The organism is Rhodobacter aestuarii (assembly GCF_900156655.1).
Taxonomy (GTDB): Bacteria; Pseudomonadota; Alphaproteobacteria; order Rhodobacterales; family Rhodobacteraceae; genus Rhodobacter; species Rhodobacter aestuarii.
Genome location: NZ_FTOG01000004.1, coordinates 57,672 through 113,951 on the forward strand (window position 1 = coordinate 57,672; position 56,280 = coordinate 113,951).

The 56,280-nt window shown below is 60.5% G+C and carries 52 protein-coding genes (2 of these 52 running past the window's edge); 31 read left to right on the forward strand and 21 right to left on the reverse strand.

What is annotated here, in order from left to right:
• The 3 genes in view from rsmG to BW967_RS06850 are tightly spaced (each overlapping or abutting the next) and all read left to right on the forward strand, a layout consistent with a single transcriptional unit that may run on beyond the window.
• Window positions 1-542, forward strand: the 3' portion of a protein-coding gene (gene rsmG, locus BW967_RS06840) for a 16S rRNA (guanine(527)-N(7))-methyltransferase RsmG (RefSeq protein WP_076484321.1). The gene continues 82 nt to the left of window position 1, outside the view; only the last 542 of its 624 coding nucleotides appear in the window; the start codon falls outside the window, past its left edge; it ends in the stop codon at window positions 540-542.
• Window positions 535-1,356, forward strand: a complete 822-nt coding sequence (locus BW967_RS06845; protein ID WP_076484322.1) for a ParA family protein — start codon at window positions 535-537, stop codon at window positions 1,354-1,356. The genes rsmG and BW967_RS06845 overlap by 8 nt, the downstream gene beginning before the upstream one ends.
• Window positions 1,353-2,255, forward strand: coding sequence for a ParB/RepB/Spo0J family partition protein (locus tag BW967_RS06850; RefSeq protein ID WP_076484323.1), 903 nt, complete (start codon window positions 1,353-1,355; stop codon window positions 2,253-2,255). The genes BW967_RS06845 and BW967_RS06850 overlap by 4 nt, the downstream gene beginning before the upstream one ends.
• A gap of 37 nt (window positions 2,256-2,292) precedes the next feature.
• Here BW967_RS06850 and BW967_RS06855 read toward each other — a convergent pair whose 3' ends face one another.
• Genes BW967_RS06855 through BW967_RS06875 form a run of 5 tightly spaced genes read right to left on the reverse strand, consistent with a single transcriptional unit; the run spans window position 2,293 to window position 7,187 of the window.
• Window positions 2,293-2,664, reverse strand: coding sequence for a hypothetical protein (locus BW967_RS06855; RefSeq protein WP_076484324.1), 372 nt, complete (start codon window positions 2,662-2,664; stop codon window positions 2,293-2,295).
• Window positions 2,664-3,749, reverse strand: a complete 1,086-nt coding sequence (gene flhB, locus BW967_RS06860) for a flagellar type III secretion system protein FlhB (protein WP_076484325.1) — start codon at window positions 3,747-3,749, stop codon at window positions 2,664-2,666. Before flhB ends, BW967_RS06855 begins: the two co-directional genes overlap by 1 nt.
• Window positions 3,746-4,522, reverse strand: a complete 777-nt coding sequence (locus BW967_RS06865; RefSeq protein WP_076484326.1) for a flagellar biosynthetic protein FliR — start codon at window positions 4,520-4,522, stop codon at window positions 3,746-3,748. Before BW967_RS06865 ends, flhB begins: the two co-directional genes overlap by 4 nt.
• Window positions 4,519-6,606: a flagellar biosynthesis protein FlhA gene (flhA, locus tag BW967_RS06870; protein WP_076484327.1), complete on the reverse strand. Its 2,088-nt coding sequence runs from the start codon at window positions 6,604-6,606 to the stop codon at window positions 4,519-4,521. The genes BW967_RS06865 and flhA overlap by 4 nt, the downstream gene beginning before the upstream one ends.
• Complete coding sequence (locus tag BW967_RS06875; RefSeq protein WP_245826471.1) at window positions 6,606-7,187, reverse strand: transglycosylase SLT domain-containing protein; 582 nt, start codon at window positions 7,185-7,187, stop codon at window positions 6,606-6,608. Before BW967_RS06875 ends, flhA begins: the two co-directional genes overlap by 1 nt.
• Here BW967_RS06875 and BW967_RS18915 point away from each other — a divergent pair.
• Window positions 7,186-7,434 (forward strand): hypothetical protein, encoded by a 249-nt coding sequence (locus BW967_RS18915; RefSeq protein ID WP_245826472.1) that lies wholly within the window; start codon window positions 7,186-7,188, stop codon window positions 7,432-7,434. The two genes, BW967_RS06875 and BW967_RS18915, sit on opposite strands and share 2 nt — an antisense overlap.
• A 74-nt stretch (window positions 7,435-7,508) precedes the next feature.
• On the opposite strand, the gene BW967_RS06880 is transcribed toward BW967_RS18915, so the two are convergent.
• The 3 genes from BW967_RS06880 to BW967_RS06890 are packed head-to-tail and all read right to left on the reverse strand — an operon-like array spanning window position 7,509 to window position 11,183.
• Window positions 7,509-8,297: a 3'(2'),5'-bisphosphate nucleotidase CysQ gene (locus BW967_RS06880; protein WP_076484329.1), complete on the reverse strand. Its 789-nt coding sequence runs from the start codon at window positions 8,295-8,297 to the stop codon at window positions 7,509-7,511.
• Window positions 8,284-9,630, reverse strand: a complete 1,347-nt coding sequence (locus BW967_RS06885) for a TldD/PmbA family protein (RefSeq protein ID WP_076484330.1) — start codon at window positions 9,628-9,630, stop codon at window positions 8,284-8,286. Before BW967_RS06885 ends, BW967_RS06880 begins: the two co-directional genes overlap by 14 nt.
• A gap of 59 nt (window positions 9,631-9,689) precedes the next feature.
• Window positions 9,690-11,183: a DUF2125 domain-containing protein gene (locus BW967_RS06890; RefSeq protein WP_076484331.1), complete on the reverse strand. Its 1,494-nt coding sequence runs from the start codon at window positions 11,181-11,183 to the stop codon at window positions 9,690-9,692.
• A 111-nt stretch (window positions 11,184-11,294) separates the two neighbouring features.
• On the opposite strand from BW967_RS06890, the gene BW967_RS06895 reads away from it, so the two are divergent.
• Entirely contained in the window at window positions 11,295-11,906 is a 612-nt protein-coding gene (locus BW967_RS06895; protein ID WP_076484332.1) for an enoyl-CoA hydratase/isomerase family protein, read from the forward strand.
• A gap of 41 nt (window positions 11,907-11,947) precedes the next feature.
• Here BW967_RS06895 and BW967_RS06900 read toward each other — a convergent pair whose 3' ends face one another.
• The 3 genes from BW967_RS06900 to BW967_RS06910 form a co-directional block, all read right to left on the reverse strand.
• Window positions 11,948-12,289 carry a DUF2853 family protein gene (locus BW967_RS06900; protein ID WP_076484333.1) on the reverse strand — a complete coding sequence of 114 codons (342 nt, stop codon included), beginning with the start codon at window positions 12,287-12,289 and terminating at the stop codon, window positions 11,948-11,950.
• Between the two features lie 156 nt (window positions 12,290-12,445).
• Complete coding sequence (gene ahcY, locus BW967_RS06905; protein WP_076484334.1) at window positions 12,446-13,837, reverse strand: adenosylhomocysteinase; 1,392 nt, start codon at window positions 13,835-13,837, stop codon at window positions 12,446-12,448.
• Between the two features lie 78 nt (window positions 13,838-13,915).
• Window positions 13,916-14,419: a hypothetical protein gene (locus BW967_RS06910; RefSeq protein ID WP_076484335.1), complete on the reverse strand. Its 504-nt coding sequence runs from the start codon at window positions 14,417-14,419 to the stop codon at window positions 13,916-13,918.
• A 121-nt stretch (window positions 14,420-14,540) separates the two neighbouring features.
• Here BW967_RS06910 and BW967_RS06915 point away from each other — a divergent pair, with 121 nt between their 5' ends.
• The gene (locus tag BW967_RS06915) at window positions 14,541-15,131 is read left to right on the forward strand and encodes an HD domain-containing protein (RefSeq protein WP_076484336.1); all 591 of its coding nucleotides are present in this window, start codon (window positions 14,541-14,543) and stop codon (window positions 15,129-15,131) included.
• Window positions 15,132-15,334: 203 nt separating this feature from the next.
• Window positions 15,335-16,189, forward strand: coding sequence for a LysR family transcriptional regulator (locus BW967_RS06920; RefSeq protein WP_170952628.1), 855 nt, complete (start codon window positions 15,335-15,337; stop codon window positions 16,187-16,189).
• A gap of 16 nt (window positions 16,190-16,205) precedes the next feature.
• Here the strand turns inward: BW967_RS06920 and BW967_RS06925 are convergent, their stop codons facing one another.
• The 3 genes from BW967_RS06925 to BW967_RS06935 all read right to left on the reverse strand — a co-directional run bounded on the left by BW967_RS06925 (window position 16,206) and on the right by BW967_RS06935 (window position 17,858).
• On the reverse strand, window positions 16,206-16,517 hold the full coding sequence (locus BW967_RS06925; RefSeq protein WP_076484528.1) for an H-NS histone family protein: 312 nt from the start codon (window positions 16,515-16,517) through the stop codon (window positions 16,206-16,208).
• Between the two features lie 67 nt (window positions 16,518-16,584).
• Complete coding sequence (locus tag BW967_RS06930; protein ID WP_076484337.1) at window positions 16,585-17,139, reverse strand: ActR/PrrA/RegA family redox response regulator transcription factor; 555 nt, start codon at window positions 17,137-17,139, stop codon at window positions 16,585-16,587.
• A 77-nt stretch (window positions 17,140-17,216) separates the two neighbouring features.
• Complete coding sequence (locus BW967_RS06935; RefSeq protein WP_076484338.1) at window positions 17,217-17,858, reverse strand: SCO family protein; 642 nt, start codon at window positions 17,856-17,858, stop codon at window positions 17,217-17,219.
• An 89-nt stretch (window positions 17,859-17,947) separates the two neighbouring features.
• Between BW967_RS06935 and regB the strand changes: the two genes are divergently transcribed.
• From regB to BW967_RS06990, 11 genes are all read left to right on the forward strand, one after another.
• Entirely contained in the window at window positions 17,948-19,351 is a 1,404-nt protein-coding gene (gene regB / locus BW967_RS06940) for a sensor histidine kinase RegB (protein ID WP_083952017.1), read from the forward strand.
• Between the two features lie 85 nt (window positions 19,352-19,436).
• Window positions 19,437-21,044, forward strand: a complete 1,608-nt coding sequence (locus tag BW967_RS06945) for a PAS-domain containing protein (RefSeq protein WP_076484339.1) — start codon at window positions 19,437-19,439, stop codon at window positions 21,042-21,044.
• 51 nt (window positions 21,045-21,095) lie between these two features.
• Entirely contained in the window at window positions 21,096-21,563 is a 468-nt protein-coding gene (gene tsaE / locus BW967_RS06950; RefSeq protein ID WP_076484340.1) for a tRNA (adenosine(37)-N6)-threonylcarbamoyltransferase complex ATPase subunit type 1 TsaE, read from the forward strand.
• Window positions 21,563-22,561 (forward strand): aminoglycoside phosphotransferase family protein, encoded by a 999-nt coding sequence (locus tag BW967_RS06955; protein ID WP_076484341.1) that lies wholly within the window; start codon window positions 21,563-21,565, stop codon window positions 22,559-22,561. The genes tsaE and BW967_RS06955 overlap by 1 nt, the downstream gene beginning before the upstream one ends.
• Window positions 22,537-23,226, forward strand: a complete 690-nt coding sequence (locus BW967_RS06960; RefSeq protein ID WP_076484342.1) for a nucleotidyltransferase family protein — start codon at window positions 22,537-22,539, stop codon at window positions 23,224-23,226. The genes BW967_RS06955 and BW967_RS06960 overlap by 25 nt, the downstream gene beginning before the upstream one ends.
• Complete coding sequence (locus BW967_RS06965) at window positions 23,216-26,155, forward strand: PD-(D/E)XK nuclease family protein (RefSeq protein ID WP_076484343.1); 2,940 nt, start codon at window positions 23,216-23,218, stop codon at window positions 26,153-26,155. Before BW967_RS06960 ends, BW967_RS06965 begins: the two co-directional genes overlap by 11 nt.
• Complete coding sequence (addA, locus tag BW967_RS06970; RefSeq protein ID WP_076484344.1) at window positions 26,152-29,523, forward strand: double-strand break repair helicase AddA; 3,372 nt, start codon at window positions 26,152-26,154, stop codon at window positions 29,521-29,523. The genes BW967_RS06965 and addA overlap by 4 nt, the downstream gene beginning before the upstream one ends.
• Window positions 29,524-29,578: 55 nt before the next feature.
• A complete protein-coding gene (trxA, locus tag BW967_RS06975) occupies window positions 29,579-29,899 on the forward strand; it encodes a thioredoxin (RefSeq protein ID WP_076484345.1) in 321 nt (106 codons plus the stop codon).
• A gap of 118 nt (window positions 29,900-30,017) precedes the next feature.
• Complete coding sequence (hslV, locus tag BW967_RS06980; RefSeq protein ID WP_076484346.1) at window positions 30,018-30,575, forward strand: ATP-dependent protease subunit HslV; 558 nt, start codon at window positions 30,018-30,020, stop codon at window positions 30,573-30,575.
• On the forward strand, window positions 30,572-31,876 hold the full coding sequence (hslU, locus tag BW967_RS06985) for an ATP-dependent protease ATPase subunit HslU (protein ID WP_076484347.1): 1,305 nt from the start codon (window positions 30,572-30,574) through the stop codon (window positions 31,874-31,876). The genes hslV and hslU overlap by 4 nt, the downstream gene beginning before the upstream one ends.
• Before the next feature lie 61 nt (window positions 31,877-31,937).
• On the forward strand, window positions 31,938-33,032 hold the full coding sequence (locus BW967_RS06990; protein WP_083952019.1) for an alpha/beta hydrolase: 1,095 nt from the start codon (window positions 31,938-31,940) through the stop codon (window positions 33,030-33,032).
• Here the strand turns inward: BW967_RS06990 and BW967_RS06995 are convergent.
• Both BW967_RS06995 and BW967_RS07000 read right to left on the reverse strand, forming a co-directional pair.
• Complete coding sequence (locus BW967_RS06995; protein WP_076484349.1) at window positions 33,029-33,631, reverse strand: Smr/MutS family protein; 603 nt, start codon at window positions 33,629-33,631, stop codon at window positions 33,029-33,031. The genes BW967_RS06990 and BW967_RS06995 overlap by 4 nt on opposite strands.
• Window positions 33,632-33,675: 44 nt before the next feature.
• The gene (locus BW967_RS07000; RefSeq protein ID WP_076484350.1) at window positions 33,676-34,335 is read right to left on the reverse strand and encodes a Tim44/TimA family putative adaptor protein; all 660 of its coding nucleotides are present in this window, start codon (window positions 34,333-34,335) and stop codon (window positions 33,676-33,678) included.
• A gap of 102 nt (window positions 34,336-34,437) precedes the next feature.
• On the opposite strand from BW967_RS07000, the gene BW967_RS07005 reads away from it, so the two are divergent.
• The 5 genes from BW967_RS07005 (at window position 34,438) to BW967_RS07025 (ending at window position 41,575) form a co-directional block, all read left to right on the forward strand.
• Entirely contained in the window at window positions 34,438-34,914 is a 477-nt protein-coding gene (locus BW967_RS07005; RefSeq protein ID WP_076484351.1) for an FxsA family protein, read from the forward strand.
• 49 nt (window positions 34,915-34,963) lie between these two features.
• Window positions 34,964-35,458, forward strand: a complete 495-nt coding sequence (secB, locus tag BW967_RS07010; protein ID WP_076484352.1) for a protein-export chaperone SecB — start codon at window positions 34,964-34,966, stop codon at window positions 35,456-35,458.
• Window positions 35,459-35,602: 144 nt separating this feature from the next.
• Complete coding sequence (locus tag BW967_RS07015) at window positions 35,603-36,133, forward strand: isopentenyl-diphosphate Delta-isomerase (RefSeq protein ID WP_076484530.1); 531 nt, start codon at window positions 35,603-35,605, stop codon at window positions 36,131-36,133.
• A 121-nt stretch (window positions 36,134-36,254) separates the two neighbouring features.
• Window positions 36,255-38,045: an autotransporter assembly complex protein TamA gene (locus BW967_RS07020; RefSeq protein ID WP_245826473.1), complete on the forward strand. Its 1,791-nt coding sequence runs from the start codon at window positions 36,255-36,257 to the stop codon at window positions 38,043-38,045.
• Window positions 38,045-41,575: a translocation/assembly module TamB domain-containing protein gene (locus BW967_RS07025; protein ID WP_076484353.1), complete on the forward strand. Its 3,531-nt coding sequence runs from the start codon at window positions 38,045-38,047 to the stop codon at window positions 41,573-41,575. Before BW967_RS07020 ends, BW967_RS07025 begins: the two co-directional genes overlap by 1 nt.
• Here BW967_RS07025 and BW967_RS07030 read toward each other — a convergent pair.
• Window positions 41,569-42,459, reverse strand: coding sequence for a LysR family transcriptional regulator (locus BW967_RS07030; protein ID WP_076484354.1), 891 nt, complete (start codon window positions 42,457-42,459; stop codon window positions 41,569-41,571). The genes BW967_RS07025 and BW967_RS07030 overlap by 7 nt on opposite strands.
• Window positions 42,460-42,549: 90 nt before the next feature.
• On the opposite strand from BW967_RS07030, the gene BW967_RS07035 reads away from it, so the two are divergent.
• A complete protein-coding gene (locus BW967_RS07035; protein ID WP_076484355.1) occupies window positions 42,550-43,758 on the forward strand; it encodes an acyl-CoA dehydrogenase in 1,209 nt (402 codons plus the stop codon).
• Here the strand turns inward: BW967_RS07035 and BW967_RS07040 are convergent.
• Window positions 43,755-44,570, reverse strand: coding sequence for a YihY/virulence factor BrkB family protein (locus tag BW967_RS07040; protein ID WP_076484356.1), 816 nt, complete (start codon window positions 44,568-44,570; stop codon window positions 43,755-43,757). The genes BW967_RS07035 and BW967_RS07040 overlap by 4 nt on opposite strands.
• A 97-nt stretch (window positions 44,571-44,667) precedes the next feature.
• Here BW967_RS07040 and mgrA point away from each other — a divergent pair, with 97 nt between their 5' ends.
• Window positions 44,668-45,696, forward strand: coding sequence for an L-glyceraldehyde 3-phosphate reductase (gene mgrA, locus BW967_RS07045; protein ID WP_076484357.1), 1,029 nt, complete (start codon window positions 44,668-44,670; stop codon window positions 45,694-45,696).
• Window positions 45,669-47,006, forward strand: a complete 1,338-nt coding sequence (locus BW967_RS07050) for a cytochrome-c peroxidase (RefSeq protein ID WP_076484358.1) — start codon at window positions 45,669-45,671, stop codon at window positions 47,004-47,006. The genes mgrA and BW967_RS07050 overlap by 28 nt, the downstream gene beginning before the upstream one ends.
• Here the strand turns inward: BW967_RS07050 and BW967_RS07055 are convergent, their stop codons facing one another.
• Together BW967_RS07055 and BW967_RS07060 are read right to left on the reverse strand one after the other, a co-directional pair.
• On the reverse strand, window positions 47,007-48,494 hold the full coding sequence (locus BW967_RS07055; protein WP_076484359.1) for a CRTAC1 family protein: 1,488 nt from the start codon (window positions 48,492-48,494) through the stop codon (window positions 47,007-47,009). It abuts the gene before it with no gap.
• Window positions 48,491-49,759, reverse strand: a complete 1,269-nt coding sequence (locus BW967_RS07060; protein WP_076484360.1) for an ROK family transcriptional regulator — start codon at window positions 49,757-49,759, stop codon at window positions 48,491-48,493. The genes BW967_RS07055 and BW967_RS07060 overlap by 4 nt, the downstream gene beginning before the upstream one ends.
• A 227-nt stretch (window positions 49,760-49,986) precedes the next feature.
• On the opposite strand from BW967_RS07060, the gene xylF reads away from it, so the two are divergent.
• The 5 genes from xylF to xylA all read left to right on the forward strand — a co-directional run bounded on the left by xylF (window position 49,987) and on the right by xylA (window position 55,875).
• Window positions 49,987-51,006 (forward strand): D-xylose ABC transporter substrate-binding protein, encoded by a 1,020-nt coding sequence (gene xylF / locus BW967_RS07065; RefSeq protein ID WP_076484361.1) that lies wholly within the window; start codon window positions 49,987-49,989, stop codon window positions 51,004-51,006.
• Window positions 51,007-51,093: 87 nt separating this feature from the next.
• Entirely contained in the window at window positions 51,094-52,383 is a 1,290-nt protein-coding gene (locus BW967_RS07070) for a sugar ABC transporter permease (RefSeq protein ID WP_076484362.1), read from the forward strand.
• The gene (locus BW967_RS07075; RefSeq protein ID WP_076484363.1) at window positions 52,380-53,141 is read left to right on the forward strand and encodes an ATP-binding cassette domain-containing protein; all 762 of its coding nucleotides are present in this window, start codon (window positions 52,380-52,382) and stop codon (window positions 53,139-53,141) included. Before BW967_RS07070 ends, BW967_RS07075 begins: the two co-directional genes overlap by 4 nt.
• On the forward strand, window positions 53,141-54,577 hold the full coding sequence (gene xylB / locus BW967_RS07080; protein ID WP_076484364.1) for a xylulokinase: 1,437 nt from the start codon (window positions 53,141-53,143) through the stop codon (window positions 54,575-54,577). The genes BW967_RS07075 and xylB overlap by 1 nt, the downstream gene beginning before the upstream one ends.
• Window positions 54,574-55,875 (forward strand): xylose isomerase, encoded by a 1,302-nt coding sequence (xylA, locus tag BW967_RS07085; RefSeq protein ID WP_076484365.1) that lies wholly within the window; start codon window positions 54,574-54,576, stop codon window positions 55,873-55,875. The genes xylB and xylA overlap by 4 nt, the downstream gene beginning before the upstream one ends.
• Before the next feature lie 33 nt (window positions 55,876-55,908).
• Here xylA and BW967_RS07090 read toward each other — a convergent pair whose 3' ends face one another.
• Window positions 55,909-56,280 carry the 3' end of an ABC transporter permease gene (locus BW967_RS07090; RefSeq protein WP_076484366.1) on the reverse strand. The gene runs 765 nt beyond the window's last position, so 372 of the gene's 1,137 nt are visible here — the last part of the coding sequence; its start codon lies off the right edge, out of view; it ends in the stop codon at window positions 55,909-55,911.

Sequence of the window (56,280 nt, forward strand, 5' to 3'; positions counted from 1 at the left end):
TGCGCAAATGGAACCCGGCGATCAACCTCGTTTCCGCGCAAACGCTCGATGATATTTGGGGGCGGCATTTCCTCGATTCGGCGCAACTGTTCCACTGTATCGAGGAGACGCCTGCAAGCTGGGCCGATCTGGGCAGCGGCGGCGGCTTTCCCGGCCTGATCATCGGCATTCTGGCCAAGGAAAAATGGCCCGAGATGCAATTGACCTTGGTGGAAAGTGACAAGCGCAAATCGGCCTTTCTCATCAACGCGGCGCGCGAATTGGGCCTTGGGCTCAAGGTCAAGCCTGAGCGGATTGAGAAAACCGCGCCGCTTCAAGCGGATGTTGTTTCTGCCCGTGCATTGGCCGCTTTGCCCAAACTTTTGGAATTTGCCGAGCGCCACCTGGGCGCGAATGGCACAGCCATCTTCCCGAAAGGCGAGCGCTGGAAAGAGGAGGTTGCTTTGGCCGAGGCTTCATGGTCCTTTACCAGCGAGCCGCGGGAAAGCTTGACCGACCCGCAGGCGGTTGTCTTGAAAATCAGGGGTTTGAAACGTGTCTGATCCGACGCGGCCGCCAGGGCCAAGAATCATCGCAGTGGCAAACCAAAAAGGCGGGGTCGGCAAAACGACGACCACGATCAACCTTGCCTCGGCTTTGGCCGAGCAGGGTAAGCGGATTTTGCTGGTGGATCTGGACCCGCAGGGCAATGCCTCGACCGGTTTGGGCATTGAAACCAATGCGCGGCGCTATTCGACCTATGATTTGATCTTGGGTGAGGCGCCGCTGTCGGATGTGATTCAGAAAACCGATTTTGACGGGCTTTGGATCTCGCCTGCAACGACCGATCTTTCCTCGGCCGATATGGAATTGGTTTCCGCCGAAAAGCGCACCTTTTTGCTCTATGATGCGCTACGTCAGGTCGATATCGACGCTTGGGCCTTTGATTATGTGCTGATCGACTGCCCGCCGTCGCTCAGCCTGCTCACCATCAATGCGATGGTCGCCGCGCAATCGGTGCTGGTGCCGCTTCAGGCCGAATTTTTCGCGCTGGAAGGCCTGTCACAACTGATGTTGACGATCCGCGAAGTGCGCCAAACGGCGAATAAAGACCTGCGGATCGAGGGGATCGTGCTCACCATGTATGATGTGCGCAACAACCTTTCCCAGCAGGTGGAATCGGATGCGCGGGCGACGTTGGGGGAATTGGTGTTCCGCACGATGATCCCGCGCAATGTGCGGATTTCCGAAGCGCCGAGTTTTGCGTTGCCGGTTTTGACCTATGATGGATCGTCCAAAGGGGCGGTGGCGTACCGGCATTTGGCGCGCGAACTGCTGGCGCGGCATGTCCCAACAAAAACAAAGGTGGCAGGATGAGCAAGAAGCCGGAACGGCGCGGGCTGGGGCGTGGCCTTTCAGCCCTGATGGCCGATGTGCAGTCAGCATCGGTAGATGTAGCGGAAGATGAGCCCCGGCGCCGCGATATGTTGGTGCCGATCGAGCATATCGTGCCGAACCCGGATCAGCCGCGGCGCAGCTTTTCAGAGCAATCTTTGGAGGAATTGCGTGCCTCTATCGCTGAAAAGGGCGTGATTCAGCCGCTGATCGTGCGCGCGCATCCTGAAAAAGCCGATCATTACGAGATTGTCGCGGGCGAACGGCGTTGGCGGGCGGCGCAGCTTGCCAAATTGCACGAACTGCCCGTGATCATCCGCGATTTCACTGATACCGAGGTGCTGGAAGTCGCGATCATCGAAAACATCCAGCGCGCCGATCTAAATCCGCTGGAAGAGGCGATGGGCTATCGCCAACTGATGGACCGTTTTGGCCACACCCAAGAAAAGGTGGCTGAGGCGCTTTCCAAAAGCCGCAGCCATATTGCCAACCTGTTGCGGTTGCTGAGCCTGCCCGAAGAGGTTCAGCACCATTTGCGCGACGGTAAGCTGACGGCAGGCCATGCGCGCGCGCTGATCACCGCCGAAGATCCGGTGAAAATGGCACGCGAAGTGATTGATCGCGGCCTATCGGTGCGCGAAGTCGAACGGCTTGTGAAGGGTGGTGAAACGGCAGCGCCGAAAGCTGGTAGCGGCAAGCGCAGGGCAGGGGCGCCGGATAAAGACGCCGACACCCGCGCGCTTGAGGCGGATTTGGCCGCAACTATCGGTATGAAGGTCTCGATCGACCATGATGGCGCTGAAGGGGGGCGGATCAGCATTTCCTATAGCTCGCTTGATGAGCTGGATCGGCTGTGCCAAACCCTGAGCCAAATGGGCTGAAAGACACCATATATTGTTAGAGAAAGGCCGCAGACAGTTAGATTTTGTTTGCGGCCTTTTTCTCTTCTTCCGCCTTTAGCTTTTGCGAAATCTTGCCAAGGTTCTCATGCCGACCCACGGCTTTGGCGGTGCGGGCCTTTTGCGCGTCAATCGGCACCTGCATTTCTGCGATCAGCCCGTCGATCTGTGCCTGCCGACCCCGGCTCCAAGCGCCAAAGGTCTCGGCTGATTGGGCGAGCATCAGGCTTTCTTGCCCTTCAAGCCGTGCGGCTTTTGCCATTTCGCCCACGCGGGCATGTTCGGCCTGAAGCCTTTGTTTGGCATGGGTAAGCCGCGCCAATTCGGCCATTTCGCGTTCGCGGACCATCGCGGCAAGCTCTTGCAGTTTTTCGAGCCGTTTGTTGGACATTAGCGCATCCCCCGTTCTTTCGCGCGACGGCGCATTTTCTCGGCAAAGCGGATCGCGGCGGCGACCGGACGGTAGTGTTCGGGCCGGATTTCATCGCCCACTTCAATAGCTGCATGAAGTGCGCGTGCGGTCGGCGGGTCCGAATGGATCGGCACCGCGTTTTCATTGGCCACGGCGCGAATACGCGCGGCGACTTCATCCACGCCTTTCGCCACACAGACCGGGGCGCGTTTCGCCCCGCGCTCCCATTTCAGCGCCACGGCATAGTGGGTCGGGTTGACGATCACGACATCGGCCTTGGCAACATCGGCAATCATCTGTTGTGTGGCGATCTCAATGGCTTTTTGCCGGCGTTGCGCTTTGATGTGGGGGTCGCCTTCGGATTGCTTCATCTCATCCATTAGTTCCTTGCGCGACATCCGGTTGCGGCGCATGAACTCAGAATATTGCCAAAGGTAGTCTATCGCGCCGATCACACCCGCAAGTAGCAGCATCAACAGCAGAAATTCGACGATCAGCTTGAGGAATTCACCCGCAATCAGCGGGGCTTCATATTGCTGGGTCATCAAGATCAGCGGCAATTCCCGCATGATAAAATAACCCAGAATGATTGAGATCACGACGAGCTTTACGAAGCTTTTGAGGAATTCAAACAGCCCGCTGCGGCCAAACTTTTGCTTGGCGTTATGGATCGGGTCGATCCGGTTCAGCTTGGGTTCAAGCTTGTCGGGGGCAACGACGAGCGCACGCTGCGCGACGAGCGCCAAGATCACCGCCGCCATCGGCAGCAAAATCCACGGGCCAAGCGTCAGGATCAGTTGAAAGAAGATCCCGCCTGCCACAGCGGGGCCGCCACCAAGGATCTGCACCGAGAGCGTATCCGCCTGATCAAGCAGCACGCTGGCCCAAGTGCCAAATTTTGTGAGCGAATAGACCCCAAAGGCCAGCGCGGTCACCACAAAACCAGCGTAAACCGCCGCGACCGTAATCTCGGCGGATTTGACGATGTCACCCTTTCGTCGGGCTTCCTCGATCTTGTGTGGTGTTGGGTCGAATTCCTTTGAGTCGTCGTCGTCTTCGCTCATGGGCGCACCTCGAACGGATTAGACAAGAACGTGACAAAGGCATCATGCCACACAAGAAGCCCGCTGGGGAGCGCGACCATCAAAAGCGCAAGCCCGCCAAGCGTCAGCGCGGGGGCGCCGACAAAAGCCACCATCAACTGCGGCATTGCGCGGTTAATCGCCCCAAGCGCGATGTTGTAGACAAGACCGGCAATCACAAAAGGCGCCGCGATGGAAAAGCCAAGCGTGAAAGCCCGTGCAACACCCGAAAGCTCCCATCTCCGGATCAAATCGGCATCGGGGAAGGTGCCGGGCGGCAGCGCTTGATAAGAGCCGATAAAAACTTCCGTCACGCGGATATGCAGACCCATATGCACCGCGATCGCCAGCCCGGCGAGCACCAGTAGTTGCCCAACGGCTGGCTGCGGTTCGCCCGTGGTGCCGCCAAAAAGCTGAGAAAGAGACACAGATTGCGCTGCCATCATGCCTGCAATCTGCAAACACAAAACGAACATCCGCATCGTCATACCGATGGCGAGGCCAATCAGGCTTTCCGCGAACAGCCAGACAGGCGCGGGTAGGTTGGTCTCAGGCTGGCTGATATAGGGCATCGCGCCGGGCAGCACGATCAGCGTGAAAGCGAAGGCCAAAACCAGCTTCACGCGGGCGGGCACCAGCATCTCGCCAAAGGCGGGCAGCACCAGCATCGCCCCGCCAATGCGCAAGAAAACGATGAAACCGGCCCAGAGAAACCCCTGAACCGATTGCAAAGCCTCTGCATAAAGCGGGTTCATGCGGGCACCACCCCCACCATCGAGGGTTTCGCATCAAGCCCGATTTCCTCAAAGCTGAGCACCGGCGCGCCGATCCCCTTTGCGCCAAGCACGGTTTTAAGGAACCGACGACGGCGGGTTGAGGTCACAATCGCCGGGAAAATTCCCGATTCCCCAGCCCGCGCGACCCGTTCAGCCACGTTATTGGCGAGCCGGTTGAACTTGTCGGGCGGCAGCGCCACATCGGTTTGCCCACGCTCGCCCGAGATTTGATAGGCCGAGAAAGTGTCTTCCCATTCCGGCGCAAGCTGCAAGAGCGGCAGCGTGCCATCTTCGCGGCGGAACTCTGCCACAAGCTGGAAGCCAAGGCGCTGGCGCACATGTTCGCAGATCGCTTCGGGCGAGTTCATACCGCGCACTTCGGCAATGGCTTCAACAATCACCATCAGGTTGCGGATCGAAACACGTTCTTCCAAGAGCAGACGCAGCACCGCCAAAAGGAGGTCCGTCGGCACTTTATCGGGGATCAATTCGTCCAGCAGACGACGGTTGCTATCAGCCCGCGCCGGATCAGAGAGGTTGCAAACCTCTTCCAGCAGGCGGCGCAGCGCGCGCAGGGTCATCAAGCGGCCGAAGTTGCGTTTGATCACCTCCAAAAGGTGCGTCGCCAGAACTTCGGTCGGCGATACCACGGTCGAACCGGCAAGCGCGGCATCTTCTTGTTCCGAGGCGGGCAGCCAGCGTGCAGGCGCACCATAGACCGGCTCGCGCACATCTTCGCCTTTGGGCAGAAAATCGCGGTTGTCGGAAATCAACGCCAGAACCTTTTCCGGGAACAGCCGATCTTTGGCTTGTTCCACGCCCTGAATACGGATGCGATAACAGCCCGGGTCCAAAGTGGCATCATCGGTCAGTCGAATTTCGGGCAAAATTAGCCCGTAACTTGCCGCCACATGGTTGCGCATATTGGAAATTCGGGCATCAAGTCCGGTTGCCGGATCAAGCGCCATCGCCACAAGGTCGGGCGAAAATTCAACGTGGATATCGTCGATATCGAGCACATCCCCGATGGATTTCTTTTTCCGCTCTTCGGTGGGGGCCGGCATCTTCATCGCTTCGCGCGCGGCCTTCTTGGCATTGTTGCGCTGCACCATGATCGAAGCCGTAATCAGCGCCGCCGCACCCAGCATAAAGGGCGCAAAGGGCAGGCCCGGCACCAGCGCGAACAGCGCCATCAGCACGCCAACCGTCATCAGTGCCGAGGGGTAGCGCGAAAGTTGCTCAAACAGCGCGGCATCGGTCGAGCCTTTGGCCCCACCGCGCGACAGCAAGATCGCCGAACCGATGGAAATGATCACCGCCGGGATTTGGCCCACAAGCCCATCGCCCACGGTCAAGATCGCATAGGTTTCCAAAGCGCGGTCAAGCGGCATCCCATGCACCACCGAACCAATGATCAGACCGACAATCAGGTTCAAAAGCGTGATCAACAGGCCCGCAACGGCATCGCCTTTCACGAATTTCGACGCACCGTCGAGCGAGCCGAAGAAGGTCGTTTCCGCCTGTTCTTTTTCGCGCCGTGCGCGGGCTTCGGCATGGTCGATCGCGCCCGCATTCATATCGCTATCAATGGCGAGCTGTTTGCCCGGCATCGCATCCAAGGCAAAGCGTGCGCTCACTTCGGCCATCCGGCCTGCGCCTTTGGTGATGACGATGAAGTTGACGATCAAGATCACGCCAAAGACGACGAGCCCGATCATCACCGAGCCGCCCATGACGAAATTGGCAAAGCCCTGAATGACCTTACCCGCTGCACCGGTGCCCGTGTGGCCGTTGCCCACGATCAGCTTCGTGGAACTGACGTTGAGCGACAAGCGCAGCATCAGCGAGGCCAAAAGCACGGTCGGGAACGACGAAAAATCAAGCGGCCGCTCGATGAACAGCGTCACGGTAAAGATCAAGATGGCCAGTGCAAAAGACACGGCCAAGCCCACATCCAGTACCCAAGAGGGCACCGGCAGGATCATCATGACGATCACCGCCATCAGCGCCAGCGCCAGCAAAATGGTGGGCTGGAAGATCGCCTGCATCGTTAGTTTCGGCATCAGTTGCCCTCACCTTTGTTCAGCGACAGCGCAAAAAGGCTTGCTCCGGGGGCGGCGCCGAGCGGCGGCGCGGCGGTGCCAGAACGTTGCAAAAGGGGATAGGTATTCACCCGAGGCGGGCGGCGCGGGGCGGTGGGGGCGTTCATTGCAGCAACAATATCGGGGATCTCGGGAATATCGGTTTGCATCGGTTGCGTGGCCGTTTGCGGGGCGCCTGTCCAAGCGGCATCATTCATTGCCACCATGCCCTCGGCCCCATCAGAGGCCAAAAAGCGCTGACGCAGTTCGGCGAAGCGGGCCGAATAGCGCTCTGCATATTCTTTGGTGCGCGAGTGGTAAGCGCCCGCCGCCCCGTTCCACGAGCCTTTTTCATCATAAAGCTCAGCCAGAAACTTTGCGGCGTAAAGCGCATTGGCCAGCGGGTCGAACATCTCGTCAATCGAGGAGAAATGCTGGTTGTGCCATTTGTAGTTGATCTGGAAGCAGCCCACATCGAAGCTGCGCGCGCCGCGCTTGAATTCCTTGAACACATAGGCGCGGGCTTCATCGAGCGTGTCGAACCAATGGCCAGCACCCTCCATGTTCACCGTCCAGGGCCAGGGCCGCAGCTTGCCGTCAATTTTCTTGCCGGTTTCGGTCAGCGAAATCGCTTTGAGCACAGAAATCGGCACGCCGGTGCGGCGGGAGGCTTCTTCTGCGACTCGTTCGCAAGTGGCTGAGACGGTGGTGGCCGACTCGGATGCGGCCAAGGGCGCAACCTTAAAAACCATGCAAAGCACGGAAATTATTGATAAAAGCCAAAATTTTGGCATGGGCTTCACCCTCTGATCAGCAGTTCTTGCTACGGGTGAAGCTAGGCAAAGAAGGTTTATAACCGGTAAGGATTGCCCGGATCGTGGCGATTATCGGCGCAGCGCCGCCAGATAATGCGCATGCAAAATCGGGTTTGCGACCAACAGCCCATCGGCCCGCGCAGAGGGGGTGTTAAAGCTCAGCGGCGTGCCAATCCGGTCACTTGTGACCGCGCCCGCACGCTCTGCAATCAGGCTCGCGGCGGCCACATCCCATTCCCATGCCTGACGCAGCGAAAGGCTCGCATCAAAGCGCCCCTCTGCCACAAGGCACAGCCGCCACGCAAGCGAAGGGCGGAAACTGCGTTTGTAAGCGGGGCAGGGGCCATTCCAGTGAAACGGCTCATCAACGGCGCGCACCGTCAACAGCGTGCTGCCATCAATTTCTTCTGTTTCCGTGGCTTGGATGGTTTTTCCATCCAATTGCGCCGGGCCATCCAGCGTGGCGGTGTAGCTTTGTTCCAGCACCGGCAAATGCACGACGCCCGCAACCGCCTTGCCGTTTTCGACAACCGCAATTGCATGGGCAAAGCCCGGTTCATTGGCCAAAAACGCCCGTGTGCCATCAATCGGGTCAACAACAAACAGCCGTTTGGCGGCGAGCCGAGCCGGATCATCTTGGCTTTCTTCCGATAGCCAGCCGTAATCGGGCCGGGCATCGCGTAAAATCTCGGCCAAAAGATCGTTCACGGCCAGATCGGCCTCTGACACAGGGCCAGCGCCGCCATCCTTTTCCCAAGCGTTGGGCGCGCGCTTCCAATAACGCAAAGCCAGTTCGCCCGCCGCCACTGCGGCTTCGCTCAGAAGTGCCAGATCGGTGGCGTAATCAGGCCCCGGCAAGGGTCAATCCCTCCAGCAAAAGCGAGGGAACGACATGGCTCAGATGTGTGCGGGCATCATTGGCGGGGATGATCGCGCGCAGCATGTCATGCAAATTGCCCGCCACGGTGCATTCGTTCACCGGATAGCGAATTTCGCCGCCCTCAACCCAGAAGCCATTGGCCCCGCGCGAATAATCCCCCGTCGTTGGGTTGATCGTGGCACCGATGAACGATGTGATCAAAAGCCCGGTGCCCATCTCGCGCAGCAATTCCTCGTGCGAGTGGGTTCCTTGGGTCAGCGCCACATTGCCGGTGGCGGGTGTTGGCGTTGAGGTCGTTCCACGTGAAGCATTGGCGGTGCTTTGCATGCCCAGTTTGCGCGCGGTGGCCAAATCCAGCGTCCAGCCGGTGAGGATACCGTTTTCGACAATCGCGCGGGGCTGCGTCGGCAGACCTTCGGCATCAAAGGGGCGCGAGCCTGAAATGCGCGGGCGGAAAGGATCTTCGATCAGGCTCAACTCTTTGGGCAGCACCTGTGTGCCCATCCCATCGCGTAGCCAAGAGGCACCGCGCGCAATCGCCGAGCCGTTGATCGCCGAAAGGAGATGGCCGATCAGGCTGCCCGCCACACGCTCATCAATCAGCACCGGATAGGCGCCCGTTTTCGGGCGGCGGGGCTTGGCGCGTGCCACGGCGCGTTCGCCAGCAAGGCGCCCGACCTCTTCCGCAGCGGGCAGATCAGCTTGGAAAATGCGCGATTCAGCGGCCCAATCGCGCTCCATCTCTGCACCTTCGCCCGAAATTGCAACGGCAGAAACAGAACGAGACGTGCGCCCGTAACCCCCGGAAAAACCGTTTGAATTGGCCAAATGCAGCTTACGGCCAGACCAAGAGGCAGAGGCCGATTGCACCTGTGCCACGCCAGAAACCGCAAGCGCTGCAGCTTCTGCGGCGCGGGCATCTGCCTCAAGTGCGGCCGGGTCCGGCTCGGCGCTTGGGTCTTCAATTTCATAGGCGGCAATATCCCAGGCGCGCGCAAATTGCGTGGGATCGGCAAGCCCGGCATAGGGGTCATTTGGCGCCTCGCGCGCCATTGCCACCGCGCGTTCAGCCATATCGGCCATGGTGCGCGCCGAAATATCCGAGGCGGCGACACAAGCCTGACGCCCGCCCATCAGCACCCGCAGGCCAATTTCTACGCCCTCAGAGCGTTCCGCCTGTTCCAGCGCGCCGCCGCGCACATCAATCGAGACAGCCCGGCCTTCAACGGCCAGCGCATCGGCGGCTTCGGCCCCGGCGGATTTGGCGGCGGCAAGCAGCGCCTCGGTCAGATCGGACAAAACTGGCGGCATCGGTTCCTCAATGAAAAAGCCGCCCAGCGTGGACCGGGCGGCTCATGCGTTGGTTTGCTTTACTGGATCGGTTGCCCGTTGGCGAGGATGCGCCCGCCTTCTTTGAACTCAATCTTCGAGCTGAACATGTCTTCGCCCTGCGGCGTGGCATAAACACCCATCATCATCTTGGCGAACATCACCTGATCTTGGGGCATCATCCCCATCGCAACGAGCCCATCCATCAGCTTGTTGGCACCCGAGAGTTGCAGGTCAATCGCGCCAAGCGGCATCGGCATGCCCATCGAATTGTCAAAGGTCAGCGCGCCTTTGCCGCTCAAATCCGCCCCCGCAACGGTGAGTTGGATCTTGTTCACGTCAAGGCTGTCGATCTGCATCGGCGGCACCGGCGATTTTGCGGCTTCGTCCGAATACAGATCCATCAGCGCTTTGGCCTTGCCGCTTAGGTCAATCACCAAAGTGGCCGGGCCGTGGCCCAGATGGCCTTGCGGGTCAAACATCGCCCAAAGCTGCTCCGAGACGCTGAGCCCATCAATCACCAGCTTGGCGGTAACGGGTTGCGCATCGGGCGTGGCCGAAAGCGGCAGCGCCAGATCCATCTCACCGCGCGCGATTTGCGCCGAAACCGGCATCGGGAATTGCGCGGTTTGCACCGAAACGGCGGTATTGTCGCCCGAAACCATGTAGCGGAACCCATCGCGGCTCAGCGCGATCGTGGCTTGGCCCGATTGCGCGCTGCCCGAAATGTTCACCGGACCATCGCTGGTTTCGGCAGACATCGTATAGGTGACGCCGCCATAGCCCATTTTCATGTCGGTGCTCATGCCCATGCCGATGGCATTGCCCATTTCGGCGGCATCGGCGCCTTCGGGCATCACATTCGTGCCAAGGATGGCCAGATCCGTCAGCGCGACATCGGCAACGACCGTGGTGCCTTCTTCCGGGTCCGTGCCCGTCAGATGCATGGTCATACCGGCGGCTTTCATGTCGGTTTTCATGGTTTGCGCCGTGGCATCGGCGGTCACTTGTTGGGTGCCCGCAAGCCCGGTGAGCTGCATTGATACTTCGGCCGGCTCACCCGCGCTCGGAACCGTGCTTTCTGTGCTTACCGCAAGCATGATGCTCGGCGCGTCGATCAGGTAAGACATCGCCTCGGGCGTGCCCGACACAACGGCAATGGCTTCGCTTTTGTCGATCCGGATATGCGCCGTTTCGGTACCGCCATCCACATTGGCGCTATTGGTCCCGGTGATTTCCCCTTCGACCGAGGCTTTCACGGTGCCATCACCTTGGTCTTCAAGCAAAAGCGCGGGCACGTTCAGAACCGTGGTGGTGGAGCCATCGGGATCCGCCGCCGTAAAGACAACGTCCCGAATGGCAAGCGTATCGCCAGAACGATCCACGCTGCCCGGAGCGACGGTGAAACCATAGGATGAATATTGTTTTTGCCAGCTTTCCCAGACTTGTTCCGGGGTGACATCGGCGCGCAGCGCCGTCGAGCTCAAAAGAAGGGCGATGAAAGCCGTTGTGCCAGCGGTGCGAAGCCGTGTCATATGTGACCTCTTGTGGAAAATGGACGCACGCATCCTCTGACGCGTGTTCCCAATGGTCAAGGGCCGAACGGGTTGCTAGGACGAGTTCGGCAGAAATCGGGAGTTTGGGCGATGATCCATGTTGATGATCAAGAGGGTATCTGGACAGTCACGATTGATCGGCCTGAAAAAGCCAATTCGCTCACGCGGGACATGCTGATCCAGATCACCGAAGCCGCAGAAGCCGCCGAGGCTGCCAAGGCGAATGCGTTCATCTTGCGCGGCAAAGGTAAGGTCTTCTCTGCTGGTGCCGATTTGGATGAGGCGCGTGCCGGGCTTGCCACCGATTGGGTTTGGGAAAAGCTATCGGGCAGCGTTGCTTCGCTCCATTGCCTCACGATTGCTGCGCTGAATGGCACGCTTGCGGGCGGCGCGATGGGGATGGTTCTGGCCTGTGATCTGCGGATTGCCGTGCCGGAAACGAAGATTTTTTATCCGGTGATGAAGCTTGGCTTCATGCCGCAGCCCTCCGACCCGAAGCGCCTTGAAAACTTGGTGGGTCCGGCGCGGGCGAAAATGCTGCTGATGGCGGGTCAGAAGGTCGGCGCGGAAGAGGCGCTGGCGTGGGGGCTTGTCGACCGGATCGTTGCCCCAGAGGCGATGGATGAAACGCTTGAAGCCTTGGTGGCGGATGTGAAAGCCGCCGATCACGCCCATGTTGTGGGCATCAAAGCGCTGCTTTAAAATCTGAAGCGCCCGGATCACCGGGCGCTTGGGCAATCTGATTAGGCGTAAACGGCTTCTTTGCGGAAGTGTTTGACCAGCATGTAATAGACAACGGCGCGGTATTTGTTCCGCTCTGAGCGGCCATAGATTTCGATGACCGCGTCAATCGCATCGTCCAACTTTGGGCCATCTTTCAGGCCGAGTTTCTTGACGAGGAAGTTTTTGCGGACGGTGTCCAACTCTTCCTTTTGCGTTGCGGCGACAGTTTCTGCATCCGCACTATAAATCGCCGGGCCGCAGCCGATCGTGACTTTGGTCAGCAAATCCATATCCGGCTCTATACCGCATTTGGATTTCAGGTCTTCGGCATATTTGGCGATCAATTCGTCCCGTTTCCCCATCGTCTCTCTCCCTTTGCGTGTTTTATGATTTTCGCGGTAACTTCAAGGTTGATTGGAGTTTCCCATCCCGCAAACAGAATTAGAGACAGGACAATAGAACGAAGCAATAAAAAACGGGGCCGCAAGGGCCCCGTTTGAACGTTTCTGATCACCGGATCAGTAGCGGTAATGTTCCGGCTTGTAGGGGCCTTCGACCGTCACACCGATATAGTCGGCTTGGTCGGGGCGCAGCTCGGTCAGTTTCACGCCGATCTTTTTCAGATGCAGGCGAGCCACTTTTTCATCCAGCGCCTTGGGCAGGATGTAGACGCCGGGCTGATATTCTTCGCCCTTGGTCCACAGCTCAATTTGCGCCAGCGTTTGGTTGGTGAAGGAGGCCGACATCACAAAGCTCGGGTGGCCGGTGGCGTTGCCGAGGTTCAGCAGACGGCCTTCCGAGAGCAGAATGATCCGCGCGCCCGAGGGCATCTCGATCATATCCACCTGGTCCTTGATGTTGGTCCATTTGTGGTTCTTGAGCGCGGCGACCTGAATTTCGTTGTCGAAATGGCCGATGTTGCCGACGATCGCCATGTCTTTCATCTCGCGCATATGCTCGATGCGGATCACGTCTTTGTTGCCGGTGGTGGTGATGAAGATGTCGGCGTCATGCACCACGTCTTCGAGCACCACGACCTCAAACCCGTCCATCGCCGCTTGCAGCGCGCAGATCGGGTCCACCTCGGTCACTTTCACGCGCGCGCCAGCGCCGCGCAGCGAGGCGGCCGAGCCTTTGCCCACGTCGCCATAGCCGCAGACCACGGCCACTTTGCCCGCCATCATCGTATCGGTGGCGCGGCGGATACCGTCGACCAGCGATTCCTTGCAGCCGTATTTGTTGTCGAATTTCGACTTGGTGACGCTGTCGTTCACGTTGATCGCCGGGAAGGGCAGCAGGCCCTTCTTGTGCAGGTCATAAAGGCGGTGCACGCCGGTGGTGGTTTCTTCCGAAACGCCCTTGATCGCTTCGCGCTGTTTGGTGAACCAGCCGGGGGTTTCGACCATGCGCTTTTTGATCTGGTTGAACAGGCACACTTCCTCTTCCGAGGTCGGCGTGGCGATCAGATCGGTTTCCCCCGCTTCGACGCGCGCGCCAAGCAGGATGTACAGCGTCGCATCCCCGCCATCGTCGAGGATCATGTTGCAGGTGCCTTCCTCGAACTGGAAGATCTTGTCGGTGTAGGACCAGTATTCTTCAAGGGTTTCGCCTTTGATCGCAAAGACCGGGGTGCCGCCCGCGGCAATGGCCGCGGCGGCGTGGTCTTGCGTCGAGAAGATGTTGCACGAGGCCCAGCGAACATCAGCGCCAAGCGCTTTGAGCGTTTCGATCAGCACTGCGGTTTGGATCGTCATGTGCAGCGACCCGGCAATACGCGCGCCTTTCAGCGGCTGGCTCGGCCCGAATTCTTCGCGGCAGGCCATCAGGCCCGGCATTTCGGTCTCGGCAATATCGAGTTCTTTGCGACCGTAGTCGGCCAGCTTGATATCTTTGACGATGTAATCGACCATGACGCCTTCCTTCAAATTTCAGTTGGCGCTGTCTACCATCCCCTCAGCTTCGCAGCAACGGAGCAGTGGTCGCGGTGCTTAGCCATTGCTTAGCAAGCCCGCAGAACCGAGCAGAGCAATAGGGTTTCCACCACTTTCCCAGCCGATCCCCGAAGAGACCACGCAGGCCACACCGTCGGCACGGGTATAAACGGCGGTCCAAGTTCCCATCACATCAGAGGCCCAAAGTGCCACCGAACGGTTGTTTGAAAGCGGGCGCTGGACACGGGGGTGTTCGCCAAAGTCATGCGCAAGCGTTTCGCCCAAACGGTCATGGCGATCACAATAGGGCACATTGGGCGATTGATCGGCGCCGATTTCCGTAATCGCGTCAAAGACGCTCAAATCGCCATAGGCGATATCGGCTCCATGATCATCCATCGGGCGACCCCAGTCCGCATTGCTGGAGGCCCAAGCTTGCGGTTCGGCGGGGCCAGTAACCTCATCAGGATCAATGCTCGAAAAGGCGACCGTCACCGGAACCAGCATCGCCAGCGCAACGGCTGCGCCGATATACGTGATCTTGCGGGTGGAGATGGTCATGGTGGGCCCCCTTTCGATTGGTCGCACACAAGGTTAACGCCAGATGGGGCTTTAAAGTTCCGCATCCCGTTTACAGCCGCGCCCGCATTGGCTAGCAGAAGGCACCGATGTGGAGGGTGCAATGAAACGGGCGTGGCAGCGGATGCTTTCGGGGCGCAGGCTTGATCTGCTGGACCCGACGCCAATGGATATCGAGATCGAAGACATCGCCCACGGGCTTGCTTTCGTGGCACGCTGGAACGGGCAAACCCTTGGCGATTATGCCTATTCGGTCGCCGAACATTCGATTTTGGTGGAAGAGCTTTTTGCCCGCATGAACCCCGGCATTGATCTGCGCTGGCGGCTTGCGGCGCTGCTTCATGATGCGCCCGAATATGTGCTGGGCGATATGATCAGCCCGGTCAAAGCGGCAATTGGGTCGGGCTATGGTGAGTTGGATGCACGGCTGACGGCGGCGGTGCATTTGCGCTTTGGCCTGCCAGTCGCATTACCCACGCCGATCAAAAAAGCGATCAAGGCGGCGGATACGGTTTCAGCCCGGCTGGAAGCCGAGCAGATTGCCGGGTTTTCAAAAGCGGAAGCGGATCGGATTTTTGGCAAGCCTGACTTGGTGCATACGCGGGGGCTGACGATCCGTTTGCGTCCCCCGGCTGAGGTGCGCGCCGAATTCACGGCGCGCTATCAAAGCCTGCTGACCGCGCTTAGCGGTTGAACGTGTATTCGCCAGCTTTACGGGCGCGGGGCGCGTAGCCGCCAATCGCCAAGGTGAATACTTCTCCAAGCATCCGGAACATCACGGATCTCCTTGTCTTCCTTCTGCGCCTGCTTTGCCTTGACGCGGGCCGTAAAGCGAGTCAGGAATTTTTCACCACCTGTTAGATTGGCTAACATATGAGTGAAATCGACTGGAAAAGAATGCCGCCCCTTACGGCCCTGCGTGCCTTTGTCACAACGGCAAAGGAGGGTGGTTTCAGTGCAGCAGCCCGTAAACTGAATGTTACCCATGCTGCGATAGCGCAGCAGGTTCGTGCGTTAGAGGCCGATCTGGGCGTGCCGCTTGTGTGGCGCGATGGCAAACATCTGGCGCTGACGCCAGAGGGCCAGCGCTTTGCCGAGGCGCTCGGCGAGGGCTTTGCGACAATCCTTTCTGCGGCTGATCATCTGCGCGCCACGGGGTCTGAAAAGCCACTGGCGGTGACGGTGCCGCCGACCTTCGCCTCTGAATGGCTCATGCCGCGGCTGGCGCGGTTTTGGAAGAAGCATCCCGATATCGCGCTCTCGCTGTTGCCAGAGGCGCGGGTGGTCGATCTGCAAACCGCAGGTGCCAATCTGGGCTTGCGGTTCGGTGTGGGAAAATGGCGCGGGGTGGTATCCGAATTTCTGACCGCTGCGCCGCAGGTGGTGGTTGCAGCGCCCGAATTGCTGGGCGGGCGGACAAGGCTTTCCTTGCGAGAGATGTCGGTCCTGCCGTGGATTCGAGAGGGCGACTGGCCAGAGCAAATGCAATTGCTCGAAAGCATGGGGCTCAAGCCCGCCGCGCTAAAGTTTGTGGACTTTCCGAACGAGGAATTGGCGCTTGCGGCAGCGCGCGAAGGGATTGGCCTCCATTTGGAAACAGAATCCCTTATTCAAGAAGATTTGAAGCTTGGCTGGCTCGTAAAAATTCACGAGCTGACCGAGGAAAGCTTGGGCTATTATATAGTCAGGCCGCCAGGTCCGGTGAACCCAGCGGCCAAAACATTCATTGAGTGGCTAAAAGCGGAGGTGTGACCCCGCAACGCCCCAATCAGGCAATCAGCAGATCGTCGATGGTTTTGCCTGCCGACAGAGCCGCTTCAACCCATTTCGGTTTACGGCCACGCCCGGTCCAGGTTTCTTCGGCATTTTCCGGATTGCGGTATTTCGGCGCCACCGCTTTACGCGGTTTTTTCACGGTCATTTCCGTCAATTCGGCGAGCGAATAGCCCATCTTGCGGGCAACATCTTCAAGCTCCGAAAGAGCTTCTTTTTTCTTACGATCTTCGTAAGTGACGATCGCCCGGTCTACTTTCGCACGCAGGGCCTTGAGTTCGCTGAGCGAAAGGTCTTCGATATCCATAAAAGCCTCCATGGGGGTTTCTACGGATATCGATTATTATTGTGAAATATTCAAGTAGTATTAAAGGTCAACGCGGGCTGCGTTTGGCCAAAATCCGCTGAAGCGTCCGGCGGTGCATATTCAAACGGCGCGCGGTTTCCGAAACGTTGCGGTCGCAAAGTTCGTAAACGCGCTGAATATGTTCCCAACGCACACGGTCCGCGCTCATCGGGTTTTCCGGCGGCGGCGGCAGCATTTCGCCTTTGGCGAGCAGCGCATTGGAAATGTCATTCGCATCGGCCGGCTTCGACAGATAATCGGTGGCACCCATTTTCACAGCGGCCACGGCCGTCGCAATCGCACCATAACCGGTCAGCACGACAATGCGCGCCTCGGGGCGGCGTTCGCGCAAGGCTTCCACCACTTCAAGCCCGTTGCCATCTTCCAGCCGCAGGTCGATCACCGCATAAGCTGGCGCGCGGTTTTGCACGATGGCTTTACCAGCGGCGACAGTTTCGGCGATCTCGGTCTGAAAACCACGCTTTTCCATCGCGCGCGACAAGCGGGTCAGGAAGGCATTGTCGTCATCAACAAGAAGAAGCGTGCGGTCGCTACCCAGTTCGGTAAATTCTTCGTCGGCCATGGTCTTCCCCTTCCACCCGTTTTCCAGTTTCTAGGACGAACTGTCGCGCGGGTCAATTTCTCTTGATCAGATGCGTTTTATTTTGCGTTTGTTTTCAGCGCGTCGATGAAGCAAGCGACGCTATCGGCCATCTCTTTGGGCGGTGTGTCCCGATCATAGAAATCAAGATATCCGAATTTTGGGTCCATCAGATAGGTCTGAGTGGAATGGTCGATCAGCGTTTCAGGGTCGCTTGGGTCGGCCACATTGTAATAGGCGCGGTAGGCTTTCACCGCAGCATCAATCTGCGCTTTCGTGCCGGTGAGCCCAATCATTTTCGGGCTCATGATATCGGTGAATTCTTGCAGGCTTTCGGGGGTGTCGCGTGCGCTATCCACCGAAATAAAGACCGGGGTCACGTCGTAGCCGCGCTGCTCAAGCAGTTCGGTAGCTTCTGCATTGCGATCTGAATCGATCGGGCAGACATCGGGGCACCATGTGTAGCCAAAGTAAACAAGGCTCGGCTTGGTGATCACCTCTTTGTCGGTCACCGTTGCCCCGGTTTCCGAAAGCAGCGTGAACGGGCCACCAATCTGGGCGGCGCCCGCGCGCGGCCCAACACGGCATTCGGCAAAGGGGTCATCGGCGCCAGCGCCCACCGTCAGCGTGTAGGTCACCCCCAGCAGCGCCACCACAGCAAGCGTGGCGCCGACAGCGGCAGTTTTCGCAGAAATGGCCATGCGACATCCTTTCAAGCAAGCCATTGATTGCCCAGCCCATCGCGAATATCAAGAGGCAGGGATTTTTTAATAAGAAGAGGGTTTTAGCGATGGCTGATCTGCTGCGAGCGCCCGAGCGGGTGGAACTCGATATTTCGGCAACGCTAAGCCATCAGGAATGGGTGCGGGTGCGCACGCTGATCTTGCTCCGCTGGGCGGCGATTTTCGGTCAGCTCGCCGCGCTGGTCGCGGCGCATACGTTTTTCAATATCGAGTTGAACCTGCCCCTGTGCCTCATCACCGTGGGTGCAGCGGTGGTGGCGAACATTGCGGCGATCAACCTTTACCCGGAATCGCGGCGGCTTTCGCAGGTTGAGGTGACGACAACGCTTCTGTTCGACACCGCGCAATTGGCGCTGTTGCTGACGCTGACCGGGGGCCTCAATAACCCCTTTGCCCTGCTCATTCTTGTGCCGGTGACGATTGCGGCCACCGCGCTGAAGCTGCGGCCAACGCTGCTTTTGGGTGGCGCGACGATTTTGATGATCACGCTTGTGGCTTTGGTGGCGGAACCGCTGAGCACCCATGATGGTGAGCTGATCACCGTGCCGATGCAGATCGAATTTGGGACTTGGGTCGCCATCGTGATCGGCGTGATCTTTTTGGGGGCCTATGCGCACCGGATCGCCCAAGAAATCCACTCCATGTCTGATGCGCTCTTTGCCACGCAACTGGCGCTTTCGCGCGAACAAAAGCTGACCGACCTTGGTGGTGTGGTGGCTGCGGCGGCGCATGAGCTGGGCACGCCCTTGGCCACGATCAAACTGGTGTCGAGCGAATTGGCAGATGAGCTTTCCGATGACCCGGAGCTTTTTGACGACGCGGTCCTGATCCGCGATCAGGCGGATCGGTGCCGCGATATTCTGCGCTCCATGGGGCGCGCGGGCAAAGATGACGTGCATCTGCGCACTGCGCCGCTTTTGGCCGTGCTTCGCGAGGCTGCCGAGCCGCATATGGAGCGGGGCAAGAATATCTATTTCGACTGTGTTCCGGGCGAAGGCGGCTCTGAACGCCAGCCGACCATCTACCGCTACCCGGAACTCGTCCATGCTTTGCGCAACCTTGTGCAAAACGCGGTCGATTTTGCACAAACGACGGTTTGGGTGGATGCGCAATGGACCGACCGCAGCATCATCGTCCGCGTCAGCGACGATGGCCGGGGCTATGCGCCAAGCGTGATCAACCGCATTGGCGACCCCTTCATCTCCAGCCGGGGCTCCAACAAGATGGAGCGCCCCGAATATGAAGGCATGGGCCTAGGGCTTTTCATCGCCAAAACACTTCTGGAGCGGACTGGCGCAAAACTGCGCTTTTCCAACGGAACAGAGCCTTATCAGAAGAACGCGCCGGTGCCGCGCCGTTCGGGGGCCATGGTTGAACTGCGCTGGCACATCGGGCGGTTGCTTGCGCCCGAAGCCGGTCCCTTGGGCGAAAATGTTCCGATCCAAAGCTAATGGTGAATCAAACCTAACCTGTTTAACGACCCATTAACCTTTATTGATCAATCATGACTGCGGGACAGCGAGAGGGGCTGCAGTCATGCAGGTCGAATATCTTCAGGCGATCATCATCGTCATTACTTCCGTCGGCTCTGTGGCCATAGGGCTGCTGGCGGTCACCTTCCTTACCGGGCGCAAAAAAGCGCCAAGAAAATCGACCACAGTGCATCCGGTGCTCGAACAAACGGTGTTTTTGTTCGATGATCGGGATTTGGTCGATGCCACGCCGCCTGCACGGCTTCTTCTGGATGCAGCACCAATGGCTGCCAATGATTGGACGCGGCTTTGCGCTTTTATCTCTCCTCGATTTGAGGGGTTTGCCGAGCGCATGGCGCAGCTTTCCGAACGCGGCAAAATAGAGATTCGCGCCAAACTGGAAGAGGGGCGGACGCTGCCATTGCAGCTTGTGGCAGAGGATGTGAACGGCCTCGCCCGGATCACGCTGATTGACCCCGAGGCAGAGGGACGGGGCGTCTTGGTTGATGGTCTGTCGCAACGCGCGCTGGAAGACGAGCTTGATCACATGCGCCAAACGCTGGACCGCGCGCCAGTGCTGATTTGGCGCGAAGATGCGGCGGGCAGCCTCACTTGGGCGAACCGGGCCTATGTTCTGCGCTCGGGCGCGTTTTCGGAAAGCGATGACAGTCTGATCTGGCCGCTGCCGCGCCTGTTTGACCTTGATCCCGCGCTGCGCCCGGGCAGCATGCGCCGTATGCGGTTGGAACAAGCGCCCGATAAAATCGACTGGTTCGATTGTCATTCCTACCCGTTGGAGCATGGTTCGCTGCATTTTGCGGTGCCAGCCGATGCCACGGTGCGGGCGGAGGCGGCGCTGCGCGATTTCGTGCAAACGCTCAGCAAGACCTTCGCCGATTTGCCGATTGGCCTTGCGGTCTTTGACCGGTCACGACGCCTGCAGATTTTCAATCCGTCGCTGATTGACCTCACCCAGCTTGGGGCGGAATTCCTGTCCACGCGCCCCACGCTTTATGCCTTCTTGGATCGTCTGCGCGAGGCGCGGATGATGCCCGAGCCGAAAGATTACCGCACCTGGCGGCTGCAAATGACCGAACTGGAGCGAGCGGCGGCCTCGGGCTATCATTGTGAAACGTGGAACCTGCCCTCGGGTCAAACCTATCGCGTGACCGGGCGCCCGCATCCCGACGGCGCGGTGGCGTTTTTGTTCGAAGATATATCCGCTGAAAGCGCGATGGCCCGGCGGATGCGCGCTGAATTGGAACAGGGTCAAGAAGTTCTTGACCAAATGGGTGAAGCGGTGGCGGTGTTTCAGTCTTCGGGGGAAATGACCGCTTCCAATGCCGCCTATGGTCGGCTTTGGGGGACCGGCGTCGCCCATTCTGTTTCCCGCAGCACGATTGCCGATGCGGTCCGACTTTGGCAGGCGCAATGCGAGCAAACCTCGCTTTGGGCCGAGGCGCGCAGTTTCAACACCACGCTGGGTGTGCGCCGCTTGGTCGAGGGGGAGGTGATCCGCCGGATCGATGGCGAGCCGATCGATTGCCGGTTTGTGCCTATGACCGGAGGTGCAATGCTGGCCAGTTTCAGGCCGCGTCACCGCGCGCTGATCGCGCCAGAGCAACCAAGCCCAGTGCCTCAGGCGGAGTCCACCGCGCTTTTGCTGCGCTGACCTGGTTCTGAGGGGGCTTGCCGTGCCAAGCGGTGCCGCTAGAGTGCGCGCATGTCCGCACAACCCGAAGTCCGCACCCTTAATCTGCCTGATGCCGACGCCACTGAACAGCTTGGCGTGCAGTTTGCCGCGCTGGTCGAGCCGGGCGATGTGCTGCTGCTCGACGGCCCAATTGGCGCGGGCAAGACCCATTTCGCCCGCAGCCTGATCCGCGCTTTTCTGGGGCGGATGGAAGATGTGCCCTCGCCGACCTTCACCTTGGTGCAAACCTATGGCGAGGCGCCCGAGATTTGGCATGCCGATCTTTACCGCCTTACCCACCCGGATGAGGTGATTGAGCTGGGGCTCGACGAGGCGTTTGAAACCGCCATTTGCCTCATCGAATGGCCCGAGCGTTTGGGCAGTTTGCAGCCTGAAAAGGCTCTAACCTTGCGGTTTTCGCTTACCGATGGTGGTGCCGCGCGCCAAGTCGCTTTTCATGGCGATGCTGAGTGGGCCAAGCGGCTTGAGGGGCTGTGATGGCGCAAGAGGATGAAATCCGCGCGTTTCTGACCCGCTCGGGTTGGGGGGTGACCGCGCGCGCAGCACTTGCGGGCGATGCGTCCGCACGCCTCTATGAACGGCTGACGCATGGGGCCGAAACCGCGGTGCTGATGATCGCCCCGCCCGGCGATGAATTCGCCCGCTTTTGCCGCATTGATGCATGGCTTTTGGAGCAAGGCTTTTCCGCCCCGCGCATTCTGGCCGCCGATCCTGATCTGGGCCTGATGCTTTTGGAAGATTTTGGTGATGATCTTCTGGCGCGGCTGCTCACCCGCCACCCAGAGCGCGAAGCGAGTTATTACGCCGCGATCACCGATTTTCTGTTGGACCTGCACCGCCGCCCCGCACCCGCCTTTTTGCCCGCGCTTGATGGCCCTGGCCTTGGCGATTTGGCGGCGATCTTGCCCGAATGGTATCCGCTGCGCGACAGTCGGGCGGCGCAGGACATCGCACCGCTTATTACCCAGCTTTATGCCGAAATAGAGCCTATTTTGCCTGTGCTTTCCTTGCGTGACTTCCACGCGGAAAACGTGATTTGGTTGCCGCAGCGTGCGGGTGCAGCCCAACTGGGCCTGTTGGATTTTCAAGACGCGGTGGCGACCCATCCGGCCTATGATCTGGTCTCTGCCTTGCAAGATGCTCGCCGCGATGTTCCCGCCGCGATTGAGGCCACCGAGGTTGCTCGCTATGCCGCCGCGCGCGGGTTTGACGGGGACAGTTTCCGCCAAAGCTATGCGCTTTTGGGCGCGCAGCGCGCCCTGCGGATTTTGGGGATTTTTGCGCGGCTTTGTTTGGTGGCGGGCAAGCCCGGTTATCTGCCGTTGATGCCGCGGGTTTGGGCGAACCTTCAGCGCAACCTTGCGCATGAAGCGCTTGTCCCCCTGCGCCAAGCTGTGGAGGCCGCGCTTTTGCCACCAGACGCCGCCTTGATCGAAAGGATGACCCGCGCATGTCCAAAGCCCCCGACGCGCTGATGCTTTTTGCCGCCGGGCTTGGCACCCGGATGAAGGCGCTCACCGCAAACCGCCCCAAGCCGTTGATCGCGGTGGCGGGCAAGCCGCTCATCGACCATGCGCTGGATCTGGTTTGGGGTGCCAAAATCGGCACCGTGGTCGCCAACACCCATTACCTTGGCGATCAGGTGCAGGCGCATCTGGCGGGCACGGGGGTGCAAATTTCCGATGAAAGCGGCAAGGTCTTGGAAACCGGCGGCGGCCTGCGCAAGGCGTTGCCGCTTTTGGGGCCGGGGCCGGTCTACACGCTCAACACCGACGCGGCGTGGACTGGGCCAAATGTGCTCACCACCTTGCGCGACGCATGGGATGGCGCGCGCATGAAGGTTTTGTTCGCCCTTGTGCCGACCGAGGCCGCGCTTGGCTATGCGGGCGCGGGCGACTTTGCCCTTGACGAGGAAGGCCGCGTCACGCGCGGCAATGGTTACGTTTACACTGGCGCGCAAATCCTCAATCCTGCTGGAATAGAGACGATTTCGGAGCCCGTTTTCTCGCTCAACCTCTTGTGGGATCGCTTCATTGCCGAGGGCCGCGCCTATGGGGTGGTGCATCGAGGTGGCTGGTGCGATGTGGGCCGCCCCGACTGCATTGCACTTGCCGAAGGGATGCTGAGCGATGCCGGCTGAACTGCAAAAAGTCTTCGCCTTGCCTTGTGGGGTCGATTTCGCCCGCGAATTGGTGCGCGGTCTGGTGGACCGTTTGGGCGACGCCCCGCCCGAGGAAATGGCGCAAACGCTGTTGTTTTTGAACTCGGGCCGGATGCAGCGCAGGGTGCGGGAGGAATTTGACAGGCTCGGCACCCGGTTTCTGCCGCGCCTGCATTTGGTCACCGATCTGTCGCGCTTTCCGGTGCCGGGCCTGCCGCCTGCCGCGCCGCCCCTGCGCCGCAAACTGGAACTCGCGCGCTTGGTGGACCAGCTCGCCCGGGGTCTGCCCGCGTTTGAAACCGGCAGTGGTATTTTTACCCTGACCGATAGCCTTGCCGCCTTGATGGATGAAATGCACAGCGAGGGGGTCGCGCCGGAGGCGTTGGAGCGCCTTGATATTCGCGACAGCCATGCCGAGCATTGGCGCCAAAGCCTGCAGTTCATTCGCATCGTCAGCCAGTTTTTTGCCGCCGACAGCGACCCGCACCCGGAAATGCGCCAGCGCCGGGTGATTGAGCATTTTGCGCACTCTTGGGCCGAGATGCCGAACCCACCGCGGGTGATTGTGGCAGGCTCCACCGGCTCACGCGGGGCGACGCGGCTTTTGATGCAGGCCGTCGCCACCCTGCCCGAAGGCGCGCTGGTGCTGCCCGGCTATGATTTTGATATGCCGAAAATGGCTTGGAACAGTCTCTATTCTGGCCCATTCCCGATTGAGGATCATCCGCAGTTTCGTTTCCGTGCTTTGCTGGATGCTCTGTCCATGAGCACCGATCAGGTCCAACCTTGGACAAAGGCCACGCCGCCTGCGCCCGCGCGCAATGCGCTCGTGTCGCTTGCCCTGCGCCCCTCTCCGGTCACCGATCAATGGATGCAAGAGGGGCAGGGGCTTTCCGACCTGCCAAAGGCTTGCCAAGACATCACGCTGATCGAGGCCGCCGACCCACGGCAAGAAGCACTCTCTCTGGCACTGGTGCTGCGCGATGCGGTGGAGCGGGGGCAAAGCGCAGCGCTGATCACGCCCGACCGGATGCTGACCCGCCGCGTCACCGCCGCGCTCGACCGTTGGGGGATTGTGCCCGATGATTCAGCCGGGCTTCCGTTGGCACTTTCGGCGCCGGGCCGGCTGATCCGGCATTTGGCGCGGCTGCCCTGTGCGCCACTCACGTTGGATGCGCTTTTGGTCGTGCTCAAACACCCGCTGGTGGCGACCGGGGGTGCGAGCCGGGGTGACCATCTGCGCTTCACCCGTGACTTGGAGTTGAAGCTGCGCCGCGATGGCCCGGCCTTCCCGACCCCGCAAGCCATCCAGGATTGGGCCGGGGCTGTGGGCGGCGATTGCGCGCTTTGGGGCGATTGGCTTGCTAGGATTTTGGCGCAAATTGCGCCGCCAACCAAGCAGCCCGTTTCAGCTTGGTTAGAGACACATTTGACGCTTCTGAGCGGTTTTGCCGCCGGCCCCGCTGGCACGGTCGAAGCGAGCGAATTGTGGCAGGCCGAGGCTGGCCGGGCCGCGTGGCGTGTGGTTGCTGAACTGCGCGGCGAGGCGGAAGAGGCGCTTGAGGTCAGCGCCGGAAACTACGCCGATCTGATCGACTCGCTGCTTGATAAAGGCCAAGTGCGCAACCCGCTTGCCGCACATCCCAAGGTGATTTTCCTCGGCACGCTAGAGGCGCGGGTGCATGGCGCTGACCTTGCCATTTTGGCGGGGCTGAATGAAAAAAGCTGGCCCGAGGCTCCTGCGCCGGATCCGTGGCTGAGCCGCCAAATGCGGCTGGAAGCGGGTCTATTATTGCCCGAACGGCAAATTGGTCTTTCCGCACATGACTTTCAGCAAGCGATTGGCGCGCCGAAAGTGGTGCTGAGCCGCGCGCGCCGCGATGCGGAGGCCGAAACCGTGCCCTCGCGTTGGCTCAACCGGTTATTGAACCTGATGGAAGGCTTGCCCCATGCGCAGGGCCCCGAGGCGCTGCAAGCGATGCGCGCGCGGGGCGGCAAATGGATGGCGATGGCGCAGGTTCTTGAAGCCCCCACCGTGACCGTGCCGCCTGCGCCGCGCCCCGCGCCGCGCCCGCCCGAGGATGCACGGCCAAGGCAACTTTCAGTCACCGCGATCAAAACCCTGATCCGCGACCCTTATGCGATTTACGCCCGCAATGTGCTGCGGCTCAACCCGCTTGACCCGCTAACACCAGAGCCAGACCCGCGCCTGCGCGGCGAGGCGCTGCATTTGGTGGTGGAGCGATTTGTCGATGCCTTTGACCCGCAAATGACAGCCGAAGACGCGCAAGCGCTTTTGATGCAGATCGCCGAAGACGCGCTGACAGAGATGATCTCTTGGCCCTCTGTGCAACGGTTGTGGCTGGCGCGGATTGCGCGGATCGCCCCCAATTTGGTGGCGCAGGAATTTGGTCGCCGGGCCGAGGGCAGCCCCGCGCTGATTGAAACTAAGGGCGGCGTTGATCTGGCAAAACTGAACTTCCGCCTAACCGCCAAGCCGGACCGGATCGATGTGCTGCGAGATGGCAGCGCGGTTGTGTATGATTACAAATCCGGCACCGTCCCAACCGATCCGCAGGTGGCCGCGTTTGACAAACAGCTTCCGCTCGAAGCGGCAATGATCACGCGCGGCGCTTTTGCCGAGCTTGGCCCGCGCGCAGTTGCGGCGATGCGCTACATTCGGCTCGGTGGCACGGGGGAATGCCGCACACTGAAGCTCGCGCCCGAAGATGTTGAAGAAACTTGGGCCAAGTTGGAGGCGCTTTTGGCGCGCTATCTGCGCCGCGATCAGGGCTTTGTGCCGCGCCGCGCGCTTGAGACCACGCGCGAGCGCAGCGATTACGACCAAATCTCGCGCTTCGGCGAATGGGATATCACCGATCTTTCGGTGCCGGAGGATGTGGGATGAGCCAGCGTAACGACGCGACCGAGCGGCAGGTCCGCGCCGCTGACCCCGGCAGCTCTACGTGGCTGTCGGCCAATGCCGGTTCTGGCAAAACCCGGGTGCTGACAGACCGCGTCGCCCGGCTGCTTTTTGCAGGAACAGAGCCGCAAAAGGTGCTGTGCCTGACCTATACCAAGGCGGCGGCGGCGGAGATGCAAAACCGTCTGCTCAAGCGCCTTGGCGGTTGGGCGATGCTGGATGACGCGCGCCTGCGTGCCGAACTTCAGGTGCTGGGTGTGGAAGGTGCGCTGGATGCCGAAAGCCTTGCCCGCGCGCGGCGGCTTTTTGCCCAAGCGATCGAGGCACCGGGCGGGTTGAAGATCCAAACCATCCACGCCTTTTGTGGCGCGCTGTTGCGCCGCTTTCCGCTCGAAGCCGGTGTTTCGCATGGGTTTGCCGAACTTGATGACCGCTCTGGCGAGCGGATGCGCGAAGAGGTGTTGGAAGAACTTGCCACCAGCACCGACCGTCCGGTATTTGACGCCTTTTTGCGCGCCTTTAGTGGCGCGAGTTTGGGCAGCATAATTTCCGAAATCAGCCAGAACAGAGATGCTTTTGCAGGCGAATTCGATGAAGCCACTTTGCGGCAGGCACTGCAAATCCCCGCGGGTTTGACGCTACAAACCCTGCCCGCGCGGGTGTTTGATGCGGGCACGCCAGCGCTGATTTCTGAGGTGATGGCCGCCGCCAAGACCGACAAGGGCAAGACGATGCAAAAGCTCGTCGCCGGGCTTGCGGCGATTGATTTTGCCGACCCGGGGCTACCGGAATTGGAGGCTTTGGCCGATCTGGTTCTGGTGAAAGAGGGCACGCATGTCCGCAAAGGCCTTTTGACCAAAGGGGCCGCGGCAGCGGCGGGCGACGCGCTGGCGGAGGCGTTTTTGGATTTGGCGGAACAAGTTTTGGAAGCGCGCCAGCAAGCCATTGCTCTGCAAGCGCTGGAGCGGACCCAAGTGTTGCACCGCTTTGCCAAAGTGCTGCTGCCCCGCTTGGCCGCGAAAAAGGCGCAAGGCGGCTGGCTGGATTTCGATGATTTGATCGAACGCGCGGGCGCATTGCTTGAAAACCCCGCCACCGCGCAATGGGTTTTGTTCAAGCTCGATGGCGGGATCGACCATATTTTGGTGGATGAAGCGCAAGACACTTCGCCCGGGCAATGGCGGGTGATTGAACGCTTGGCCGATGAATTTACCGCTGGCGAAGGCGCGCGCAGCGAGGCGCGCACGATCTTTGTGGTGGGGGATCGCAAGCAGTCGATCTATTCCTTCCAAGGCGCGGATTTGGAGCATTTTGAGGCGGTAAAGACCCGCTTTTCAGAAAAATTCCAAGCGGTGCAGCGCCCCTTGCAAGATGCGGCTTTGCTGCATTCTTTCCGCTCGTCGCTGGCGATTTTGCGGCTGGTGGACCTGACCTTCCAAGGCCCGGCATCTGAGGGTGTGGGCGGTGTGCCCGAGCATTTGGCCTTTCACGAAGACCTGCCGGGCCGGGTGGACCTGTGGCCCGTGGTGCCCAAGCCCGAAAAGGTCGAACCCGGCGATTGGGAGGACCCGGTGGACCTGCCCGGCGCGGAAACTGCGCCTGTTGTGCTGGCGCGCGCGGTGGCGGCGGAAATTGCGGCAATGATCGCGGCAGGTGTGCAAATCCCCGATAAAGATGGGCCCCGCCCGGTGCATGCGGGGGATTTTTTGGTGCTGGTGCAGGGGCGGCAGGGGCTGTTTTTTGAGATTATCCGCGCCTGCAAAGCTCGCGGGATCGAGGTGGCGGGGGCCGACCGGCTGCGCCTTGGCGGCGAATTGGCGGTGAAAGATATCCTCTCTGTTTTGGCGTTTTTGGCCACGCCAGAGGACGATTTGGCGCTGGCTGGTGCGCTGCGCTCGCCGCTTTTTGGCTTGGGGGAAGATGCGCTCTTCCGGCTCGCGCATGGCCGCAAAGGGTTTTTGTGGCAGGCTTTGCGTGAAAGCGCGCAGGACGATGTGCTGGCCGTGTTGCATGACCTACGCGATCAGGCAGATTTCTTGCGCCCGCATGATTTGATTGAGCGGTTGCTTATTCGCCATGACGGGCGGCGCAAATTGCTTGCCCGGCTTGGGTCTGAGGCGGAAGAGGGGATTGATGCGCTGATTGCGCAGGCCTTGGCCTATGAGCGCAGCGAAGTGCCGAGCTTGACTGGCTTTTTGGCCTGGCTTGGCGCGGAAGAGGTGGACATCAAACGCCAGCTTGAGGGGGCCGGCAGCGCGCTTCGGGTGATGACGGTGCATGGTTCCAAGGGGCTGGAAGCGCCGATCGTGATTTTGCCCGATACCGCGCCGCGCAAAGCCTCCAACCGCGGAGAGATTTTGCGCACAGAGGATGGCACGGCGCTTTGGAAGGGCAGTTTTAAACCCCTGCCTGACGCCTTGGCTGAGGCGCAAGAAGCCAAAGCCGCGCGCGAGCGGCAAGAGCGGTTGCGGCTGTTGTATGTGGCGATGACCCGGGCCGAGAAATGGCTGATCATCGCGCTGGCGGGCGATGAGGATGAGAGCGGCGAAAGCTGGTATGCGCTGATGGAAGCGGGGATGAATTCTGCCGGAACAGAGACTGTTTCGGCGCTTTCACCCGAGGTGCAGGCGCTGGGCGATATTCGCCGTTTCGCGCATGGGGATTGGCCCGCAAACGGCACGCCCGCGCAAAAGGCGGCGGCGCAAACCGTCGCCTTGCCCGCATGGGCGGGCGAACGTGTGAGCGCACCGGAGGCGGCAGAGCGGCCGCTCTCTGCCTCTGATCTTGGGGGGGCCAAGGCGCTGCCCGGCGAAGGGGCGTTGCTTTCGCAAGAAGACGCTTTGCGGCGCGGGCGGCAATTGCACTTGCTTTTGGAACACCTGCCGCAATGGCCCGAAGAGCGCTGGGATGAGATTGCCAAAGACCTTTTGGCCTTTGGCGAAGACTACGCCGATCATGACGAAACAGAGACGCTTTTGCGCGAGGCCCGCAAGGTTTTGAAAGCGGTGAAGGCGGCGGGGTTCCTTGCGGGCACAACGCTGGCCGAGGTGGAGCTCACCGCCGATTTGCCCGAACTGGGCGGGCCAAAACTCCACGGCATCGTGGACCGGTTGCAGATCTTGCCCGATCGGGTGCGGGTGTTGGATTACAAATCCAATGCCGTGGTGCCCCAAACCGCCGATCAGGTGCCTTTGGGGTTGGTGCGCCAAATGGCGGCCTATCGCGGTGCGTTGCGCCAAATCTATCCCGGCCGCGCGGTGGAGTGCCTTTTGCTGTGGACCACGACGGGCGAGATTATGCCGCTTTCGGATACACAAATGGATGATGCGTTAGCGCTGCCCGCTAGTTCTTGACGGAACAGCGGCAGAACCCTACCTTCCGCGCAACCGCAAATGCAGGAGATGCCCCATGGCTACCGTCGCCGTTACCGATGCCACCTTTGACGCCGAAGTGCGCCAATCCGACATTCCCGTGATCGTCGATTTTTGGGCCGAATGGTGTGGCCCCTGCCGCCAAATCGGCCCCTCGCTGGAAGAGCTTTCGGCGGAAATGGATGGCAAGGTGAAGATCGTCAAAGTGAACGTCGACGAAAACCCCGACAGCCCGGCGCAACTGGGTGTGCGCGGCATTCCGGCGCTTTTCATGTTCAAAGACGGTCAGGTTGTGTCCAACAAAATCGGTGCGGCCCCGAAAGCGGCGCTGAAATCCTGGATCGAATCCGAACTCTGATCGGATCACATTCGCTTCACGGGGGCGCCTTCGGGCGCCCTTTTGCTTTGGCGCTGGGCAATCGGTCACCTTGTAAGGCGCGCCATTGGCCCACATATCGGCGCAAACGGAGGATCTTATGACCGACGAAAAATTTCCCGGCTGGCATGGCACAACGATCATCGGCGTGCGCAAAGGGGGCCGCGTTGTGGTGGCGGGCGATGGGCAAGTGAGCCTTGGCCAAACCGTGATCAAGGGCACCGCGCGCAAGGTGCGCCGCCTCACCCCCGGTGGGCGCGAGGTGGTGGCAGGCTTTGCAGGCTCCACCGCAGATGCCTTTACGCTCCTTGAACGGCTTGAGAAAAAGCTCGAAGCAGCGCCGGGGCAATTGGCGCGTGCTTGCGTGGAACTGGCCAAGGATTGGCGCACCGATAAATATCTGCGCAACTTGGAAGCCATGCTGATCGTGACCGATGGCGCCGATTTGTATGTGCTGACCGGCGCGGGCGATGTGCTGGAGCCCGAACATGACATTGCCGCCATTGGTTCGGGCGGGAACTATGCGCTTGCTGCGGCGCGCGCGCTGATTGACACCGATCTTGATGCCGAAGCGATTGCCCGCAAGGCGATGGCGATTGCCGCCGAGATTTGTGTTTACACCAACGGCAACCTGACGGTGGAAAGCCTTTCGAAATGACCAATCTGACCCCCCGCGAGATCGTTTCTGAACTCGACCGTTTCATTATCGGCCAATCTGATGCCAAACGCGCCGTGGCTGTGGCTTTGCGTAACCGTTGGCGGCGTCAGCGCCTGTCTGACGATATGCGCGATGAGGTTTACCCGAAGAACATCTTGATGATCGGGCCGACCGGTGTGGGCAAAACCGAAATCTCGCGCCGTTTGGCGAAACTGGCGAAAGCGCCGTTCCTCAAGGTCGAGGCCACGAAATTCACCGAGGTGGGTTATGTGGGGCGCGATGTGGAACAGATCATCCGCGATCTGACCGATGTTGCGATGGTCGAGACCCGCGAACATATGCGCGAAGAGGTGAAGGCCAAGGCGCATAAAGCCGCCGAAGAACGCGTGATCGAGGCGCTGGCGGGCACCGATGCGCGCGAAGCCACGCGGGAAATGTTCCGCCGCAAGCTGCGCGATGGCGAGTTGGACGATAAGCAAATCGAGCTTGAAGTGGCCGAACCCGCTGGTGGCCCGCAAATGATGATGGGCGGCGCACCGGGCATGGAAATGCAGATGCAAGGCTTGCAAGATCTGTTCAAAGCCTTTGGCGGGGGCCGCAAGGTGCGCCGCAAAATGTCTGTGGCCGAAAGCTATGAAGTGCTGATCTCGGAAGAGGCCGACAAGCTTTTGGACGATGAAACCGTCAAGAACGCGGCGCTGGAGGCGGTGAGCCAATCGGGCATCGTGTTCTTGGATGAAATCGACAAGGTCGCCGCGCGGGCCGAAACCCGTGGTGCCGATGTGAGCCGCGAAGGTGTGCAGCGCGATTTGCTGCCGCTGATCGAAGGGACGACTGTGTCCACCAAGCACGGGCCGGTGAAAACCGATCATATCCTTTTCATCGCTTCGGGCGCGTTCCACATTTCCAAACCCTCGGACCTTTTGCCCGAATTGCAGGGCCGCTTGCCGATCCGGGTGGAGTTGCGCCCGCTGACGGAGGAAGATTTTGTCCGCATCCTGACCGAAACGGACAATGCGCTCACCCGCCAATATACCGCGCTGATGGGCACCGAAGAGGTGACGGTCGAATTCACCGAAGATGGCATTGCGGCGCTCGCGCGGATTGCGGCAGAGGTCAACCGCTCGGTCGAAAACATTGGTGCGCGGCGGCTTTACACGGTGATGGAGCGGGTCTTTGAAGAGCTTTCCTTCACCGCGCCGGACCGCGCGGGCGAAACCGTGACGGTGGATGCCGCCTTTGTGGAAAAACACCTTGGTGCGCTTGCACAATCGGCCGACCTGAGCCGCTACGTGCTCTGACCCTCTGGCTTAGGACGCGGGTTTTGTTATCCTGCGTCCAGCTACCGGGCCGGAGGCTTTGATGCGCCGCATTTTTCTTGCCGTTTTTATTGTGCTGCTGGGCTGTTCGCCTCGCGGGGAACTGGCTTTTATTGAGCAAGCCCCCGGCGCAGAGATGAAGGTGTTTGTCGGCTCGACCCGCGGCTTGGACCCGCAAACCGGCGCTGAATTTGGTTATGAACGCAGCGAAACCCTGCAACTTGCCCGGTTCGATGTGTCGATCCCGCCCGAGCGCGCCATAGGCGACCTGCGCTACCCGCTCAAAGGGCGGCGCGTCGATCCGATGACGGATTTCGCGATTTCGAAAGCACAAACCTATCCGGCCTCAGCCGCGTTTCGCGCAGACCTGCGCCGCAGCCTGATACAAAGCGGCGGAGATGCGGTGGTCTTTGTGCATGGGTTCAACACCAATTTTGCCGAGGGTATCTATCGGCTGGCGCAGATGGGCGAGGATTTTGAACTACCCGAGACCTTGGTGCATTATGCTTGGCCTTCGCGCGGGCATATGCTGGGTTATGCCTATGACCGCGATTCTGCGCTTTTTGCCCGTGATGGGTTGCAGGAATTGCTGCAGCAAATGCGCCGGTCCGGGGCGCGGAAAATCTTGCTGGTCGCGCATTCGATGGGGTCGGCGCTGAGCATGGAAACGCTGCGCCAGATGGCCCTTTCGCATGATCGTGAGACGCTCGCAGCCATTTCGGGCGTGGTGCTGATTTCGCCCGATATTGACGTGGATGTGTTTCGCGAACAGGCGCGCAGCGTTGGCAAGCTGCCGCAGCCTTTCGTGATTTTCACCTCAAAACGGGATAAGGCGCTCAAACTCTCTTCGCAGATCGCGGGGGAAGCGGCGCGGTTGGGCAACCTGAAAGACGTGGCGCGGGTGGCCGATTTGAAGGTGACGTTGATTGATGTGGGTGCTTTCAACACCCGCGATGGTCATTTCAACGTGGCCAACAATCCGGCGCTGATCAAGCTGCTGCAAAACACCGGTCAGGTGGCAAAGATCTTGGAAGGCGAACAGGCAACGCGCACCAATTTGGCGAGCGGTGTGGTGATGACGGTGGAAAATGCGACCGAGATCATTCTGTCGCCGATCACCGCGCTGGGCGGCGGTTAACGCGTGCGGCGCAAATATACATAATAAGCGCCCGAGCCGCCGTGTTTCAGATGCGCCTCGGTCACCTGCATCACCACCGTGCCCAAAGGCGGCAGGCGCAGCCACTGCGGCACCTGATGGCGCAACACGCCTTGGCGCTGCGGAATCGGCCCATCATCCAAGCCGCGCTTGCCCTTGCCAGTGATCACCAAAATAAGCCGACAATCACGGTCGCGCGATTGCATCACAAAGCGGATCAGCGCGGGATGCGCTTGCGCCATCGTCATGCCGTGCAGGTCGATCTTGGCTTCCGGCTCCAGCTTGCCGCGCGTCATGTTGCGATGCGTCTTGCGGTCCATCACCACCGGCTGGCGGTGCAGTTGTTCGGAAAGCGAGGGCGCCATATCCACCCGCCACCCTAGGTCTGGTGCAGAGGGGCCGATCTGAAAATCTTTCATCTCAAACCGGGGTTTCTTGGGCGGGTGGTGGCCGTGCTTTTCTGCCGGTTCAGGCTCTGTTTCAGCAGAAATTGGCGCGCGCTTATGCATCGAATGGGTGGTCGCGGCGACCTTTTCCCAAACCTCACGCTCTTCTGCCGAAAGCAGACGCCGTCGTTTCATTGCCGCCTCCCGCGCGCTGGGCCACCTTGGAGGCGGCGCATCGCTTAACCGCCCGTGGCGACAAGCTGCCAGTTCGGATCGGCGCTGCCCATGGTGCGGGCAAAGGTCCAGCTATCGCGTTGCTTGCGCGGCACTTTCGGGTCGCCCTCGACCACCGTACCGGCGGCATCGCGCGCGACCGAGATCAACTCGCCGCCAAAGCGTACCGTTACCTCGGCCTCGCGGGTGTTGGTGTCAAAGCTCGCGTCTGTCAGGGTGAGTTCGCGCAGACCCAAGAACTCGGCCTGGACCGTCAGTCCGCGGGCTTCGCGGTCTTGCACGGCGCCTTCAAACGCGTCGAACACCTCTGGTGCGAGAAATGGCCGCACGGGCTCCAGATCGCCCTTTTCAAAGGCCATCAAGATCATTTCATAAGCCGCGCGGGAGCCTTGCAAGAAGGTGGCAACCTCAAACAAAGGTTCCACCCGCTTCATTTGTGCCAGCGCCACAGCGGCATCCGAGCCTTCGGGAACATGATCCACAATGTCGCGGTCCGGCCCGCCTTCGATCACCTCGAAAGACGTAGTTTCGCGGCGGCTTGGGCGCTCTAAGGGCTCGATTTCATTCTCAAAACCCTCGCGCGTGCCGAGCACGTTCTTGAGCCGGAAAATCAAAAAAAGCGCGATAGCCGCAAGGATGACAAGTTCAAGAAGGGCAGAGCTCATGGGTTTTCCGCGTGGGTGGTGGTATGGCGACCTTACGCACTTATGTAAGGGACCGGGGCATTCAAGTCCACCGATGCCCGAGACCGTCGATAGGAGAGAACAATGTGGGTGATATTGGCATTCGTGGCCTGGCCGCTCCTGGAGATTGGGCTGTTTGTTGAAATTGGCAGCCGTTTGGGGCTTTGGGGCACGATTGGCGCGGTGCTGTTGACCTTTGCGCTCGGTCTTATGGTGCTGCGCTCGCAAGGGGAGCGCGCACAGAATTTGCGCGCCGCGATGCAAGGCATTGGCGATCCGGCGGTGCCTCTGGCGCATGAGGCGCTGATCTTGTTTGCTGGTCTGCTGTTGATCCTGCCCGGTTTCTTTACCGATGCGCTGGGGCTTTTGCTTTTGCTGCCGCCGGTGCGGGCGCTGGCGATCGCACGGTTGAAAAACAAAGTGGTGGTGCAGGGCTACAATATGCGCCAACCGCGCCGCGCCGATGAAGATGGGCCGGGCACGGTGATTGAGGGGGAATTCCTCGAAGTTGATCCGAAAAACCCGTCGTCGCGCGGGGATTCGGGTTGGACTCGCCATTGAGGCAACCCAGACCCGGTGCTAAACAAGCGCAAACGATAGGGAGATACCCATGACCGATGCCCCGAACGGCGCCCCGCAACAACAGCTCAAAATGAGCATCCTTGCGCAATTCGTGCGTGACATGTCTTTTGAAAACGCTGTTGCGCTCAAAGGCCTGCAAAGCGCCGAAGTGCAGCCCGAGATGCAGGTGCAAGTGAGCCTCGATGCCCGCAAGCGCCCGGCCGAAAACCAGTATGAAGTGATCACCAAGTTCAAGATCACCGCCACCAACAAAGCGACCGAAACGCCGCTCTACCTGCTTGAGGTCGATTACGGCGGGATCTTCCACGTCGAAGGCGTGCCGGAAGACCAGATGCACCCGTTCCTGCTGATCGAATGCCCGCGCCAATTGTTCCCGTTTGTGCGCCGCATCGTGTCGGATGTGACCCGTGACGGTGGCTTCCCGCCCTTCAACCTTGACCCGGTTGATTTCGTGCAGCTTTACCGTGCCGAACTCGCGCGTCGCGCGGAAACTGAAAAGCCTGCCGACGCCCCGGTTTCGTGATCGCTAACGCGATCCGTTAACAAAGGGTTAACACGTTAACCGGCCCGGCGCGTCAACCTGTCTCAGGGACAAGGTGACATGCTGACAAAGAACGTCCCCGAGCGCATGCTTTGGGGACGTTTCCATTGGGTCGGAATCGAAAAAATGAGCGAGCATATTCCTGCTTGGGTCGGCGACACGCTGACTCCGGTGGATAAAACAGAAGTGCATCGCAAGGGACTCCGCCACAAAGCGGTGTCGATCTTCGTCATGGACGGGGAGCAGGTACTTATTCAGCGTCGGGCTGATCTGAAGTACCACTCCGCCGGCCTGTGGGCGAACACTTGCTGCACGCATCCCAATTGGGATGAGCGTCCCGAGGTTTGCGCTGTGCGCAGGCTGCGGGAAGAGCTGGGCATCACGGGGCTCTACCCCGCGCATGCCGACAAGCTGGAATACCGCGCCGATGTTGGGGGCGGTATGATCGAACACGAAGTGGTCGATATTTACTTAGCTTACGCCAAGCCGCAAATGCCGATTGCGCCGGATCCAGAAGAGGTGTCGGACCTCCGCTGGGTTGGGCTTTATGATCTGGCAGCAGAGGTGAATCGTCACCCCGAGCGGTTTTCGAAATGGATGATCCTTTATATGTCGAGCCATCTCGACCGGATCTTCGGCTCGATCCTGCGCAGCTAAGCGGACCGGCACGGAAATCGGTGCCGGTAGGCATCTCACGGGCGGATTTCCGCCCGTGGCACTGGTATTCCCGGTTCAAAGCTGCATCTATCAAGGGGAAGCTGCTGCGGAAGAGGGAAGAGTGACGCGCTATCGTTTTGCTGCCGCCTTGGCATTTGGGATGAGCTTGGCCGCCCCCGTTGCCGCAGAAACCGCGTTTCAGCTTGAAGCGTCCGGCGCCGATAAGGCGCTCACCTCTGCCCTAGAGGCCGCTTCGCTCACGCGCAGCGCCGCCACCAGTTCCGAGAGCAATGCCCAAGATGTCTTTGCTTCGGCGCGTGCCGATTATGCCCGCCTTGTCGGCGCGCTCTATGATGCGGGCTATTATGGCGGCCGCGTCTCCATTCGCATTGATGGGCGCGAAGCGGCGCAGATCGCGCCAATGGATGCGCCCGCGCAAATCTCTGCCGTCACGATCCATGTCGAGCCCGGCCCGGTGTTTCGGTTTTCCAAAGCGGCCATTGCGCCGGTGACGGAAAAGACCGAATTGCCAGAGGGATACCGGGTGCCCGAAGTGGCAAGTTCCAGTGTGATTGTCGATGCGGCACAGGCAGGCGTCAGCGGCTGGCGCGATTTTGGCCATGCCAAAGCGCGCGTGTCAGATCAGTCGATTGTGGCCGATCACCGCGCAAACACGATTGCCGCCGATATCACCCTTGCGCCGGGGCCCCTGACCACGTTTGGCCAAATGCAGGCGCAGGGGCAAAAGCGGCTGCGCGCGAAACGGCTTTACGCGATTGCGGGCTTTCCCTCCGGCAAGCGGTTTTCGCCCGAGGAATTGGAAACGGTGCGCAATCGGCTGCGCCGTACTGGCATCTTTTCCTCGGTCACCCTGACCGAGGCCGATACACTGCGCGACGGCAATCTGCTGGATGCCGATCTGACGGTGGTGGAGGCAAAACCGCGCCGCATCGGTGTGGGGGCGGAGCTTTCCAGCACCGATGGCGCGACGCTTTCCGGCTATTGGCTGCATCGCAACCTGTTTGGCGGCGGCGAACGGCTGCGCTTTGATGCCAAGGTTTCGGGCATCGGCGGCTCGACCGGCGGGGCGGATTACAGCTTGGCCGCGCGGATTGATCGGCCTGCGACCTTCACCCCCGATACCGCCGCCTATCTGACCACGGAACTGAGCAAGTCGGATGAAGAAGATTATACCCAGCGCGGCTTTGGGCTGGGCTTTGGGTTGAGCCATATCTTTAACCCGCGCCTCACTGGCGAGGCGGGGATTGGCTATGAATGGTCCCAAATCACCGATGCTACTGGGCGCACGATCTACCGCGCTGTTACGCTCCCACTCGCGCTGACATGGGACAACCGCGACAACAGTTCTGATGCGACAAAGGGCTATTACGGGCGGCTTGATTTGATGCCGTTTTATGGCCTGTCCAACACCGGGTCAGGCGCACGGCTGGCGGGCGATTTCCGTGCCTATCGTGCCTTTGGCGAACGTGTGGTGCTTGCTGGGCGCGCGCAGCTGGGCGGCGTTTTCGGCTCTGATCTGGCGGAAACACCGCGCGACTACCTGTTTTATTCCGGCGGGGGCGGCACCGTGCGCGGCCAGCCCTACCAATCTTTGGGCGTTTCGGTTTTGGATGGTGGCACGCTCAAAACCGGGGGGGACCGTTTCCTTGGCTTTTCTGGCGAGGTCCGGGTGGGCGTCACCAAATCCATCGGCGTTGTCGCCTTTTATGATGCGGGCTTTGTCGGCGCGGGCGGCTTTTCCGATACCGAAGGGGATTGGCAATCGGGCGCGGGTCTTGGCCTGCGCTATAAAACGCCGATTGGCCCGATCCGGCTTGATGTGGCCGCCCCGGTCAGCGGCGATACGGGCGATGGCCCGCAAATCTACCTTGGCATAGGGCAGACCTTCTGATGCGGTTTCTCGCGCTTCTTATTGTTCTTTTCCTTCCATTTCAGGCGCTTGCACAGGAAGATCAGACCGAACGCGACCGATCCTATCTGACCGGATTGATCGAAGATAATCTTTCCGGCGCAGGTCGGTCGATCCGGCTGGAGGGCTTTGCCGGGGCGCTGTCGTCGCGCGCGACCTTCGATAGCTTGACCATTGCCGATGACACGGGTGTTTGGATCACGGTCAAAAACGGCGCGCTGCAATGGGACCGGGCCGCGATTTTGCGCGGCGAGATTTTGATTGATGAGCTGTCCGCCGAAAGCATCGATCTGCCACGCCTGCCGCAAAGTGAGCCGGATCCAACCGCGCCTGAGGCTACGCCCTTTGCTCTGCCCGATCTGCCGGTTGCCGTGCAAATCGGCAAAATCAACGCGCAAAAGGTGACGCTGGGCGCCCCGGTTTTGGGCCAAGCGGTGGCGCTGAAGCTAAGCGGTTCGATGCGGCTTGCGGGCGGCGCGGGGGAGACCAAGCTGGAGGTGGCACGGATTGATGGGCCAAAGGGCCAGCTTTCGCTTGCTGCCAGCTACGCCAATGACACGCATGCAACGCTGGTTGATCTGCTTGTAAGCGAGGGGGCCGATGGCATTGCCGCGACCCTGATGAACCTGCCCGGCAAACCGGCGCTCTCGCTTTCGCTGAGCGGGTTGGGGCCGATTGAGACCTTCGCCGCCGATGTGGCGCTCAGCACCGCAGGCCAAAAGCGCCTTTCGGGTAAAATCGCGCTTACCAGCACCGAAGTTGCGGGGGAAACGGAACGCGGGTTTGACGTGGCGCTTGCGGGCGATGTCTCGCCGCTTCTACCGCCGGAATATCAAGAGTTCTTCGGCAAGGATGCGCAGCTTGAAGCCGCCGGCAGCCGCACCGCAACCGGTATGATGCAATTGCGGAAGCTGACCCTGAACGGCGCTGCGGTGCAGGTGACGGGTTCGGTCGATCTTTTGCCCACGGGCCTGCCGGATCGGTTCGATCTACAAGCCAAGGTTGGGCTGGAGGGAGAGGCGGTTTTGCTCCCCCTCTCTGGCCCCGAAACGCGTCTGCGCACGGCCACTTTGGCGCTGGGCTATAACCGCGCGCAAGGCGATGGTTGGAAGCTGCAAGGCGATATCACGGGTTTCACGCGTGGCACCGCCGAAGCGGAAGATGTCATCGATCGGATCAACCTTTCCGGGTCTGGCCGCATTGGTCAGCCGGTCGAAGGCAGCGCAACGGCGGGCGGCACCGTGAATTTTGGCGCAACGGGCATCGCACTTTCCGACCCCGCGCTGGCCGAGGCTTTGGGCGCCTTTGCTACCGGCGCGGTGCGGTTTTTCTGGCAAGAGGGCAAACCGCTCAACCTGCCGCAAATCAGGCTGACCACGCGCGACTTTGAAGCGACCGGGCGACTTTCGTTGAACGAGGGGGTGGTCTCGGCTGTGATCCGCGCGGATCACAAGCATCTGCAAAGCCTCTCGCAACTCGCGGGGCGCGCGCTTTCAGGCTCTATTTCGGCGCAAATCAGTGGGGATTACACGGTTCTGAGCGGCGCTTTTGACGCCGATGCCGCGATCACCGCGCCTGATCTGCGGCTGTCGCAACCGCAGGCCGATGCGCTTTTGGCGGGCGGGGCCACCATCACCGCCTCTGCCCGGCGCGATGAAACGGGGCTGAGCCTGCGCAGCCTTGTGGCAAAATCTGACGCGCTCTCGCTCAATGCCGAGGGTCGTCTGACAAGCGCGGCCAATGATCTGACCGCGACGCTTGATTTGCGCGATTTGGGTAAGCTTGGCGGCGGCTATAATGGGGCGGCCAATGCCAAACTGGTGCTGCAAGGTCCGCTTGGGGCACGCAAGATCACGCTGTCGGGGCAGGGGGTGAACCTTTCGCTCGCGCAAGCGCAGTTGAACCGAATTTTGGCAGGACAGAGCCGCTTTTCTGTGACGGTGGATGAGGGTGAGCGCGGCTTTCGGCTGGCTAATCTTGACATCAACACATCGCAACTGACGGCCAGCGCCACAGCGCGCGCAGGGAATGAAAGCTTGCTCGATATCGCGCTGAAGCTTTCGAATGCCGCGCTTTTAGCGCCCGGTTTCCCCGGTCCGGTCACGCTTTCGGGCAGTTTGGATCAGCGCGAAGACAGTTACAGGCTTGATCTGCGCGGCACCGGGCCGGGCGGGACCGAGGCCACGGTGAAGGGCTCTGTGGCCAGCGATTTTGCCACCACCGATCTGGCGATTGCCGGGCGCACGGAATCGGCGCTTTTGAATGGGGTGATCGAGCCGCGCTCCGTGCAGGGGCCGCTGACATTTGACCTCGCCTTGCAAGGCGCGCCGGGGCTTTCGGCGCTTTCCGGGCAATTGCGCGGCCAAGGGCTGCGGCTTTCGCTGCCAACGTTGGGCCAAGCACTGCAAAACGTCACCCTGCAAGCCCAGCTTGCGGGCGGAAGTGCCAGCCTTTCGGGGCAGGCGGAGTTTGAGGGCGGCGGCACCTTACGCGTTTCTGGCCCGGTGCAACTGGCCAGCCCCTTCCCGGCGGATCTGTCTTTGGTGCTTGACCGGGCGCATCTGCGCGACCCGCAGCTTTATGACACACGGCTTTCGGGGAACCTCAATGTCAATGGCGGGTTGACGGGCAATTTGCGCATTTCTGGCGCGCTGAGCTTGGCGGAAACCGAATTGCGCATCCCGTCCTCGGGCCTTGGTGGGGCGGCGACGATCCCGGAGGTGACGCATCTGCATGAACCTGCGGATGTGCGCCAAACCCGCACCCGCGCTGGCTTGATTGATACGGGCGGCGGTGAAAGCAGCGGGCCGGGGCGGATCATCGCGCTGGATGTCTCTGTTTCGGCGCCAAACCAGATTTTTGTGCGCGGTCGTGGGCTTGATGCCGAACTGGGCGGGCAATTGCGCGTCACGGGCACCACGGCGAATATTGTGCCGGTGGGCGAGTTCAACCTGATCCGCGGGCGGCTGGATGTGCTGGGCAAGCGCTTCATCTTGGCCGAGGGGCAGGTGGCGTTGCAAGGCGCGCTCACCCCTTGGGTGAAGTTTGCCGCCACCACCGATCAAGATGACACGGCGATCACGCTGACGCTGGAAGGCGCAGCCTCTGAACCCGGTCTTTCCATCGCGTCTTCGCCCGAATTGCCGGAGGAAGAGGTTCTGGCACGGCTTTTGTTTGACAAGGGGCTGACGAACCTGTCCGCGCTGCAAGCCGCGCAGCTTGCCACGGCGGTGGCGACGCTGGCTGGCAAAGGCGGGGAGGGGATCGTGTCTAAGCTGCGCAAAGGCTTTGGGCTTGATGATCTTGATGTTGGCACCGATGCAAGTGGCAATGCCACGGTGCGCGCGGGCAAATATATCTCCGAAAACGTCTATTCGGACGTGTCTGTTGATAGCAACGGGCAGGCCGAGGTCACGCTGAACCTTGATATCACCAAGCAGCTCACCGCACGCGGCTCGGTGGGGTCTGATGGGGCGAGCGCCTTGGGGCTGTTTTTTGAGAAAGATTACTGAGCCGCGGCACAGGTGATCCAATCGCGAAACGCCACCAGCGCCGGGGAGGGGGTAACCCCCACCGGCCAAACAAGGTGATAGGCCCCCACGCCCGAGACAATTTCGCCGGGGGCGGCCACCAACCGGCCCTCCGCAATTTCGGGCTTGGCAAGGAATTCGGGCAAAAGCGCCAACCCCACCCCATGCGCGGCGGCCTGCATCATTGGCGCGAATTGATCAAACATGATCCCGCGCTGTGCAGGGGCAGAAAGCCCATGATGCGCGCACCACGCGTTCCAAGCATTTGGGCGCGATTCCAGCTGGAGTAGAGACTGATTGAGCAGATCCTCGGGCTGTTTCAGATGGTTTTCGCGCGCGTAATCCGCCGAACAGGTGGCGATCAGCCGCTCTTCAAACAGCAACAGATGGTCCGCATCGGGCCAAGGCCGCGTGCCAAAGTGAATGGCGGCATCAAAGCTTTCGCTCGCAAAATCAAAGGGCCGCATGCGCGTGCCAAGGTTCAGCGTGACGCCGGGATGTTCTGCCAGAAAATCGGCCAAGCGCGGGGCAAGCCAACGCGTGCCAAAGGTCGGCAAAATCGCCAAGTTCAACACCCCGCCGCCGGGGTTCGCCCGCAAGCCCAAAGAGGCGCGCGCGATCAGTTCAAGCGCCTTGCGCACGTCGCGCGCGTAAGATTGCGCGGCCTCGGTTGGCACCAGCCGTCGCCCCTCGCGCCGGAACAGTTGCACGCCCAATTGCCCCTCAAGGTTTTGCACCAAGCGGCTGACCGCCCCTTGGGTGAGTGAAAGCTCCCGTGCGGCGGCGGCGGTCGAGCCCGTGCGCACCACCGCCTCAAAGGCGGACAGCAGCGAGACCGAGGGGGTATAGCGGCGCGGCAGGCTCATCTATGTGTTCCATGCATGATTTACGGCCAGAATGACGGTAGTTTTGCGCAATATCATCGCGCATAAAGCATGAAACGCAAGGAGGAGCCCATGGCGCTGAAACCCAAAGATGCCCCCGACCTCGCCCGGTTCGATTGGGAAGACCCGTTTCGGCTTGAGACCCAGTTGACCGAAGAAGAGCGGATGCTGCGCGATGCGGCCCGCGCCTATGCGCAAGAAAAGCTGCAACCACGGGTGATCAAAGCCTTTGCCGAGGAAGAGACCGATCCGGCGATCTTTCGAGAAATGGGTGCGATGGGTCTTTTGGGGGTCACGATCCCTGAGGAATATGGCGGGCTTGGTGCCTCTTACGTGGCCTATGGGCTGGTTGCGCGCGAGATCGAGCGGGTGGACAGCGGCTATCGCTCGATGATGTCGGTGCAATCCAGCCTCGTGATGTATCCGATCTATGCCTATGGCTCTGAAGAACAGCGGCATAAATATTTGCCCAAATTGGCCAGCGGTGAATGGATCGGCTGCTTTGGGCTCACTGAGCCCGATGCGGGGTCGGACCCGGCCAGCCTGAAGACCGTGGCGAAGAAAACGGCGACGGGCTATGTGCTGTCCGGCACGAAGATGTGGATCTCCAACGCGCCGATTGCCGATGTCTTTGTGGTTTGGGCAAAGTCAGAGGCGCATGGCGGCAAAATTCGCGGCTTTGTGCTGGAAAAGGGTCTAAAAGGGCTGTCGGCGCCGAAGATCGCGGGCAAGCTTTCGCTTCGCGCCTCGATCACCGGCGAGATTGTTATGGAGGACGTTGAGGTTGGCGAAGACGCGCTTTTGCCCAATGTTGAAGGGCTGAAAGGGCCGTTTGGCTGCCTCAACCGTGCGCGCTATGGCATTGCTTGGGGCGTGCTTGGCGCAGCAGAGTTTTGCATGAATGCCGCGCGGACTTACGGGCTCGACCGCAAGCAGTTCAACAAACCGCTCGCGCAGACCCAGCTTTACCAGCTCAAACTCGCCAATATGCTGACCGAGATCAGCCTTGGCCTACAAGGTTGCTTGCAGGTGGGGCGGCTGATGGATGAAGCCAATGCTGCGCCCGAGATGATATCCGTCATCAAGCGCAACAATTGCGGCAAGGCGCTCGATGTCGCGCGGATGGCGCGCGACATGCATGGCGGCAACGGCATCAGCCAAGAGTTTCAGGTGATCCGCCATATGGTGAACCTAGAAACCGTGAACACCTATGAGGGCACGCATGATGTGCATGCGCTGATTTTGGGCCGCGCCATCACCGGGCTTCAGGCGTTTTTCTAAGCCTCGGCCTTGACCCGCTCAGCTTGTTCGGCGTTCAGCGCAGCGCCGAACAAAACCGAAAATGCGCCAAGATAGAGCCACATCAAAAGCGCGATCACCGCGCCAAGCGAGCCATAGACCTTGTTGTAGCTGCCAAAGTTCGCAAGGTAATAGGTTAGCCCCAGCGAGGCCGCGCCCCAAAGGAACGTGGCGACCACCGCCCCCCAGGAAAAGAACGGATCGCGCCGCACAGGCTTATAGGGGGCAAAGCGGTAAAGCACGCCAAGGACCGAAAGCATCAGCCCCACCATCGCCAGCCACGGGAACCATGTCAGCAGCCAGTTCATCGTGGCGTGGAAGGGCAGGTAGTTCACAATCACCGGAACGGCGACAATGGTGGCCATCGCCGCCAGCATCACCCCCACCAGCGCCACGGTCATGAAGTAGCCAAAGACGAGGCCAAAGAAGGTGGTGCGGGTTTCGCTGCCATGGATCAGGTTCAACCCTTTGATCAGCGCATCCACGCCCGCGCGCGCGGACCAAAGCGCAAACAGAATCGAGATCACCGTGCCCCACCCCACGGCATCGCGGGGGCCGTTCACCAGCCCGCTCACCTGCGCATCCAAAATCGCATAGGCTTCGGGTGGGATGAAGTTATCGGCGACCCCTAAATAATCGCGGATTACGATCGGGTCGGCGACGGTGCTCCAAATTGAGATCGTTGCCGTCAGCCCCGGAAAGACCGCCAGCATCGCATAGAAGGCGACCCCGGCGGAGATCAGGAAAATGTTGGTCTGCGAAAGCCTTTGCATCAATCCGATGAGGAACCGCATAGACCCTCCTTTCGTTGCGCCTGCCTTTAACCTAGCGCACTGGGCCGCTTGCGCAACATCGGGGGCTGTGCTCTGCTTGGCGCAGTTGGAGAAAGACATGACCTATACCCCCGCCGCCACCCGCTATGACCGCATGACCTATCGCAAATGCGGCCGCTCTGGGCTGAAGCTGCCCGCGATCTCGCTCGGGCTTTGGCACAACTTCGGGCATGATACGCCCCATGCTACCGAGCGCGCCATCTGCCGCACGGCTTTTGACCTTGGCATCACCCATTTCGATCTTGCTAACAACTACGGCCCCCCGCCCGGGTCTGCCGAAGAGGCCTTTGGCGAGATTTTGAAGACTGATTTTGCCGGCTACCGTGATGAGCTGATCATCTCTTCCAAGGCGGGCTACAACATGTGGCCGGGGCCCTATGGCGAATGGGGCAGCCGGAAGTATCTGATTTCCTCTTGCGATCAATCGCTCAAGCGGATGGGGCTCGATTACGTCGATATCTTCTATTCGCACCGCTTTGACCCAGAGACGCCGCTCGATGAAACGATGGGCGCGCTGGAACAAATCTGGCGCTCGGGCAAGGCGCTTTATGTGGGCATTTCGTCTTACAATTCGGCGCGGACCCGTGAAGCGGTAGAGATTTTGCGCGGTCTTGGCGTGCCTTTGCTCATTCATCAGCCCAGCTACAATATGCTCAACCGTTGGCTGGAGCGGGACGGGCTGGTGGAGACTTTGGCCGAGTTTGGCGTGGGTTCGATTGCTTTCACCCCGCTGGCGCAGGGGCTGTTGACGAACAAATACCTCAAAGGCATCCCGCAAGGCACGCGGGCGGCGCAGGGCAAATCGCTCAACCCGGATACGCTGACCGATCAGGCGTTGGAAAAGATCCGCGCCTTGAACGCAATTGCCGAGCGGCGCGGCCAGACCTTGGCGCAAATGGCAATTGCTTGGGTTTTGCGCGGCGGCATCACTACGGCGCTGATTGGGGCTTCTAAGCCCGAACAAGTGACAGATTGTGTCGGTGCTTTGGAGAACCTGAGCTTCACCGCCGAAGAACTGGCCGAGATTGATCTTCACGCACAGGACGAGGCCATCAACCTATGGGCAAGATCGTCGGAAGACCGCTAAAACAGGCTCTATTCTGGCTCATTTTGGCCTCTGCCGCGCAGGCAGAGGCTTTGCCGCCACCGCTTACCGATGCCGATTATGACCCGGTCAATTTGGCAGAGGTGCGGCTCGGTCAGCTGTTGTTTTATGATCCGATCCTGTCGGGCAACCGCAATATTGCTTGCGTGTCTTGCCATCATCCGCGCTTTGGCACCTCTGATGGGCTCAGCCTTGGGCTGGGCGAGGGGGCGACGGGTTTGGGGGCCGACCGGCATGTGAGCGCGGAAAACACGCCCGAACAACGCATTCCGCGCAATTCGCCCGCGATGTTTAACCTTGGGGCCAAGGATTTCACCCATCTTTTCCACGATGGCCGGATCGGAGTGGACCCAACCCGCCCCTCTGGCATCCGCACGCCGATGGATGAGGAAATGGTGGCGGGGTTTGCCTCGGTTCTTTCTGCGCAGACCATGTTCCCGGTGCTGTCGCCCGATGAAATGGCCGGGCATTACAATGAAAATGAGGTGGCGAAGGCGGTCCGTTCGGGCTTCATTACGGGGGACAATGGCGCCTGGAGCCGGATTTCGGCGCGGGTGGCCGCGATCCCCGAATATCAAACCGCGTTTGAGGCGGCTTACCCAGAAATCGCGGCGGGCCGCGCGCTCAATTTCACCGATATTTCCAACGCGATTGCGCAGTTCATCGCCTTCGAGTGGCGCTCTGACTCCAGCCCCTTTGATGCGGTCTTGCGCGGGGAGGCGGAATTTTCGCCTCAGGCGGCAAAGGGGGCAGACCTTTTTTACGGTTCGGCGGGCTGTGCCAGTTGTCATTCCGGCCCGTTTCTGACCGATCAAGGCTTTCATGCGATGGGCGCGCCGCAGCTTGGCCCCGGCAAGGCGGAGCGGTTTGAAAGCCATTCGCGCGACGAGGGCCGCTTTCGGGTGACCGGCGCGGCGGAGGATTTGTTTGCCTTCCGCACGCCAAGTCTGCGCAATGTGCTGCAAACCGGGCCTTGGGGCCATGCGGGCAGCCATAACGATTTGGGCGCTTTCATTGCCGATCATGCACAACGCGGCGAAGCGCTTGAGCAGTATGATCGCGCGCAGGCGGTCTTGCCCGCCTTGCCCGATACCAAACCCGATTGGGCGGAGATGGATCAACCTGCCGAGGTCGCGCAAATTGCCGCCGCCGCCGCGCCGGGGGTGGTGCTGTCGCCCGAAGAGGTTCAAGCGATTTTGGCCTTTTTAGAGACGCTTTCGGACCCGGTCGCATTGTCTGGGCGGCTTGGGATTCCTGAAACCGTGCCGAGTGGGCTGCCGGTGGAGCGCTAGTTAGCGAATTACCTCTTGCCGGGCATCCAGCGCGACGGGCTGCCAATCCCCCACCGCGCCATCGGGCCAAATCACCCGCACCTCGGCTTGCGTGGCGGTGCCAAGCCCAAAATGGAGCGGCCCGGCCATCCCACCCGCATGGCCGCCCCCCACCGTGACCTCTTGCGCCTCGACCTTATCCCCCACGCGCAACTCGACCCAAGCGCCCACGGCTTGGGGATTGGTGCCTGCCTGAATAGGCTCTATTTCGGCCCAATGGCCGGTATCTTGGGTTGCATTGCGCCAAAGCTCCATCGGCGCGCGGCGGTTCATCACCACCAAATCCAACAGCCCATCGGCGTTCAAATCCACCAAAGCCGCGCCGCGCGAACGGTGTGTGGTGGCGATGCCCGCGAGATCGGCAACCTCGTGAAACGTGCCATCTGGCGCCTGCATCAGCAGGTTATTGGGGTCATGTGTCGCGTTGGAAGGCATTTGGTCGACATTACCCTTGGAGATGAACAGATCGACCAAACCATCATTGTCCACATCGCCAAAGGCGGGGTGCCAGCCGGTGGAGGGGCGGCCATCATCGCCCACAAAAGGCCGCTGCGCATAGGTGCCGCGCGCGTAGGGCGCGTTTTCAAAATGATCGCCGCGGTTGATCTGCAAAAGCTGATCGCCCATCGAGGTCATCATTACCTCGGGCAGGCCATCGCCGGTCAGGTCGCGGCTCGCAATCCCCATGCCCCACAGCGAGACATGCGGCCAATCTTGGCGCTCTTGCAGTGGGTTCAGGCGGAACATCTGCTCATAGCCGCCGCGCACATAGTAATGGCGATCGTTGGAGATGCGCAGTTCCGGTTCGCCCACGCGCTGCCAATCTGTGATCAGGGCTGAGAGCGCGCAGTAGCCCGGTGAAATAGGCTCTATTTCAGCATAACTCATCCCATTTGGGCGTAGCAGCGCATTGCTGTCACAGGCTTCAAACGGGCCGTCGGGATTGGTGCGGTCGACATAATTGCCAAAGAAAAGCGTGGGCAAGCTTTGCCCCGTCTCCCATGTGGCGGTGAAAGAGGTGGTCCAATCGTCACGCGTGGGCAGGCCCCAAGCCTCGGTGGCCTCCTCAAAGCGGCAATCGCCTAAGCCGCGCCATAGCTGGTTGGGCCCCGCGCGGAGCACGGCCAGATCCATCACCCCATCGGAATCTATGTCGAGCGGATAGGCCCCGGTCACACCCAAAACAGGTTCAATTTCGCCTGAAGTGAACTGAAACGCCCCTCCGGCCGCGGAGTGGTTTACAAACAAAGCAGCCGGATTTTCTCCGCCTGCCGCAAAAAGATCGGGCTTTGCATCACCGTTGCAATCGAGCACCGCAACCCCGCCGCCGACAAAATGCTCCCACCCGCCCGCGTAAATTTGCGGATGCGGTAAGCTCGCGGCCTCCTCCACAAAAATCGGCTCGGCACAGGCCGGAAAGGCGATCAGGCAAAGGGTAAAGCGTTTCATTGCGCGGCCATCTCCCGGCTGGGGCCCAGCAATTGTTCGGTCAATTCATGCAGTGCCAGCGCTGCCGCGCCATGCGCCCAAAGCAAATCGCCCCAGGCATGGGTTTCGATCTGTGGCGCGTCGCGCCCGGTATCGAGCATCATCGCATGCATTTCAGAAAGCGTTTCGGAGGCATAAAGATAGTCATACCGCATCCGCTCGCCCGACAAGATGATCAGCGCCGGGTCAAACAGGTTGACGATATTCGACAGTCCCACCGCCAAATAACGCCCCGCGCGGCGAAAGATTGACCGCGCCGCCGCATTGCCCGCCTTGGCATGGTCAAAGAGGCTTTCGAGCATCACGCCGACCGATTGCATTTCGCCCAAGGGCAGGTTCAGCGCGGTCTGCGCCTCGCGCACCAGCGCATAGTCGGCCACATAAGCCTCAAGACAGCCGCGTTGCCCGCAGCGGCACAAAGCGCCATCAAGCTGCACCTTGGTGTGGCCCAGCTCCATCCCCATGCCGCGCGCGCCGCGATAGATGCGATGGTTGATCACAAAACCCATGCCCAAGCCATGCTCGATAGTGACCACGGCAAAGTCAGACAGCCGCCGCCCGGCGCCAAACCACAGCTCGGCCAAAGTCACCAGATTGGCATCGTTATCGACAAAGACGGTGCGGCCAAGGCGGGCGCGCAAAGCGTCTTGCAAGGGGACGTGGCGGCTGGAAAGGATCGGTGACCAATGCACCACGCCGCTGTCACAATCGACAAAGCCGGGCACACCAAGCCCCAAGGCTTCGACCCTATCCCGGCTTACCCCGCCCTTCGCACAGACGCGGTCGAGCAGGCGTTCGGCGGCATCCAGAATCCCCTCCAACGCCATGGCGCCGGGGCTGCGCGGGATCGCTTCGCCCGCGATCAGATTGCCCGCGAAATCCACCAGCACGGCGGTATGTTCGCGGTCCGAGAGTTTGATGCCCACGACAAGGCGGCGGTTTGGCGGCACGCGCAGCGCCACGGCGGGGCGGCCGCGCGCGGTTTCTCCCTCCCGCACCGTTTGCACCTCTTCGATCAAGCCTGCCTCGATCAGTTCTGAGGTGATCGTGGTCACCGAGGCGGGGGAGATTTGCAGCTCGCGCGCCAATTGCACCCGCGCCATCTGGCCAGCCGCGCGGACGCGCTCAAAAATCTGTTGCCGCAGCGGGCGGCTCGTCTCGCTAAGCGGTTGAATCAACGGGCCACATCCGATCGAGGCCTTTCCGATGGGGGAGACTCGTTTCATGGCGCAGCTTTCGTTCGATCGATAAACTAAACAACGCAGCTTCAGCAGGTTTAGCGCTAAAATAACGCAAATTAATGCTGCGATGCGGCAGGATTGGGCGCTTTTTGCATCCGAATCCATCTTTGCGCCGCATTTTTATTTTGACAACTAAAATTATGAGCGCCATCCTTTCTTCATGCCGACGAATCCGTCGGTCGGCCCGCAAGGGCCACAAACGGGAGGAAGACATGTATAAACCCCTTTTGGCCGCCGTCGCGCTGACGGCAGGCCTTGCCACCACAGCCTATGCAGAGATGACCGTCGGCGTGTCCTGGTCGAACTTCCAAGAGGAGCGTTGGAAGACCGATGAGGGCGCGATCAAAGCTGCGCTTGAGGCCGCTGGTGCGACTTACGTTTCCGCCGATGCGCAATCGTCTTCGGCCAAGCAACTTTCCGATATTGAATCGCTGATGGCGCAAGGGGTGGATGCGCTGATCGTGCTCGCCCAAGATACCGCGGCCATTGGCCCGGCGGTGCAAGCGGCTGCCGACGAAGGCATTCCGGTCATTGCCTATGACCGTCTGATCGAAGACCCGCGGGCGTTCTATCTGACCTTCGACAACGTCGAAGTGGGCCGGATGCAGGCGCGTGCCGTGTTCGAAAAAGCGCCGACCGGCAATTACGTGATGATCAAAGGCTCGCCCACCGACCCGAACGCAGACTTCCTGCGCGGCGGTCAGCAAGAGGTGCTGCAAGCCGCGATTGATGCGGGTGATATCACCATTGTCGGCGAAGCCTATACCGACGGCTGGCTGCCCGCGAACGCGCAGCGCAACATGGAACAAATCCTGACCGCGAATGACAACAATGTCGATGCGGTTGTGGCCTCGAACGATGGCACGGCCGGCGGTGCTGTGGCGGCGCTTTCGGCGCAAGGTATGGTGGTTCCGGTTTCCGGCCAAGATGGTGACCACGCTGCGCTGAACCGCATCGCGCTGGGCTCGCAAACCGTTTCGGTTTGGAAAGACTCGCGCGAATTGGGCAAAGCGGCGGCAGAAATTGCCGTGGCGATGGCTGGCGGCGCCGCGATGAGCGATGTTGATGGCGCGGTGGAATGGACCTCCCCCTCCGGCACCACGATGACGGCGAAGTTCTTGGCGCCTGTCCCGATCACGCAAGACAATCTGAGCGTGGTCGTGGACGCGGGTTGGATCTCGCAAGAGACCCTGTGCCAAGGCGTGACCAACGGCCCGGCGCCCTGCAACTGATCTGAACCGCGGGCGGCCCGAAAAGGGCCGCCCCCTTCGACGCCGCGCAGGCGTCGCTGCGCGCCCCGTCAGAAATCGGATACCCCCATGAACAAATCGGCTCCGCAAGAGGCGGCCCCGAAGCGGTCGCTGTTGCAATCGCTTGAAGTGGACACACGGCTTTTGGGCATGATCGGCGCTTTCGTCGTGATCTGCCTTGTCTTCAACGTGTTCACCGACGGGCGCTTTCTCACCGCCCGCAACATCTTCAACCTGTCGATCCAAACCGTCTCGGTGGCGATCATGGCGACGGGGATGGTTTTCGTTATCGTTACGCGCCACATTGACCTGTCAGTCGGCGCGGTTTTGGCCATGTGCTCCGCCGTGATGGGCGTGATGCAGGTGCAATTGCTGCCGCAGGTCTTTGGGCTCGGGCATCCGTTGATCATGCCGATCACCGTGATCGGCGGCTTACTGACCGGCGGTCTGATCGGCGCTTTCAACGGCTGGCTGATCGGCTATCAGCGCATTCCGGCCTTTATCGTCACGCTAGGCGGCTTGCTCATTTGGCGCAACGTCGGCTGGTATCTGACCGATGGTCAGACGCTTGGCCCGCTTGACCCGACCTTCCGCCTTGTTGGCGGTGTCGATGGCACGGTGGGCGCCATGGTGTCCTGGGTGTTGGGCGTGATCTTCTCGATTGCGGCGGTTTTCGTGCTGTGGCGCGCGCGCCAAGCGAAAATCCAGCATGAGTTCCCGGTGAAACCGATGTGGGCCGAAGGCGTGCTGATGGGCACGGCTGTCGTTGCGATCATGGGGTTCATTGGCATTCTCAACAGCTATGAAATTCCGGTTGGGCGGCTCAAACGGCAGTTCCAGCAAGCGGGCGAAGTGATGCCCGAGGGCTATGTCGATTACTACGGCCTGCCGATTTCGGTGCTGCTGTTGATCGTGATTGCGGTGGCGATGACGCTTTTGGCGCAACGCACGCGCCTTGGCCGCTACATCTTCGCGGCGGGCGGCAACCCTGATGCGGCAGAGCTTTCGGGCATCAACACGCGGATGCTGACGGTGAAGATCTTCACCTTGATGGGCATTCTTTGTGCGATCTCGGCGATGGTGGCGCAGGCGCGTTTGGCCAACCATACCAACGATATCGGCACGCTCGATGAGTTGCGCGTGATCGCCGCAGCCGTGATTGGCGGCACCGCTTTGGCGGGTGGCATCGGCACGATCTATGGCGCGGTTCTGGGCGCGATCATCATGCAATCGCTGCAATCGGGCATGGCGATGGTGGGCGTGGATGCGCCGTTCCAAAACATCGTTGTTGGTGGCGTACTGGTTCTGGCCGTCTGGATCGATATTCAATACCGCAAGCGCACGGGGGAAAAGGTATGAGCACTCAAGAAACCCCGCTTGTCGAACTGCGCGACATCTCCATTGCCTTTGGCGGGATCAAGGCGGTCGATCATGTGACCATCGACCTGTATCCGGGCGAGGTGGTGGGCCTTTTGGGGCACAACGGCGCGGGCAAATCGACCCTGATCAAGTGTCTGTCGGGCGCCTATCAAATGGACAGCGGCGCGATCTACATCAACGGCAACAAGGCCGAGATCCGCAACCCGCGCGATGCGCGCCGCTATAACATCGAGACGATCTACCAGACGCTGGCGCTGGCCGATAACCTCGATGCCGCCTCGAACCTGTTTTTGGGGCGCGAGTTGGTTACGCCTTTGGGCTTTGTCGACGATGCGCAGATGGAGGCCGAGACGCGCAAGATCATGGGCCGCCTCAACCCCAATTTCCGCAAGTTCAAAGAGCCGGTGAAGGCGCTTTCGGGCGGCCAGCGGCAATCGGTGGCGATTGCGCGCGCGGTCTATTTCAACGCCAAAATCCTGATCATGGATGAGCCGACTGCGGCGCTTGGGCCCCATGAAACGCAGATGGTGGCCGAGCTTATTCAGGAGCTAAAGGCACAAGGCTTGGGCATCTTCTTGATTGAGCATGACATCCACAACGTCATGAAGCTGTGCGACCGCGCCTCGGTCATGAAGAACGGCCAGCTTGTCGGCACGGTGAATGTGAACGAAGTCACCGATGAAGACATTTTGGGCATGATCATTCTGGGCAAAAAACCAGACGGGAGTGTGCTCTGATGTATCTCGGTCTCGATCTGGGCACGTCTGGTCTGAAGGGCATTTTGATCGACGAGGATCAAAAGGTTCTGGCCGAGGCAACCGCGCCCCTGAGCGTTTCGCGCCCGCATGAGGGCTGGTCCGAACAGGCCCCGGCAGATTGGATCGGGGCCGCAGAAAAGGTGCTGGCAGAACTGGCTGGGTTTGGCTTGGGCAGTTTACGCGGCATCGGCCTTTCGGGGCAAATGCACGGGGCAACGCTGCTTGATGCCTCGGATGACGTGCTGCGGCCCTGCATTTTGTGGAACGATACCCGCTCGCATGTGGAGGCGGCCGCGTTGGATGCGCAGCCGATATTCCGCGCGCTTTCCGGCAATATCGTCTTTCCGGGCTTCACCGCGCCGAAGCTTGTTTGGGTTGCCAAACACGAGCCCGATATCTTTGCCCGCGTCGCCAAGGTGCTTTTGCCAAAAGACTATCTGCGGCTGTGGCTGACGGGCGAGCATGTGGCGGAAATGTCGGATGCGGCAGGCACGGCGTGGCTGGATGTGGGCAAACGCGATTGGTCGGAGGAGTTGCTGAGCGCCTCCGGCATGCGCCGCGATCAGATGCCGCGACTGGTGGAAGGGTCCGAAGTTTCGGGTCTACTCCGCCCGGAATTGGCACAACGGTTTGGGATTCCGGCTGGCGTTGTGGTGGCTGGTGGTGGCGGCGACAATGCCGCCTCTGGCATTGGTGTGGGGGTTGTGAAGGCAGGTCAAGCCTTTGTCAGCCTTGGCACCTCGGGCGTGCTCTTTGCGGCGAATGACGGCTATCAGCCCGATGCGGCGACCGCCGTGCATACCTTTTGCTACGCGCTGCCCGGCACATGGCACCAGATGGGGGTGATCTTGTCGGCGACCGATGCGCTCAACTGGTATGCGCGTTTGGTGGGGGCCGAGCCGCAGGCACTGACCGCGGGGCTGAACGCTTTGGAAGCGCCCGGAAAGACCCTGTTCTTGCCCTATTTGGGGGGGGAGCGCACACCGCTCAATGATGCCGCCATTCGTGGGGCGTTTATCGGGCTCGAACATGCGACCGACCGCGCCGCCGCAACCCGCGCGGTTCTGGAAGGTGTGACCTATGCGATCCGCGATTGCCGCGATGCCTTGGCGGCGACGGGCACGCAGATTGAAAGCCTGCTGGCCGTCGGCGGCGGCTCCAAATCGCGCTATTGGTGCGAGGCGATTGCCACCGCTTTGGGCACGCCGGTTTCCCTGCCTGTGGCGGGGGATTTTGGCGGAGCCTTTGGCGCGGCCCGTTTGGCGCTGATGGCGGCCACGGGCGCAGGTGCCGAAGTGGCGCGCCAACCCACGATTTCTGCCGTAATAGAGCCTGTCTCAGACTTGAGTGCGGCATTTGACGAAGGCCATGCCCGCTACCGTGCGGCGCAGGCCGCAATCCGAGGACTGACATGACCGATTTCTTCAAGGGTATCCCGCAAATTCGCTACGAGGGGCCGGAGTCGACGAATGAATTCGCCTTCCGCCACTACAACCCCGAGGAAGTCGTGGCGGGCAAAACCATGGCAGAGCATCTGCGCTTTGCCGTGGCGTGGTGGCACAGCTTTGCTTGGCCGGGCGGTGATCCGTTTGGCGGGCAAACCTTCCAACGCCCGTGGTTTGGCGACACGCTGGACCTAGCCAAGATGAAGGCCGATGTGGCCTTTGAGATGTTCGACATCTTGCAGGCGCCGTTCTTTTGCTTCCACGATGCCGATATCCGCCCCGAGGGCGCGGATTTCGCCGAAAACACCCGCAATCTGCAAACCATCGTCGATTACATCGGCGAGAAGATGGAAAGCTCCAAGACCAAGCTGCTTTGGGGCACGGCGAACCTGTTTAGCCATCGCCGCTTCATGGCAGGCGCGGCGACCAACCCGGACCCGGATGTGTTTGCCTGGTCGGCGGCGACGGTGAAAACCTGCATGGATGCCACCCTGAAGCTCGGTGGGCAGAACTATGTGCTTTGGGGCGGGCGCGAAGGCTATGAAACGCTGCTCAATACCGACCTCACGCGCGAGGCCGAGCATGCCGGGCGGTTCTTGCAGATGGTGGTCGAGTACAAGCACAAGATCGGCTTCAAAGGCACGATCTTGATCGAGCCAAAGCCGCAAGAACCCTCCAAGCATCAATATGATTACGATGTCGCCACGGTTTACGGATTCCTCAAGCGCTTCGGCCTTGAGAATGAGGTGAAGGTGAACATCGAGCAGGGCCATGCGATTTTGGCAGGGCACAGCTTCGAGCATGAGTTGGCACTGGCGGCTTCGCTCGGCATTCTGGGTTCGATCGACATGAACCGGAATGACTATCAATCCGGTTGGGACACCGACCAGTTCCCGGATTCGGTGCCGGAAATGGCGCGCGCCTATTATGAGGTGTTGAAGGCGGGTGGCTTTGTCACCGGCGGGACCAACTTCGATGCCAAACTCCGCCGTCAATCGCTGGATGCGGAAGATCTCATCTTGGGCCATGTCGGGGCGATGGATGTTTGTGCCCGTGCGCTCAAGGCCGCCGCTGCGCTTTTGGAGGATGGCAGTCTTGAGGCGAACCGCGCCGCGCGTTACGCGGGCTGGGATACGTCGGAAGCAAAAGCGATGCTTGGCTCGGATTTGGCCAGTATAGAGGCTTTGGTGCGCGAAAAGGGCATCAACCCCGAGCCGCGCTCGGGCCGCCAAGAACGGCTCGAAAATCTTTGGAACCGGTTCGTTTGAGCCACGAAAGGGCGGCCCAAAAGGCGGCCCTTTTCAATCCAGCGTTTGGCGGAACCGGCTCAGCGCCAAAAGCGAAAACACAAAGGCAAAGCCCGTCAGCGTTAAGAGTGGCTGCGCCACCTCGCCAAGGCTCGCCCCTTTAAGCATCACCGCCCGGATGAGCCGGAGGAAATGGGTGAGCGGCAGTGTTTCCCCAATCCATTGTGCCCAAATCGGCATGCCGCGAAACGGGAACATGAACCCCGAAAGCAAGATCGAGGGCAGGAAGTAAAAGAACGTGAGCTGCATCGCCTGCATTTGCGTACGCGCCAGCGTGGAAAACACATAGCCGAGCACCACCAGTGCCATCACAAAGATGAAGACACCCAGCAGGAGCAGCCACAAGCTGCCAAAGAACGGCACGCC

Excerpts from the sequence above, each read along its gene's own strand:
- BW967_RS06875 (WP_245826471.1), bottom strand. The coding sequence starts at position 7,187 with ATGGAGGGTGCTGGCCATTGGTTCGACACGCTCGATGAAGCCCGCGCC.
- mgrA (WP_076484357.1), top strand. The coding sequence starts at position 44,668 with ATGACCTATACCCCCGCCGCCACCCGCTATGACCGCATGACCTATCGC.
- BW967_RS06925 (WP_076484528.1), bottom strand. The coding sequence starts at position 16,517 with ATGGATATCGAAGACCTTTCGCTCAGCGAACTCAAGGCCCTGCGTGCG.
- BW967_RS06885 (WP_076484330.1), bottom strand. The coding sequence starts at position 9,630 with ATGCCGCCAGTTTTGTCCGATCTGACCGAGGCGCTGCTTGCCGCCGCC.
- secB (WP_076484352.1), top strand. The coding sequence starts at position 34,964 with ATGACCGATGCCCCGAACGGCGCCCCGCAACAACAGCTCAAAATGAGC.
- BW967_RS06895 (WP_076484332.1), top strand. The coding sequence starts at position 11,295 with ATGATCCATGTTGATGATCAAGAGGGTATCTGGACAGTCACGATTGAT.
- BW967_RS06850 (WP_076484323.1), top strand. The coding sequence starts at position 1,353 with ATGAGCAAGAAGCCGGAACGGCGCGGGCTGGGGCGTGGCCTTTCAGCC.
- flhB (WP_076484325.1), bottom strand. The coding sequence starts at position 3,749 with ATGAGCGAAGACGACGACGACTCAAAGGAATTCGACCCAACACCACAC.
- BW967_RS07005 (WP_076484351.1), top strand. The coding sequence starts at position 34,438 with ATGTGGGTGATATTGGCATTCGTGGCCTGGCCGCTCCTGGAGATTGGG.
- BW967_RS06930 (WP_076484337.1), bottom strand. The coding sequence starts at position 17,139 with ATGGCCGACGAAGAATTTACCGAACTGGGTAGCGACCGCACGCTTCTT.
- BW967_RS06935 (WP_076484338.1), bottom strand. The coding sequence starts at position 17,858 with ATGGCCATTTCTGCGAAAACTGCCGCTGTCGGCGCCACGCTTGCTGTG.
- xylB (WP_076484364.1), top strand. The coding sequence starts at position 53,141 with ATGTATCTCGGTCTCGATCTGGGCACGTCTGGTCTGAAGGGCATTTTG.
- xylA (WP_076484365.1), top strand. The coding sequence starts at position 54,574 with ATGACCGATTTCTTCAAGGGTATCCCGCAAATTCGCTACGAGGGGCCG.
- BW967_RS07025 (WP_076484353.1), top strand. The coding sequence starts at position 38,045 with ATGCGGTTTCTCGCGCTTCTTATTGTTCTTTTCCTTCCATTTCAGGCG.
- regB (WP_083952017.1), top strand. The coding sequence starts at position 17,948 with ATGGCTGATCTGCTGCGAGCGCCCGAGCGGGTGGAACTCGATATTTCG.
- xylF (WP_076484361.1), top strand. The coding sequence starts at position 49,987 with ATGTATAAACCCCTTTTGGCCGCCGTCGCGCTGACGGCAGGCCTTGCC.
- BW967_RS07030 (WP_076484354.1), bottom strand. The coding sequence starts at position 42,459 with ATGAGCCTGCCGCGCCGCTATACCCCCTCGGTCTCGCTGCTGTCCGCC.
- tsaE (WP_076484340.1), top strand. The coding sequence starts at position 21,096 with ATGTCCGCACAACCCGAAGTCCGCACCCTTAATCTGCCTGATGCCGAC.
- BW967_RS07075 (WP_076484363.1), top strand. The coding sequence starts at position 52,380 with ATGAGCACTCAAGAAACCCCGCTTGTCGAACTGCGCGACATCTCCATT.
- BW967_RS06955 (WP_076484341.1), top strand. The coding sequence starts at position 21,563 with ATGGCGCAAGAGGATGAAATCCGCGCGTTTCTGACCCGCTCGGGTTGG.
- BW967_RS07050 (WP_076484358.1), top strand. The coding sequence starts at position 45,669 with ATGGGCAAGATCGTCGGAAGACCGCTAAAACAGGCTCTATTCTGGCTC.
- ahcY (WP_076484334.1), bottom strand. The coding sequence starts at position 13,837 with ATGGTCGATTACATCGTCAAAGATATCAAGCTGGCCGACTACGGTCGC.
- BW967_RS06960 (WP_076484342.1), top strand. The coding sequence starts at position 22,537 with ATGTCCAAAGCCCCCGACGCGCTGATGCTTTTTGCCGCCGGGCTTGGC.
- BW967_RS06995 (WP_076484349.1), bottom strand. The coding sequence starts at position 33,631 with ATGAAACGACGGCGTCTGCTTTCGGCAGAAGAGCGTGAGGTTTGGGAA.
- BW967_RS18915 (WP_245826472.1), top strand. The coding sequence starts at position 7,186 with ATGTTCACCGTCCAGGGCCAGGGCCGCAGCTTGCCGTCAATTTTCTTG.
- BW967_RS07035 (WP_076484355.1), top strand. The coding sequence starts at position 42,550 with ATGGCGCTGAAACCCAAAGATGCCCCCGACCTCGCCCGGTTCGATTGG.
- BW967_RS06890 (WP_076484331.1), bottom strand. The coding sequence starts at position 11,183 with ATGACACGGCTTCGCACCGCTGGCACAACGGCTTTCATCGCCCTTCTT.
- BW967_RS07055 (WP_076484359.1), bottom strand. The coding sequence starts at position 48,494 with ATGAAACGCTTTACCCTTTGCCTGATCGCCTTTCCGGCCTGTGCCGAG.
- hslV (WP_076484346.1), top strand. The coding sequence starts at position 30,018 with ATGACCGACGAAAAATTTCCCGGCTGGCATGGCACAACGATCATCGGC.
- BW967_RS07000 (WP_076484350.1), bottom strand. The coding sequence starts at position 34,335 with ATGAGCTCTGCCCTTCTTGAACTTGTCATCCTTGCGGCTATCGCGCTT.
- BW967_RS06990 (WP_083952019.1), top strand. The coding sequence starts at position 31,938 with ATGCGCCGCATTTTTCTTGCCGTTTTTATTGTGCTGCTGGGCTGTTCG.
- BW967_RS06900 (WP_076484333.1), bottom strand. The coding sequence starts at position 12,289 with ATGGGGAAACGGGACGAATTGATCGCCAAATATGCCGAAGACCTGAAA.
- BW967_RS06910 (WP_076484335.1), bottom strand. The coding sequence starts at position 14,419 with ATGACCATCTCCACCCGCAAGATCACGTATATCGGCGCAGCCGTTGCG.
- BW967_RS06945 (WP_076484339.1), top strand. The coding sequence starts at position 19,437 with ATGCAGGTCGAATATCTTCAGGCGATCATCATCGTCATTACTTCCGTC.
- hslU (WP_076484347.1), top strand. The coding sequence starts at position 30,572 with ATGACCAATCTGACCCCCCGCGAGATCGTTTCTGAACTCGACCGTTTC.
- BW967_RS07070 (WP_076484362.1), top strand. The coding sequence starts at position 51,094 with ATGAACAAATCGGCTCCGCAAGAGGCGGCCCCGAAGCGGTCGCTGTTG.
- BW967_RS07040 (WP_076484356.1), bottom strand. The coding sequence starts at position 44,570 with ATGCGGTTCCTCATCGGATTGATGCAAAGGCTTTCGCAGACCAACATT.
- BW967_RS06865 (WP_076484326.1), bottom strand. The coding sequence starts at position 4,522 with ATGAACCCGCTTTATGCAGAGGCTTTGCAATCGGTTCAGGGGTTTCTC.
- BW967_RS06920 (WP_170952628.1), top strand. The coding sequence starts at position 15,335 with ATGCCGCCCCTTACGGCCCTGCGTGCCTTTGTCACAACGGCAAAGGAG.
- BW967_RS06855 (WP_076484324.1), bottom strand. The coding sequence starts at position 2,664 with ATGTCCAACAAACGGCTCGAAAAACTGCAAGAGCTTGCCGCGATGGTC.
- addA (WP_076484344.1), top strand. The coding sequence starts at position 26,152 with ATGAGCCAGCGTAACGACGCGACCGAGCGGCAGGTCCGCGCCGCTGAC.
- BW967_RS06965 (WP_076484343.1), top strand. The coding sequence starts at position 23,216 with ATGCCGGCTGAACTGCAAAAAGTCTTCGCCTTGCCTTGTGGGGTCGAT.
- BW967_RS06915 (WP_076484336.1), top strand. The coding sequence starts at position 14,541 with ATGAAACGGGCGTGGCAGCGGATGCTTTCGGGGCGCAGGCTTGATCTG.
- trxA (WP_076484345.1), top strand. The coding sequence starts at position 29,579 with ATGGCTACCGTCGCCGTTACCGATGCCACCTTTGACGCCGAAGTGCGC.
- BW967_RS07060 (WP_076484360.1), bottom strand. The coding sequence starts at position 49,759 with ATGAAACGAGTCTCCCCCATCGGAAAGGCCTCGATCGGATGTGGCCCG.
- BW967_RS07015 (WP_076484530.1), top strand. The coding sequence starts at position 35,603 with ATGAGCGAGCATATTCCTGCTTGGGTCGGCGACACGCTGACTCCGGTG.
- flhA (WP_076484327.1), bottom strand. The coding sequence starts at position 6,606 with ATGCCGAAACTAACGATGCAGGCGATCTTCCAGCCCACCATTTTGCTG.